Annotated in this window: 48 protein-coding genes (1 of these 48 only partly in view); 18 read left to right on the forward strand and 30 right to left on the reverse strand. The window is 55.5% G+C overall.

Annotated features, from left to right (window positions below):
- Both C7387_RS23125 and C7387_RS06865 read right to left on the reverse strand, forming a co-directional pair.
- On the reverse strand, positions 1-1,645 hold a 1,645-nt coding region (locus C7387_RS23125), incomplete at its 3' end, for an ESPR-type extended signal peptide-containing protein (protein WP_276329983.1).
- Between the two features lie 559 nt (positions 1,646-2,204).
- Positions 2,205-3,704 (reverse strand): aldehyde dehydrogenase family protein, encoded by a 1,500-nt coding sequence (locus C7387_RS06865; RefSeq protein WP_120816365.1) that lies wholly within the window; start codon positions 3,702-3,704, stop codon positions 2,205-2,207.
- A 237-nt stretch (positions 3,705-3,941) separates the two neighbouring features.
- On the opposite strand from C7387_RS06865, the gene feaR reads away from it, so the two are divergent.
- A complete protein-coding gene (feaR, locus tag C7387_RS06870) occupies positions 3,942-4,838 on the forward strand; it encodes a transcriptional regulator FeaR (protein ID WP_120816366.1) in 897 nt (298 codons plus the stop codon).
- On the opposite strand, the gene C7387_RS06875 is transcribed toward feaR, so the two are convergent.
- The 4 genes from C7387_RS06875 to leuE all read right to left on the reverse strand — a co-directional run bounded on the left by C7387_RS06875 (position 4,839) and on the right by leuE (position 8,753).
- A complete protein-coding gene (locus tag C7387_RS06875) occupies positions 4,839-5,162 on the reverse strand; it encodes a YdbL family probable chaperone protein (protein ID WP_038257735.1) in 324 nt (107 codons plus the stop codon).
- Between the two features lie 8 nt (positions 5,163-5,170).
- A complete protein-coding gene (locus C7387_RS06880) occupies positions 5,171-5,362 on the reverse strand; it encodes a YnbE family lipoprotein (RefSeq protein ID WP_006819803.1) in 192 nt (63 codons plus the stop codon).
- A complete protein-coding gene (locus C7387_RS06885; protein ID WP_120816367.1) occupies positions 5,362-7,998 on the reverse strand; it encodes a YdbH family protein in 2,637 nt (878 codons plus the stop codon). Before C7387_RS06885 ends, C7387_RS06880 begins: the two co-directional genes overlap by 1 nt.
- 116 nt (positions 7,999-8,114) lie before the next feature.
- Complete coding sequence (gene leuE, locus C7387_RS06890; RefSeq protein WP_006819801.1) at positions 8,115-8,753, reverse strand: leucine efflux protein LeuE; 639 nt, start codon at positions 8,751-8,753, stop codon at positions 8,115-8,117.
- 272 nt (positions 8,754-9,025) lie between these two features.
- Here leuE and C7387_RS06895 point away from each other — a divergent pair, with 272 nt between their 5' ends.
- A complete protein-coding gene (locus C7387_RS06895) occupies positions 9,026-10,015 on the forward strand; it encodes a 2-hydroxyacid dehydrogenase (protein WP_006819800.1) in 990 nt (329 codons plus the stop codon).
- A 111-nt stretch (positions 10,016-10,126) separates the two neighbouring features.
- Positions 10,127-10,549 (forward strand): heat shock protein HslJ, encoded by a 423-nt coding sequence (gene hslJ, locus C7387_RS06900; protein WP_006819799.1) that lies wholly within the window; start codon positions 10,127-10,129, stop codon positions 10,547-10,549.
- Here the strand turns inward: hslJ and C7387_RS06905 are convergent, their stop codons facing one another.
- From C7387_RS06905 to ttrB, 4 genes are all read right to left on the reverse strand, one after another.
- Positions 10,550-10,816: a putative hemolysin gene (locus C7387_RS06905; RefSeq protein WP_006819798.1), complete on the reverse strand. Its 267-nt coding sequence runs from the start codon at positions 10,814-10,816 to the stop codon at positions 10,550-10,552.
- Between the two features lie 136 nt (positions 10,817-10,952).
- Positions 10,953-14,024, reverse strand: a complete 3,072-nt coding sequence (gene ttrA / locus C7387_RS06910; protein ID WP_120816368.1) for a tetrathionate reductase subunit TtrA — start codon at positions 14,022-14,024, stop codon at positions 10,953-10,955.
- Positions 14,017-15,039 carry a tetrathionate reductase subunit TtrC gene (ttrC, locus tag C7387_RS06915; RefSeq protein WP_120816369.1) on the reverse strand — a complete coding sequence of 341 codons (1,023 nt, stop codon included), beginning with the start codon at positions 15,037-15,039 and terminating at the stop codon, positions 14,017-14,019. Before ttrC ends, ttrA begins: the two co-directional genes overlap by 8 nt.
- Position 15,040: 1 nt before the next feature.
- Positions 15,041-15,775 carry a tetrathionate reductase subunit TtrB gene (ttrB, locus tag C7387_RS06920; protein ID WP_038257770.1) on the reverse strand — a complete coding sequence of 245 codons (735 nt, stop codon included), beginning with the start codon at positions 15,773-15,775 and terminating at the stop codon, positions 15,041-15,043.
- Positions 15,776-15,962: 187 nt separating this feature from the next.
- On the opposite strand from ttrB, the gene ttrS reads away from it, so the two are divergent.
- The 8 genes from ttrS (at position 15,963) to C7387_RS06960 (ending at position 28,759) form a co-directional block, all read left to right on the forward strand.
- Positions 15,963-17,705 carry a tetrathionate respiration histidine kinase TtrS gene (gene ttrS, locus C7387_RS06925; RefSeq protein ID WP_120816370.1) on the forward strand — a complete coding sequence of 581 codons (1,743 nt, stop codon included), beginning with the start codon at positions 15,963-15,965 and terminating at the stop codon, positions 17,703-17,705.
- Entirely contained in the window at positions 17,635-18,267 is a 633-nt protein-coding gene (ttrR, locus tag C7387_RS06930; RefSeq protein WP_120816371.1) for a tetrathionate respiration response regulator TtrR, read from the forward strand. Before ttrS ends, ttrR begins: the two co-directional genes overlap by 71 nt.
- A 342-nt stretch (positions 18,268-18,609) precedes the next feature.
- Positions 18,610-19,254, forward strand: coding sequence for a helix-turn-helix domain-containing protein (locus tag C7387_RS06935; protein WP_006819791.1), 645 nt, complete (start codon positions 18,610-18,612; stop codon positions 19,252-19,254).
- 272 nt (positions 19,255-19,526) lie between these two features.
- Positions 19,527-22,457 (forward strand): autotransporter outer membrane beta-barrel domain-containing protein, encoded by a 2,931-nt coding sequence (locus C7387_RS06940; protein WP_244922353.1) that lies wholly within the window; start codon positions 19,527-19,529, stop codon positions 22,455-22,457.
- 52 nt (positions 22,458-22,509) lie between these two features.
- The gene (locus C7387_RS06945; protein WP_006819789.1) at positions 22,510-22,863 is read left to right on the forward strand and encodes a YcgJ family protein; all 354 of its coding nucleotides are present in this window, start codon (positions 22,510-22,512) and stop codon (positions 22,861-22,863) included.
- A gap of 222 nt (positions 22,864-23,085) precedes the next feature.
- A complete protein-coding gene (gene nifJ / locus C7387_RS06950) occupies positions 23,086-26,610 on the forward strand; it encodes a pyruvate:ferredoxin (flavodoxin) oxidoreductase (protein WP_120816373.1) in 3,525 nt (1,174 codons plus the stop codon).
- Between the two features lie 357 nt (positions 26,611-26,967).
- Entirely contained in the window at positions 26,968-28,110 is a 1,143-nt protein-coding gene (gene ompC / locus C7387_RS06955; RefSeq protein ID WP_038257785.1) for a porin OmpC, read from the forward strand.
- 121 nt (positions 28,111-28,231) lie between these two features.
- Positions 28,232-28,759, forward strand: coding sequence for a DedA family protein (locus C7387_RS06960; RefSeq protein ID WP_006819786.1), 528 nt, complete (start codon positions 28,232-28,234; stop codon positions 28,757-28,759).
- Here the strand turns inward: C7387_RS06960 and C7387_RS06965 are convergent.
- Positions 28,741-29,406: an EAL domain-containing protein gene (locus tag C7387_RS06965; RefSeq protein WP_158592519.1), complete on the reverse strand. Its 666-nt coding sequence runs from the start codon at positions 29,404-29,406 to the stop codon at positions 28,741-28,743. The genes C7387_RS06960 and C7387_RS06965 overlap by 19 nt on opposite strands.
- A 548-nt stretch (positions 29,407-29,954) precedes the next feature.
- On the opposite strand from C7387_RS06965, the gene ttcA reads away from it, so the two are divergent.
- A complete protein-coding gene (ttcA, locus tag C7387_RS06970; RefSeq protein WP_006819783.1) occupies positions 29,955-30,890 on the forward strand; it encodes a tRNA 2-thiocytidine(32) synthetase TtcA in 936 nt (311 codons plus the stop codon).
- A 269-nt stretch (positions 30,891-31,159) separates the two neighbouring features.
- Here ttcA and zntB read toward each other — a convergent pair whose 3' ends face one another.
- Both zntB and C7387_RS06980 read right to left on the reverse strand, forming a co-directional pair.
- On the reverse strand, positions 31,160-32,143 hold the full coding sequence (zntB, locus tag C7387_RS06975) for a zinc transporter ZntB (RefSeq protein ID WP_038257795.1): 984 nt from the start codon (positions 32,141-32,143) through the stop codon (positions 31,160-31,162).
- A gap of 151 nt (positions 32,144-32,294) precedes the next feature.
- Complete coding sequence (locus tag C7387_RS06980; protein WP_120816375.1) at positions 32,295-33,458, reverse strand: methyl-accepting chemotaxis protein; 1,164 nt, start codon at positions 33,456-33,458, stop codon at positions 32,295-32,297.
- 412 nt (positions 33,459-33,870) lie between these two features.
- On the opposite strand from C7387_RS06980, the gene C7387_RS06985 reads away from it, so the two are divergent.
- Together C7387_RS06985 and C7387_RS06990 are read left to right on the forward strand one after the other, a co-directional pair.
- Entirely contained in the window at positions 33,871-35,985 is a 2,115-nt protein-coding gene (locus C7387_RS06985; RefSeq protein ID WP_237723267.1) for a putative bifunctional diguanylate cyclase/phosphodiesterase, read from the forward strand.
- A 53-nt stretch (positions 35,986-36,038) separates the two neighbouring features.
- On the forward strand, positions 36,039-37,271 hold the full coding sequence (locus C7387_RS06990; RefSeq protein WP_038257802.1) for a sensor domain-containing diguanylate cyclase: 1,233 nt from the start codon (positions 36,039-36,041) through the stop codon (positions 37,269-37,271).
- Between the two features lie 40 nt (positions 37,272-37,311).
- Here C7387_RS06990 and C7387_RS06995 read toward each other — a convergent pair whose 3' ends face one another.
- A complete protein-coding gene (locus tag C7387_RS06995) occupies positions 37,312-38,928 on the reverse strand; it encodes a peptide ABC transporter substrate-binding protein (RefSeq protein ID WP_120816377.1) in 1,617 nt (538 codons plus the stop codon).
- 192 nt (positions 38,929-39,120) lie between these two features.
- Between C7387_RS06995 and mpaA the strand changes: the two genes are divergently transcribed.
- On the forward strand, positions 39,121-39,834 hold the full coding sequence (mpaA, locus tag C7387_RS07000; RefSeq protein ID WP_006819776.1) for a murein tripeptide amidase MpaA: 714 nt from the start codon (positions 39,121-39,123) through the stop codon (positions 39,832-39,834).
- On the opposite strand, the gene ycjG is transcribed toward mpaA, so the two are convergent.
- Entirely contained in the window at positions 39,825-40,790 is a 966-nt protein-coding gene (gene ycjG / locus C7387_RS07005) for an L-Ala-D/L-Glu epimerase (protein ID WP_120816378.1), read from the reverse strand. The genes mpaA and ycjG overlap by 10 nt on opposite strands.
- Before the next feature lie 101 nt (positions 40,791-40,891).
- Here ycjG and tpx point away from each other — a divergent pair, with 101 nt between their 5' ends.
- Positions 40,892-41,398 (forward strand): thiol peroxidase, encoded by a 507-nt coding sequence (tpx, locus tag C7387_RS07010; protein ID WP_006819774.1) that lies wholly within the window; start codon positions 40,892-40,894, stop codon positions 41,396-41,398.
- Positions 41,399-41,450: 52 nt separating this feature from the next.
- Here the strand turns inward: tpx and tyrR are convergent, their stop codons facing one another.
- From tyrR to C7387_RS07085, 15 genes are all read right to left on the reverse strand, one after another.
- Entirely contained in the window at positions 41,451-42,992 is a 1,542-nt protein-coding gene (gene tyrR / locus C7387_RS07015; RefSeq protein WP_040903514.1) for a transcriptional regulator TyrR, read from the reverse strand.
- 293 nt (positions 42,993-43,285) lie between these two features.
- On the reverse strand, positions 43,286-43,876 hold the full coding sequence (locus C7387_RS07020; RefSeq protein WP_166791168.1) for a HupE/UreJ family protein: 591 nt from the start codon (positions 43,874-43,876) through the stop codon (positions 43,286-43,288).
- A gap of 23 nt (positions 43,877-43,899) precedes the next feature.
- Complete coding sequence (gene hypC / locus C7387_RS07025) at positions 43,900-44,157, reverse strand: HypC/HybG/HupF family hydrogenase formation chaperone (RefSeq protein ID WP_120816380.1); 258 nt, start codon at positions 44,155-44,157, stop codon at positions 43,900-43,902.
- A 4-nt stretch (positions 44,158-44,161) separates the two neighbouring features.
- A complete protein-coding gene (gene hypA / locus C7387_RS07030) occupies positions 44,162-44,503 on the reverse strand; it encodes a hydrogenase maturation nickel metallochaperone HypA (RefSeq protein WP_038257821.1) in 342 nt (113 codons plus the stop codon).
- A gap of 3 nt (positions 44,504-44,506) precedes the next feature.
- Positions 44,507-44,989 (reverse strand): hydrogenase-2 assembly chaperone, encoded by a 483-nt coding sequence (gene hybE / locus C7387_RS07035; RefSeq protein ID WP_120816381.1) that lies wholly within the window; start codon positions 44,987-44,989, stop codon positions 44,507-44,509.
- Positions 44,973-45,473, reverse strand: a complete 501-nt coding sequence (locus tag C7387_RS07040; RefSeq protein ID WP_038257826.1) for a HyaD/HybD family hydrogenase maturation endopeptidase — start codon at positions 45,471-45,473, stop codon at positions 44,973-44,975. The genes hybE and C7387_RS07040 overlap by 17 nt, the downstream gene beginning before the upstream one ends.
- Complete coding sequence (gene hybC / locus C7387_RS07045; protein WP_120816382.1) at positions 45,473-47,167, reverse strand: hydrogenase 2 large subunit; 1,695 nt, start codon at positions 47,165-47,167, stop codon at positions 45,473-45,475. Before hybC ends, C7387_RS07040 begins: the two co-directional genes overlap by 1 nt.
- Positions 47,145-48,344, reverse strand: a complete 1,200-nt coding sequence (gene hybB, locus C7387_RS07050; RefSeq protein WP_120816383.1) for a Ni/Fe-hydrogenase cytochrome b subunit — start codon at positions 48,342-48,344, stop codon at positions 47,145-47,147. Before hybB ends, hybC begins: the two co-directional genes overlap by 23 nt.
- On the reverse strand, positions 48,331-49,350 hold the full coding sequence (gene hybA / locus C7387_RS07055) for a hydrogenase 2 operon protein HybA (RefSeq protein ID WP_040903510.1): 1,020 nt from the start codon (positions 49,348-49,350) through the stop codon (positions 48,331-48,333). The genes hybB and hybA overlap by 14 nt, the downstream gene beginning before the upstream one ends.
- 3 nt (positions 49,351-49,353) lie before the next feature.
- Positions 49,354-50,481, reverse strand: a complete 1,128-nt coding sequence (hybO, locus tag C7387_RS07060; protein ID WP_038257834.1) for a hydrogenase 2 small subunit — start codon at positions 50,479-50,481, stop codon at positions 49,354-49,356.
- Positions 50,482-50,654: 173 nt separating this feature from the next.
- Positions 50,655-51,980 (reverse strand): MFS transporter, encoded by a 1,326-nt coding sequence (locus tag C7387_RS07065; RefSeq protein ID WP_038257837.1) that lies wholly within the window; start codon positions 51,978-51,980, stop codon positions 50,655-50,657.
- A 91-nt stretch (positions 51,981-52,071) separates the two neighbouring features.
- Complete coding sequence (gene fixX, locus C7387_RS07070; protein ID WP_006819758.1) at positions 52,072-52,359, reverse strand: ferredoxin-like protein FixX; 288 nt, start codon at positions 52,357-52,359, stop codon at positions 52,072-52,074.
- Entirely contained in the window at positions 52,356-53,642 is a 1,287-nt protein-coding gene (fixC, locus tag C7387_RS07075; RefSeq protein WP_120816384.1) for an FAD-dependent oxidoreductase FixC, read from the reverse strand. The genes fixX and fixC overlap by 4 nt, the downstream gene beginning before the upstream one ends.
- Before the next feature lie 42 nt (positions 53,643-53,684).
- Entirely contained in the window at positions 53,685-54,626 is a 942-nt protein-coding gene (locus tag C7387_RS07080) for an FAD-binding protein (RefSeq protein WP_120816385.1), read from the reverse strand.
- A gap of 12 nt (positions 54,627-54,638) precedes the next feature.
- A complete protein-coding gene (locus C7387_RS07085) occupies positions 54,639-55,412 on the reverse strand; it encodes an electron transfer flavoprotein FixA (protein ID WP_120816386.1) in 774 nt (257 codons plus the stop codon).
- A 324-nt stretch (positions 55,413-55,736) separates the two neighbouring features.
- Here C7387_RS07085 and caiT point away from each other — a divergent pair, with 324 nt between their 5' ends.
- Positions 55,737-57,251 carry an L-carnitine/gamma-butyrobetaine antiporter gene (gene caiT, locus C7387_RS07090; protein WP_006819754.1) on the forward strand — a complete coding sequence of 505 codons (1,515 nt, stop codon included), beginning with the start codon at positions 55,737-55,739 and terminating at the stop codon, positions 57,249-57,251.
- Between the two features lie 38 nt (positions 57,252-57,289).
- Positions 57,290-57,671 carry the start of a crotonobetainyl-CoA dehydrogenase gene (caiA, locus tag C7387_RS07095; RefSeq protein WP_038257840.1) on the forward strand. 761 nt of this gene lie beyond the right edge of the window, so the window shows 382 of its 1,143 coding nt (coding positions 1-382); the start codon lies at positions 57,290-57,292; its stop codon lies off the right edge, out of view.

Consider the following 57,671-nt stretch of genomic DNA (forward strand, 5'->3'; position numbering starts at 1 on the left):
CCACGTTGGTAATGGTCGTACCGCCGGTATGGGTGCTGTTATCGTAGGTCGTGCCACCCATCGTCACGCTGTTGTAATTGACGGAGTTGTCCGGGTTTAGATCGTATTTCACCGCCTGGGAATCAAGCGTATTCAGATTATCGCCCAGATTATTGATAGCGGTGTTGGACGCAAACAGCTGGCTGCCGTTCACCGCGTCGGTACTCAGGCTGTTAATCCGCCCTGCCGCCAGATTGGTTAAGGTACGCTGGGAGGTTGTGGTGCCAATACTGACGGAAGCATTCGGTGAGACGCCGGCAAAATTGTACTGTTGACCATTCAGGGTCGTTGACGATGTCCCTACAGCAGCAGCAACGCTTGATCCTGACCCCAACACCACCGAATTATCCAGCCCGGTCGCGACGGTAATATTGTTCCCAAGCACCGCAACGTTATTAGAATTGACCGTGTTACTTGAACCAATCGCGTAGCTATTATTTCCTGCGATAGTCGAGTGATAACCAATACCTACGGACTGTATACCCGTTATATTGGCGGCTTCACCGATGCCGATACTCGAGTTACCGGAAACGGTGGTGGATGTCCCCTGCGCGATAGCGTTGGTGACACCCGCGCTGACCGAAGAGTTATTACCAATCGCAATAGAGGCATCCCCGCCGGCATTAGCCACGTGACCAATACTTACGGTCTGGTTAGCGTTGACACTATTTCCCGCATCCTGACCCACGGCAACGTTACCACCGCCCGCAACGTCATTTCCTGAATGGGGGCCCACTGCCGTGTTGTTATTACCAGTATCAAATGCTCCACCGGTGATATTATTTCCTGAGTTAGGGCCAAAGGCGACGTTATCGAAGCCGTAAATATTGGAACCAGTACCAGAACCAAAAGCGGTATTTTCATTCCCCGACACATTCGAACCACTGGATCTCCCCAGCGCAACGTTTTTTGCCCCCAGAACGGTATTACCTGCATTATCACCGATAGCGATATTATCGCCCTGATTACCAAAGGTAGAGCCCGGAATAGGGTTTGTGCCTTCCCCGACGCCGGCATTAATACCCAGCGCAATACTCTGATCGCCGTAGGTAAATGCCCCTTTACCGATAGCCACGGAATTAATACCCGATGCCAGGCTCCCCTGACCCAGCGCCGTTGAGCCATTAGCCGAAGCTTCAGCGCCAAAACCCGCGGCCAGTGCGTTAGTGGCAGCCGTACTTAATGAGCCAATAGCGGTTGAACCGGTACCGGTCACCTGGGCACTTTCACCCAGCACCAGGGATGCGGCAAACCCGTTATTGGTCGCATTATTGCCAATGACGGTTGAAGATGCGCACCCGCCATTTAAATAAGGGTTACCAAGAATATCGTCAGGATTACCACATGTTTGTATGGAGTTTGTCGCAGAGGCGTTATCGCCAATCACCAGATTTCCCGCAGCCCCAGGTGAAGTCACCGTCGTGGAGGTCGCTCCCGTTCCAATCGGCGCAAAAGCTAATGCATTCTGACTGGCGAGTACGGCAATACCCACGATAGAAACCACTTTCGAAACTAATCCGCTTTTACCTTTCCCTCTGGCGGTTTCAGGCGCAATCACCGTCGCTTGCAAGCGATGACTCCAGACTAATCGATATATCTTATTCATATCCTAACCTTTATTATGGCAATCATATTCCGCCGCTGATTTTCCCCGAAGGCGATAAATAGCAGTTTTTGTCAAAAAGGAGTTGCGGATAAATATTAACGTCCGTGCCGTTAATGAAGATATGAGATCTTTGGTCATGAATTTACGTTATGATGACAAGATATAAAACCAATCCACCCGCTTAAAGCCAGTTGAAAACACCAGGAAATAAAAGGCAAACAGAAGCTATGCGTGTAATGAGAACAGCATGCATTTGTCGAAAACAATTTCTTGCACATTTAATATTAAATTATTTAACATTTTTGCAAAAATACCAGGCCGTTTATTAGGACGATTCTCAGCATAGTTATTTAAACGAACATTTAGATATGTAAATAGCGACTCAATAATGGGTGACCACGGGGGCTAAGCGTTCATTTAGCGGGGGGTGGGAATATAAATATGCATAAATGATGTAGGGATTGGCGTTAATTACAAGAAACAATAAATATAAATTCAGATGACCGCGGTTAAGCATTACCGGGAGGGAGTACCCCGGCAGCGATGCCGGGGGAGTTCACTAATAACGCACACATACCGATTTGGTTTCACACCAGCCGTCGAGCCAGTCAGGGCCGAAGTCACGACCGGTACCGGACTGCTTCATTCCGCCAAACGGCAGGTTGGCGTCAATAAGCGTATGACTGTTGATCCACACCGTGCCGGCCTGCAGGCGATCGGTGTAGCTCAGCGCCTGGCTGATATCCCGCGTCCAGACGCTGGCGGTCAGACCATATTCCGTATCGTTCGCCAGACGCAGCGCCTCTTCACCATCGGCGACGCGTACCAGGTTTACCACCGGGCCAAACACCTCTTCACGGGTCAGACGCAGGCTGGCTTCCGGGTTCACCACAAGCGTTGGGGCAACGTAATAGCCTTTGCCATCCGGCCCGGCGTTACCGCTCAGCAGCTCAGCGCGCCCCTGCTGCGCTTCGTGGAGAAACGCCTGCACTTTGTCACAGTGCGCACGAGAGGCCAGCGGGTTGATGTGTGCCGCTTCCGACATTCCCGGCCCAACGTTGAGCGATTTCACCGCCTGCTCAAAGCCGCTCACCAGCGTATCAAACAGCGGTGCCTCAATATAAATACGCGAGCTGGCGGCGCACACCTGTCCCTGGTTAAGGAAGCTGCCGGTCATCAGGCCTTCAATTACCCACTGCGGATCGGCATCTTTCAGCACGATAGCCGGGTTTTTACCCCCCAGCTCCAGCGTCACGCGGGTCAGTCGGTCGGCGGCGGTACGGGCAATCTGTTTGCCGGTGGCGGTAGAGCCGGTAAAGCTCACCTTCGCGACGTGCGGATGCGAGGTCAGCGCGGCGCCGCACTCACTGCCGCTGCCGGTCACCACGTTGAATACCCCTTCCGGCACGCCGGCTTCCGTCGCCAGTTCCGCCACGCGCAGTAACGTCAGCGGCGTGGTTTCCGAAGGTTTGATGACGATTGAGCACCCGGCTGCGAGCGCTGGCATCACTTTCCACATGCCGATCATCAGCGGGAAGTTCCACGGGACGATCCCGGCTACTACGCCCACCGGCTCTTTTCGCGTCCACGCCTGATAGCGTGCGCCCTGCGGCATCGGGATAGAGACATCCAGCGTGCTGCCGGTAATCTTGGTGGCAAGCCCGGCGGTGTAGCGCATCCAGTTCAGGGTGCAGCCTACTTCAAACGCCCGGGAAATATTGATGGATTTCCCCTGCTCAAGGGTTTCCAGCTGCGCCAGCTCTTCGCAGTGCTGCTCAACCAGATCGGCGAAGCGCAGCAGAATACGTTCGCGCTCGGCGGGTAAACGTCCTGCCCAGCTGCGGGACACAAATGCCTTCCAGGCTGACATCACCGCGCGGTCGACATCAGCCGCATTGGCATCCGCCGTGGTGGCGATGGCCTCGCCCGTGGCCGGGTTATAGACCGTTAATCGCTTTTCACCCTGTGCTGCCTGCTGCGCACCATCGATGAACAAACCATGTTGACGATCCAGAAACTGCTGCACGCTGGCGAGCGTTGCGACCTGTGAACCGGACATACCCACTCCTTTTTTTCACTATTAGTGCATTCAGTCTAAGGCGAGATCGGCAAACGCGCTTTTTTCTCTCTGACATTCGTTTGTGCCGCTGTGACAGCAACCGCAAATAGCGATCTTTCCCCGGCAGAAGTGTGCCGGGGGTAATAGTTCTTTCATATAGTTGCCGCTTCGCTCTTGCTTTGAGAAACATTTACGCAACAATGCATGAACAAATACTGAACATCAGGGTGCTTCGTGATGCGCGAAAACAGTACACAGAACTACCGGGACTGGCTGGCGAAGGTAAACCAGCTCTGCGGCAGCTTCGACGCGCGTCCGCTCGAGGGCCAATTCTACGGTGATATTGAATCCGGCTACGCGCGTGGCATGAAGGTCAGCACGGTGACCACGCAGAGCATCAATCTGTTTCGTACCATGGATGACGTCCGTCGCAGCAGCGACGCGTGGTTCTATACCGTTTTTCAGCTGGAAGGCCAGGCGGTGATGGAGCAGGACGACCGACAGATTGTGCTGGATGCGGGTGACATGACGCTTATCGATGCCGCCCGCCCCTGTTCATTTTACTGGCAGGGTACCTCGCGCCAGATCTCTCTGCTGCTGCCTCGCCAGCTTATCGAACAACAGCAGCGTCGCTGCAGTGCTGGCAAGCTTTCACGCCATCTGCCGATGGTTCAGCTCAGCCACCGATTACTGCAGGAAAGCCTGAGTAGCGGTGCAATGAACGAGGATGAGAGCGCCGCCGCGCTGGAAGCCATTGGCTGCCTGCTGCGCCCGGTGCTGCATCAACAGGATGTTCAGCCCAGCCGCCGCGAGCGCCAGTATCAGAAAATCATGGCCCTGATTGATGACTCAATTCAGTCGGAACAGCTGCGCCCGGAGTGGCTCGCCAGTGAAACGGGCATGTCGGTACGTAGTCTGTACCGAATGTTTGCTGATAAAGGATTAGTGGTCGCGCAGTACATCAAAAATCGTCGTCTCGATCTCTGCGCTCAGGCGCTGGAACGCGCCAGCGATGAGGAAAAACTGGCCGGGATCGGCTACAGCTGGGGTTTTACCGATCACAGCCACTTCTCAACGGCCTTCAAACAACGCTTTGGCGTTACCCCAGGTGAGTACCGCCGCCGCTTCCGCTGATTACTTCTGTAGCCATTTACCGTTGATCCCCTGGACAAACTCGCCCGGCTGCGCGCGGGAAACCAGCTTTTGCCCGGCCATCTTCGCCACTTCATCCACCGGCAGATTATTGGTATCAGCCAGCTGCTGATAGCTCGCGCTGCGCGCATCGTTGATCTGTTTTACCAGAGCGAGCGTTTCTTTATCCTGCTTAATAGCGCCAACGTAGCCGCTCAGCGTCTCGCCCACGCGTCCCTGTTGACGAGCTTCGTTCAGGCTCAGCGCCCAGGCTCCAGAGCTCAGCACGCACAATCCCAAAAACAGACCTATCAGTGATTTTTTCATTCATCACCTCAGAACAGATCGCTGCGCGATTTCAGCAGATTTTCCACGTCCTTATCGACCTTGATATGAATCTCGTGCTCAATTTTGACATTCATATTGATGGTGATCGGCTCTTTCGGCGCGGCAACTTCTATGCGCGGGGTACAGCCCGTCAGCATCAGGGCGGCCGGGGCACACAACAGGGCGGTTAAGATTTTCATTATTGCTCCTTACATTCCTTGCCGCCTGAGCAGCGTGGCGCGGGCAGCGCCGTATTTTGTTCAAGCCACGCCTGTAAATTGTCGCCAAAGCGTAAACTCCGCCACAGGTCAAAGACGTTCTCTTCGTGCGTATAGTTCAGATGAACGGTATTACTTTTGCCATCGACGTGGCTAATGCCGGTCACGTTCGCTGTGAGGGTCAGTAATCCCAGGTTGCTGAGATTAATTTTCGTCCACGAACGGGAAATTTCCATATAGCGCAGCCAGTTGATGGCCGCCCCGGCGGCGATGTTGTCGTTCACCACCGCATCTGCCGTATCTTTATCAATACGCAGGGTCATTGGGCCCGGGTTTGACAGCCAACCGTCTTTAATTATCCATTTGTCGTTGTTGAGCCACAGCGGCAGCGCGCCGTTCACCGGGCCGGACATGGCAAACTGCTTCGGATTTACTGCACTGATGAGTTCGCTGGTGGAAATATTCTGTACCCGCAGCAGCGCCGGGTCGTGCTGCGGCATGCGCAGTTGCAGCATAGAGAGCTTACCGCCGAGGATATCGACGCTAACGTTGCTTAATAACAGCGGCGCGTCCTCACTCCACGGATAAGCGCCCTGCAGGTCGGCGGTCAGATTCTTCGCCGTCACCTGGTTGACGATTTCCGCAATGCGCAGCGATACCGGATGCTTTTTGCCCAGCAGCCAGGTACCTTCGCTAAAGCGGAACGGCAGCACAAAGTCGACGCCGTTGATTTGGTTATCCGGCATCCAGGCGCTACCGCCCTTCAGTACCCCATGACCACCGGCCTCAAATCCCTGCCCGGCGGCGGCGGAAAACGCCACCTGCGCGTATAACGTGCCCTCCCGCAGGTTCATTTTCAGATCCGGCGGAATTAGCGGCTGGAACACCGTCAGCGACTGCTTCGGCCACCAGGCCTCGCCGCGCAGGCGTTCGCCATCCCAACGCCCCCCCACCCGTATTGGGCCAATCTTGTCGGCGTGCAGGTCGCCTTTAAACTGGAAGAACGTCGGGTCACGCCCGTCGATGCTGAATTTGAGCGTCGATGGCGGGAGCACGCTGCCGCCGCTGAAGTTGGTTTGCCCGGCATCAAGCGACAGCGCCCCGGTCAGTCGCGGATGCTGTTCATCGCGGAGCCAGTGAACAGGTTTCTCCAGCACCAGCCGCGGTTTGTTGACCAGCATGGTCCCGTATTCAAGCTTATCGAAGCCGGTAGAGAGCGAGTTCAGAACAATAGACTGGTCGCGCCACAACCCCGTTCCGGCGACATCCCAGCGGGCGTGCATCGGGGTGAAACGGCCATCCCCCCAGTAGCGCCAGCGCCAGGTGCCTTTATCCGGCAGGAAGTTATCCGCCAGCCCATCGAGATGCAGCGTAAAATCACCCATTTCATTCTCATGGGCCCGCAGAATCGCCTGCAAACGCCCATCGATACCCTGCTCGGTCACCTTGACGCCCGCGAGCGGCAGGCGAACTTCATCGATATTGAGGGAATCAATCACTCTTCCGCGTGAACGCAGCAGTGCGCCTGGTTCAAACGCCAGATGCGGTGAGCTCAGCGGGCCGCTCAGCGTGGCTGGCAGTACGGCGTAGAAAATCAAATCGTCCTGCTTGGCTTCACCGGTCAGCCGCAGCGGCATGTGGCTGTCGTCGGCGCTGAGCTTGCCGGGGCCGATCGTCAGCACGGCGTTTCCTTTACCGTTGTCGCCGTGGGTCAGCACGTTCAGACGCCCGCTGATTTGCATCGTATCCAGACCCTGCTGCCACTGCTCGGCTTTGAAAGACACGCGCCCGCTCAACGGCTGTCCCTGATATGGCCAGCTCCAGCGTCCGTCGCTGATGCTGGCTACGTGCTCCGTCAACGTCCACGGCAGATCCAGCAACGGCTCCGGGTTATCGCGGGCGGTCACCACCAGCTGGCCCTGATTCTTTTGCCACTCAAGCTCGGCATCCACCAACTGCGGGGTTTGCGGGAACTCAAAGGAGGAAACCAGGTGTCCGGAAACCGGAAGGCCATCCGGCACCAGCGGCATGGTGAAGTCGCCAACAAGTTTAATCGGCGGCTGACCGTCGACCAGCTTCGCTTCAAATTCGCTGACGGTCAGCGCCTGGCCGTGCAGACGGGCGCGCAGCTTCAGCGCATCGCCGTTAAAGGCAATGTCCTGAATGGCGGGCGTCAGGCCCACATCCAGTTTGCCCTGCCACTGCTGCCAGGGGGAAAGCGTCAGTTTGTCGATAGTCAGCCAGCTATTTGGCAGCATCGACTGCCATTCCGCCAGCGTGCGCGGCGCGCCGGGAGCGGGTTCGCTTTCAGGGAGTTTGCTCAGACAGGCAGAGTCGACGTCCAGCGCCGCAATGTTCAGCCGCCAGCGGCTCGGATGTGACAACATCGCGCCTGACACCCGCGCCAGCTCGCAGTCCCCCACCAGATAGCGCAGGCTTGGGATCTCCACCGAAGCACGGTGTAAACGCGGGCTCTGATCAAGCGCAATACGCGTCCCTACCGGCAGCCAGATCCCGGCGAGCGTCGGCACCCATCGCGTCAGCGTGAGTAGCAACGTCAAAGGAAGAATGAAGAAAACCAGAATCAGCGCGATGGCGACTTTGTATCTACCCTTCATGGGCAATAAATATCCTGAGGTGGCGGCGTGACGAATGTAAGAATAATAGATGCTACAAGGGGATTCGCAATGGGAAGAGCGCCGAATCCCCTCGGATTATGATAAACGCAAATGCGTTAAGACTGAAGCGTTGCCAGACGCGCGGCAAAACCCACAAACATCAGACCAATCAGGCTGTTGCCCAGTTTCGCCAGTTTCTTTTTGGTTTTCACATAGCGCGTGACAAACGAGCCGGAGACAATCAGGAAGCTCAGGTAAGCAAAGCTCACCAGCTCCAGGGTGACGGCCAGAATAAAGAACGCAGTACCGGCACTTGCGGCATTAACATCGATAAACTGCACGAAGAACGACACGTAGAACAGAATCGCTTTCGGGTTAGTCAGGCTCAGCACCAGCGCGCGTTTCAGGATAGCGCTGCCGGGTTCTGCCCCCTCTTCCTGCTGTTTACCGCGCTGGGTCAGCGTAGCGTAGAGCATTTTTCCGCCCAGCCACAGCAGGTACATCGCGCCAAGGTAACGGACAATATTAAATAGTACCGGAGTGGTTTTAATCAGCGTGGCAACGCCGGCATAGGCCAGAAACATCAGTACCGCATCGCCAACAAACACGCCAAGCGCGGCGAGGTAACCCTTCTTCACGCCGTGAGCGATCCCGGTTTTCAGTACAAACAGCGTATTCGGGCCTGGCACCAGAATGATAAAAATCGCGCCAATCAGGTAGGTCCAATAATTTAGTACACCAAACTCCGCAAACACGTTTTACTCCCGCAATTCATCCGTTGATGGCTTCCCTGGTCGCAGGAAGCGTTACCTTGATCACAGAATGCTATCGCAGAGTGCCCCGGCTTTAAAGCCCCGGGAACGGAATCAGACAAGGTTTCAGCAGACCGGGTACAATTAATCTAATGCGTTGTTTTTTAATCACCTGCACTTTATGTGTATAAACCGTTGATTAAACTAATTTTTAAAAATTGTAAGAAAAATCGCAGTGTGCTAACGTGACAGTAAAATCACTGGAGAAAAGTCTTATGAAAATCGCCGTTTACAGTACAAAGCAGTACGATAAAAAGTATCTGCAACATGTTAATGATGCATATGGCTTTGAACTTGAATTTTTCGACTTCCTTTTAAGCGAAAAAACAGCAAAAACCGCCCATGGCTGCGAAGCGGTCTGCATCTTCGTCAACGACGACGGCAGCCGCCCGGTGCTCGAAGAGCTGAAAAAGAACGGGGTGAAATATATTGCCCTGCGCTGTGCTGGCTTTAATAACGTCGATCTCGATGCAGCGAAAGAGCTGGGTCTGCAGGTCGTGCGCGTTCCGGCCTATTCACCAGAAGCGGTGGCAGAACACGCCATCGGGATGATGATGACGCTGAACCGTCGTATTCACCGTGCGTATCAGCGCACCCGTGATGCCAACTTCTCTCTCGAAGGCCTGACCGGTTTTACCATGTATGGCAAAACGGCAGCGGTTATCGGCACCGGTAAAATCGGCGTGGCCACCCTGCGTATTCTGAAAGGTTTTGGCATGCGTCTGCTGGCGTTCGATCCGTACCCGAGTGCGGCGGCGCTGGATCTGGGCGTAGAGTATGTCGACCTGCCGACGCTGTTCTCGCAGTCGGACGTTATCTCTCTGCATTGCCCGCTGACTCCGGAAAACTATCACCTGCTGAACCAGTCCGCCTTTGAACAGATGAAAGACGGGGTGATGATCATTAACACCAGCCGCGGTGGTCTTATCGATTCCCAGGCCGCCATCGACGCGCTGAAGAATCAGAAAATCGGCGCGCTGGGGATGGACGTGTATGAAAACGAACGCGATCTGTTCTTCGAAGACAAATCTAACGACGTTATCCAGGATGACGTATTCCGTCGTCTTTCCGCCTGCCACAACGTGCTGTTCACCGGCCACCAGGCGTTCCTGACCGCCGAAGCGCTGACCAGCATTTCCGAAACCACGCTGGAAAACTTAAAGCAGATCGGCAACGGCGAAACCTGCCCTAACGCACTGTTCTGATTCGCTATATGCCTGCTCCCTCGTTCCGGGGGAGCACTTTCAGATAATCCTCAATGACGTGACGCGCAGTAGAGTTACACTCCCTCGAGAGCACTAAATCAGGATCTATGAATGAACAAAACGATTTTACTTCTGGCAGCGGGGATGCTGCTGGCAGGTTGTGTAAACACCAGCAAAGTGACCGTGAATGAATCTCAGCTCCAGCACCATCGCTTTGTGCTGGAGAGCGTCAACGGCAAAAATATTGCGCCAACGCAGACGCCGCCAGAGCTGAGCTTTGGCGAGAAGATGCATGTTTCCGGCAAGATGTGCAACGGCTTTACCGGCGAAGGTAAGCTCTCCGAGGGCGCACTGACGGTCAAGAATATGGCAATGACGCAGATGCTCTGCCCGGATGCTGAGCTCAGCAAGCTCGATCACACGCTGAGCGCGATGCTGGCGCGTGGCGCACAGGTTGATTTGACCGGCGACCAGTTAACGCTGGCAACGGCCGATCAAACGCTGGTGTATAAGCTTGCCGATTTAATGCATTAATTAGTAGTTGCCGCAGGAGCCGCTGGCCAGCGCCTGCTCACTGCATCGTTTACCATTAGGTAATGCGCACATCCCGATGCCCGTCCCATCAAGCTGGCGGGCAACGGACAAAGAACCGCCAATCATGGCGCAGTTCGCCTGGCCCAGATCGGACATGGCCCCTCGCATGCCCGGCGCCACGTGTGCGGCGGTCGCCTGCTGAACGGGTTCATTGCTACAGGCCGACAACAACAGCGCGGCACAGCCAACTAAAAACGCAGCTCGCATTTCTCTCTCCCACGATTTAAGCGAAACCTTTGCATAATAGGCAGCGTGCCGCTTGCCGTCGAGAGCCAGACTGCGGTTTTATGCGCTCTGGTAACATTTTCTCGCAATTTAGTGGAAAAAAGTGCAAAAATTGCCCTTAAACCCGCTCAATGCGCGCCGGTAGTCCCTGCCTCACTGCCGCTCCCGTCACCCAGTCCATCCAGATACCGGGTACTTCACGGGTCGGATCGCCAAAACCGAGATCGTTAAGGTTAATTCCGGAAGCAATCTGCGCTTCTGACGCCAGCGGTTCACCATCGAGCCAGTGCTGACGCGCGCCCATCTCCTTATGACCGTAACCATGTTCAATAGCAATCACCCCTGGCATCACGCCCGGCAGCAGACTGATTTGCGCGATGGCGCTGCCGCCCGGCGTACTGATTTTCACCTGGTCGCCGTGCTGCACGCCAAAACGGGCGCCATCATCCGGGTGCATCGCCACCAGGTTCAGCGGTTTAACATGGTGCAGCCGGGGGATAACCGTCGTTGAGCTGCTCATCAGGTTCGATTTGAACGACATCAGCTTCAGCGGCCAACGGCTGAGCGGGAACACCTCATCCACAGACTGGCCGTTGGCGAAACGGGGTGGATAAAACGTGGGGCAGCCGCTGTAGCGCTCGCCGGTGATGGCATGACGATGGCGAGCCACGTCAGCGTTCCACAGCTGGAGCGGCGTTTCCCAACGGTTGCCAACGACGCCCTCTTTACGCCCGGCGCTTTCCGGCGCAAAGCGTCCGCCACGGCTGAAAATGTACGCCACCCGCCCGACTTCCTCCGCCTTCAGGGTTTTCTCCAGCAGCGGCAACACCCGCTTCACGCCGGAAAGCGCCACATCCTCCTCACTCGCCGCCGGAACCGGGGTTTGCCCGGCAAAAGCAATGTTCGCCCCCACCCGCAAGTAGTAATCTTCGGCGCTGTTAAGCGGATATGTCTGGCCATCATTGTCGACGATCGCCGCCTCGCCAAAGCCCGGCAACGCCAGCTTTTTCGCCACCGCGATACAGAACGATTCCATGGCGATGGGCTGTCCCTCTGCCGTTTTTGCCACCGCAGGCGTTACCACCGGCCAGCGCGCGGTAGTGGTTTTACTCGCCACGCCCGCCCATGGCGCGCTGAAGCCCCAGCTTTCAAAATTATGCGTATCCGGCAGCAGGTAGTCCGCCAGCGCGGAGGTTTCATTCATAAAGGCATCGATAGCAATAAACAGCGGCAGCCGGGTTGGATCCTTCAAATGCTTCTCAGCAACCGCACGAATGCCCGGAATACCGTAAAGCGGGTTGCTCATGTGCGAGATCCACGCCTTCAGCGGATACGGATAGCCCTCCAGCGCGCAGCTAAGAAGCTCGGTGAGCTGGCCTGCCACGAACGGATACCACGGCGCACGCGCCGGGAACGGTGAAGCACCGGCGGCGGTTTTTGCTTTATATTCGTCCGACTCCTCATAGGCCGCGTTGCTACGGGCGATGTTGAGCCCTTTTGGCTTCAGCTTGCCGGGGAAATCCTGCATGTTGTAGCGCGGGCCGTCAGCCACGCCGTTGAATTTGCCACCGCCGACGAACACGCCCCCTTCGAGGCTCATATTGCCGATCAGCACGTTCAGCATCATCACCGCCCACGAGCTGTAAAAGCCGTTTCCGGACATCATGCCACCGTGGGTGATGACCGCCGCCTTACGACCATGACGGGTAAATTCATCGGCAAGTCTGGCGATGCTTTGCGGGGATACACCGCAGTGCTGGCTGTACTCGGCCATCGTCTGCGCCTGTGCGGCCTGTTTCAGACACTGAAAACTGCTTCTGACCAGTACCTGCGAGCCATCGTGCAGCGTGACCTCTCGCTCCACCAGCAGGTCGGCCTCTGGGCAGAGGTTCGCCGCCATCAGCACGCCTGCAGAACTCACCACCAGCGCGCCAGCGTCAGGCTGCGCATCGCCATACACGGCGTTTACCGTCAGGTGTTGTCCGTACAGCGGATGCGAGTCGCTCACCACCACCAGCCAGCTGGCATTGGTCCAGCTCTTCTCCCCGGCCTGCTGCATTGCCGCTTCGCCTGGCCGCGAGAGATAACCGGCGTTGAAGCGCTGGTTGTCGATAATCCAGCGGATCATCGCCATCGCCAGCGCCGAATCGGTACCCGGGGTGACCGGCAGCCAGTGCCCACGGTCATCGGCCTGCACCGTGGTCAGCGGCAGCGCGGGCGCCACCACCACATAGCGGAAATCATCGCGCAGTCTGGCGCTGGCAAGCTGCCGCGCCTGACGCTTAAACGGGTTGCCGGACTGCGCGGGCGAGGTGCCCATAAAGAGTGCGAACTCCACGTGCTCCCAGTCGGGCTTCACGTGCGGGTTTTTCTGCAAATCCCCCATCAGCGCCCCGGAACCGGCGCGGTAGGCCAGCCCACAAAACGAGCCGTGAGCACCAAAGTTTTTACTGCCGAAGCTGTTTTGTGCAAAGCGGCGCAGGAAGCTGTCGCGCCCGTCGTCGCTGGTATTGGTCACCAGCAGCTGGTTCGCCTTCGGGCCAAGGCCAGGGCGCGCAGGATCGAGGGGGGTTTTGACGTCGCGAATCGTCCGCAGTCCGTCAACGTGCCCTTCACCAAACAGATCGCCCCCCTCCACCACTTCATTTATCAACTGCTCAAAGCTGATGCGCTGCCACTTGCCTTCGCCACGCTTGCCAGCGCGCTTCATCGGCAGAAGGATCCTGAGCGGGCTGTACAATCCCTCAAGCAGGGTTGCACCGCGCGCGCAGGCGGTAGAACGGCTGTCCAGCCCGCTCTCGCCCGCCATTTTCTCCAGCGCTTCGGAATAAGTCATCGACGGCGGGAAAGGATGCTCCTGCGACAGCGGATGCCAGGGGTTTCCGGCAATACGGACAATTTTGTCCTGCGCTTTATCTACCCGTACGCGGATGCCGCACTGCGTCCAGCAGCCAAAACACTGGGTCATTGAGACCACCTGCTGCGGGTTGCTGTGCCAGCCATCGCGAGCGTTCCCTTCCGGAACCAGCGAGTTGCCGTTGATGCGGTTAAGGGTGACTTTACCGGAGGTGCCGTTCACCATTCCGTCGAGGGCGCGCTTCGCCACCTCGCGATAGCTGAGGCCAAACGCCGACACGCCCCCCAGCACCAGCCCCGCTTTAAGCCATTGACGACGCGTGAATTTAGCCATGTTGTACTCTCCCTGCAATCCAGTTCAAACCTTCCCGCACCATTATCATGAGCGCCAGCCATAGCCCGAAGGTGCCGACGATCGCAAGCCATCCGTCACTACCAAAAGGCAGCGAATAAAGGTTCACTAATGCGCTGAATTTCGGCACCGTCTGCACCTCCATCAGCAACGTCCAGCGCAGCAGCCAACTGAGCCCCATCGCCAGCAGTACGCCCGGGGTCGTGAGCGTTCTCGCTCCCCCCTTGCGGCTAACGCAGACGGCGAGCGCCAGACAGGACAACCACAGCGCCAGAATGATGATCGCCAAACCGCGCGCCTGGCCGCTCAACCCAAGCCACTGGCGAAACGCCGTACCGGAAAGCGTGTCGCCGCTTAGCCATACCGCCATCGTGATGCCAGACAGCAATAACGCCCCAGCCTGCCCGGCAGCGAGAAGCCGCGAGCTACGCCCGGTGGCAGGGACAACGGCCAGCAGCAGGGCCAGTAGCGTTTGCATGGCGCTGAAAAACATGACCAGCGGGAAGGCATAGCTGAACCAGATGGGGCGAGCGCGCACCACCGACACCTCACGCCCGGTATAGAGCAGCAGACCCACGGCGGTCAGCGCGGCGGCCACCGCCACCCAGCGCGTCAGCGCGAAGCGGCGTCCGGTAAAACGCTGCAGGTGAAACGCCACAAACCACAGGCCGATAAACAGCGTAAACAGCGGTAAAAAAACGGCGCCCCAGGGCATCCACGACCACGGCGTCGGCCAGGCGTAGAAATGCCAGACCCGCGCGGTCTGGTGGAGATCGGCGGTTAACGCCAGCGGTGCCACAATGGCGCAGGTCAGGGTGATAAAAAGCGTGATGCCCTCAAGACGGGAATTCTCCGGGCAACGCCAGTGCAGCCCGGCCGCCAGCAGCGCCCCGCTGGCGGCAATGCCGATAAAGAAAAAGTACTGCACGGCCCAGGGCAGCCAGCTGATAGCCTGAGGCTGCGCGATAAGTTCAGCAATGAGCGGCGAGTTGACCATGTTAAACCTCCTGCCACAGCGCGGGCTGGGCGCGGCCATAGAGTGGAGTGACGAACGCTTCATCAAGGCCGAGATAGAAAACGTGCGGGACGGTGCGATTTTCTGGCTTCAGCACTTTGATCTCCGCCTTGTGCTCCGCCAGCATTTTGCTGATGGTGCTGGTGGGATCATAGATATCGCCAATAACGCGAGCCCCACCCACGCAGGATTCAACGCAGGCAGGCAACAGCCCGGCCTCCAGGCGATGAACGCAGAAGGTGCATTTGTCTGCCGTCTGGGTGCTGTGGTTGATAAAACGCGCATCGTAGGGACATGCCTGTACGCAGTAGGCGCAGCCCACACAGCGGGTGTTGTCCACCACCACAATGCCGTCCTGGCGCTGAAACGTAGCCTGTACCGGACACACCGGCACACAGGGCGGTTCGTCGCAGTGATTGCACAACCGGGGAAGCAGCACGTTGTGCGTTTCTGCCCCAGGGGTAAGGCGGATCTGGTACTGATTTACCGTCGTGCGAAACTCGCCCTGCGGCGTCTGGTTTTCCGTCGCACAGCTGACGGTACAGGACTGGCAGCCGATGCAGCGGCGCAAATCGATAAGCATGGCGTAACGCTGTTTTGCCGAACCTTCGCGCCTTTGCGGGCTCAGCGTAAGACCCGCATCGGCCACCGGCACCAGCGTCGCGCCGGCGGTCAATACCCCCAGTTTTTGCAGAAACTGTCGTTTACTGATATCCATATTGTTTCTCCGTCTTCGCGCAGCGACGCCACCGCAGTCACGTTCTGACGCGCGGGTTGTGACCTCACGTCTTCAATGCAGTAGAGTGTAAAATTCGCCTCACCGCCGGCTCTATTGTGGTTAACCACATACCCGGACAAATGTTGATTTAAAACAAAGAGAAAATGGCTCACACGCAGGGAAATCGATGAACAAGCCGTTGTTGCTGGCGCTGGGACTGGCGTTTTGTAGCACTACCTTTGCCGCAGAGTGGACGGTGGGGATCCTCGCCATGCGCGGTGAAGCGGAAACCCGCACCCGCTGGCAGCCGCTTATTGACGAGCTGAATCACGCCGTTCCCGGCGAGCATTTTCAGCTGCGGGCGCTGGATCTGAACGCGATGCGCGACGCCGTTAACGCCGGCAGCGTGCAGTTTGTCCTCACCAATCCCGGGCAGTTTGTACAGCTCAATAGCCATTATCACCTGCGCTGGCTGGCCTCTTTGCGTGCCACCGCTGGGAGCGAAGATGCCGCAACCATCAGCAGTACCCTTCTGGTGAAAGCCAGCAGCGAGATTCATGCCCCGCAAGATCTGCGCGGAAAGACGCTGGGCGCCGTCGATCCTAAGGCGTTTGGCGGTTATCTCCTGGGTTACCAGGCGCTGAGAGAGGCAGGACTACGGCCCGGCGAAGATATTCGTCTGCGCTTTACCGGCTTTCCGGCAGATGCCCTGCTCTATTTACTACGCGAAGGGGTTATCCAGGCGGCGGTGGTGCCATCCTGCCTGCTTGAAACGATGAATAAAGAAGGGCTGGTGAAACGCGATGATTACCGCGCGCTGATGGTCACTCGTACTGCTCCGTGCCTCACCAGCACACCGCCCTATCCCAACTGGTCTTTTGCCGCCATGCCAGAGGTCAGCGATACCCTGGCCGATGCGGTGGCGCGCACGTTACTCAACGCCGGTGATACTTCACCGTGGCGCTGGGGAGCCCCCGCTTCGACCAAAGCGGTTGAATCGCTGCTACGTAACGTCAACCAGTACCCCGACCGCTCTCGCCTGTGGCAGGATCTCTACGGCTGGCTGGAGGAAAACCGCGTCGCCGTTACCAGCGCCCTGCTTGTGCTACTCCTGCTGGCCGGTAATTATATTTGGGTCATGGTGCTGGTCCGCCGCCGGGGTAAGGCGCTGGAGGCAGCAAGCGAGCGGCTACGCGAACAGGAAATTGCCCTCGAAAAAGTCCGTCAGCTCAGCCTGCTGGGTGAGATGGCCTCGGGTTTCGCCCATGAGCTTAACCAGCCGCTGACCGCGATTCGTCAGTACGCGCAGGGTTGTGCGATTCGTCTTCAGCGGGAGACTCCACAGCATGCTTTGCTGCCGGTTATCGAACAGATAGACCAGCAGGCGGCACGCGGAGGCGACGTTATTCGCAATCTGCGCACCTGGGCGATGTCGCCACAGAGTCACCTTCCCCAAATCAGCGTGTCCGTGCGCGATAACGCGCAGTACGTCTGGTCACTTTTGCGTATTCCGAAGCTCTACCCCGCTGCCCGTCTGCAGTCCGGGGTGCCGCCAGAACTCAGGGTGATGCTACCGCCAGCGCTGCTCGATCAGGTTTTCACTAACCTGCTGCTCAACGCTCTGCAGGCGGGAGCCAGCATCGTCTGGCTTACGGCCTCCTGCGAAAATGGTATGGTTTGCATCACGTTGCAGGACAACGCAGGCGGCATACCGGAGGAACGGCTTCCGCTGGCATTTCAGCCGTTCCGGAGCACAAAAACGTCGGGGATGGGATTAGGGCTTGCCATCTGCCAGCGTCTGCTACGCCAGGTCTCCGGTGAGATCCTGCTGCGCAACGTCATCGCCCCGGATGGCAAAAATGGGCTTAACGTATCGATGCGTCTTCCCGACCCCCACAAAGGAGAATTTCACGGTGATACACCTTGTTGATGATGATGTAGCCGTCACCGACGCGTGCCGCTTTCTACTGGAAAGCATCGATTGTGCCGTCACCTGCTGGAACAACAGCGACGCTTTTCTTCGCGAGGCAAATTTATACGAACCCGGCGTTGTACTGCTCGACATGCGAATGCCGGGAAAAGACGGACACGAGGTATATAGCGAGCTGCGCCGATTACAGAGTACCCTTGCCGTTATATTTCTCACCGGTCATGGTGATATTCAAATGGCGGTTGAGCAAATGAAACAGGGTGCGGTTGATTTCCTTGAGAAGCCCGTTTCTGCGCCATCTTTATTTGCATCGTTAAATAAGGCTAACACACTTTCTGCCGCTGCGTTTCATCGCCATGTAATTCAACAACGCTATAATAGCCTGACGCCGAAAGAGCAAGCGATTGCGCTGCGTGTTATTCAGGGAGATATGAACAAGACGATTGCCCAACAGTTGAATATCGCTATTCGTACGGTGGAAGTTCATCGTGCAAGAGTGATGGAAAAATTGGGAGCGAGATCACTTGCGGAGCTGGTAACCACCCTGCAGGAACTTAAATAGAACCGCCATTTCAATGTTCTGAAAAAGACAAAATTATTCTATTTACTTAATATTTATATAGTTACGTAAGTCGCAATTCCCATTTAGAACTTAATAATCTTATTCATCAGCAGCACATAATTATAGAGCACAAAAATCGGTCAAACAGATTTATCCTCATACAAATCATGATGTTAGATGCAATTCATGTATTCATAAGCCACATGAATAATATTCATGCAAGCCTATGAAAATTGTGTATTTTTATACAAATGCAGATCTTGTTTATATTCATTTTTTGTATAAAGTATAAAAAAACATTAGATACTCTATTTTTAAAGCAAGCTGGTTTCAGGAGTTATTATGTATAGCGATCTGTACACACTTAATGAGCAGGTCCACACAGCGCTATCCAAAATTGGCAAAGAGATAACAAGTCATTCTGAAAGAGTTGAAGTCATCGCTTCACCAAAAAAGATTTTGCGCTTTAAGCGCCACGACGATAAATTGATTTATGCACTCACTGCAGGCGAAGTCGAGCTCTGCAATGTGAATAACAACATTATATTAGCGAATGTCAACCACCAGGCTGTTTTTGGTTTATCAACGATGTTATCTAAGCGGGAGTGTCATTATATCCGCACGGCATCAGATGTGAAGTTGTCGTATCTCAAGCTGCATGATTTTATGCAACTCGTGGAAGAGAAAAGACTATGGAAAGACGTTTCCTTGATACTCACATGGTATCTTGAGATTTACTGCTTCAGGGAGGAGCTAAATTCCAGGACGACCAATAGCTATAGCATAGTCAAAACCTACCTTGAAATGCTGTGGGAGCATAATCAAGAGAGCTTAGACGATGTTTCGATCTTTACTTTTATTCTGAACCGTACTTCCGTGTCACGGAGTACCTTGAACAAAATCTTAAAAGACCTCTCGGATGGCGGGTATATTATCGTTAACCGTGGGAAACTTGTCGATTTGAAACCCCTACCTGCGGGTTATTAGTACGTCTATTATTTTTTGTTTTTCCTTTCTGAAAAACTCTTGATCCCTTCATGGGGATATCGTTCACGTTGCCATATTACAGGCGCTACACACGCATATATACAATTTGGATAAACGCTATTTAGCACCGTTACACCGGGCAAATATCGGAGGATCACGCAGCTTTAATTAACAATGCTGTGCCGCATCGGCACGCCTGAACACTGAACGATAATCTTAATAAAAGACTTAAAGTTTCCCCACTGGAGTTAATGATGAAAAGAAGTACTGATATGGTTGTAAAACGACGTTCGAAAAATAACGGCACGCGTATATTTTTTAAAAATGCGATTACCACTCTGCTGTTTACTGCACCGCTGAGTGCATCGGTTTTTGCCGCCTCAAATGCGACGGTGATTGATAGCGGTGCGGCAGAAACAGTACCCGGATCGCAAACCAGTCCGTGGATTTTACCTGGCGCAATTTACGCCGGGGTAAATAGCACGGGTTCACTGACCATCACTACAGGTGGCGTTGTTCGGTCCAGTACCACCACTTCCGGCACCAACGGCTCTGTCCTCGGATATAATTCAGGCAGTGCTGGAACCATCACCGTTGACGGTGGTGCCTGGTACGATGGCGTAGATCCCTCCAATCAGGCGCTATCTAACGGCACGACCGCCGTTGGCGGAGGTGGTACCGGGACGCTGAAAGTCCTCAATGGCGGAAAGGTCGGGCTGGTGTTCATGAACGTCGGTCAGAACGATAACAGTACTGGTACTGTTGTGGTGGATGGCGCCGGCTCGCAGTTGTTAGCCACTGTAACCCCCTCATCGGGGATAACCGTAGGTACCAGTGGCACCGGTTCGGTGACCATCAGTAACGGTGGCTCTATCATTAGCAATTCTGCCACCACTGTCGGCTGGGGGAAAAATGCTAACGGTACGGTTAATGTCGATGGTTCGGGTTCAAGCTGGGTAATTAACAGCGGTCCGATGATCGTCGGGGGTGCAGGAACCGGCAGCATGAGCATCACTAACGGTGGTGTAGTGAAAAGCGCTGGCGGATCCATTGCCGGGGGCAGCCCTGCCGATGACGCAGCGGGTAAAGGTGACGTGACTATCGATGGTCCTGGCTCTCTTTGGGATATTGGTGCACGAGAACTGAACATCGGTACTCAAAATAGTGCAACTAAATTACCCTCTGGTACTGGTACCCTGGTGGTATCTAATCAGGGTCAGCTTAATGCCCAAAGTATTTATATCAATGCTGAGAACGGCACGGTGGCAATCGGCGCCTTAGCGGGGCAGACGGCTGCGGCTGCGGGAACCATCAATGCCAAAAAAATAACTCTCGCTAATAGCAACAGCAATCTGGTGTTCAACCATACCGACACCTCCGGCAACTATGTTTTCTCTCCGAAGATTGGCGGGCTGGGCAACGTCAGCCAACTGAGTGGCATTACCGTTATTAATAACGTGAATAGCTATACCGGTACCACCACCATCGACGGTGGTGCGCTTATCGTCGGCGATGCGGCGAATCCAACGGCGGTGCTCAACGGCGCAACGGCGGCCGATGTCACCGTGGGCAGCAATGGTCTGCTCGCAGGAACCGGATTAGTCAACGGCCTGGTGGTGAACAATGGTACCGTGGCCGCGTACAACACGCTGAACGGTCAGGAAAGCCAGCCAAACAGCAACTTTACGCTCGCGGGCGGCATCGACAACAAAGGTACTATCAATCTTGCAGGCGCACAGCCGGGTAATACACTGACCGTCGGCAACAAATATACCGGTGACAACGGCACCCTGATCCTCAAAACCTACATGGGGGATGACAGCTCAGCAAGCGACCGCCTGGTGCTGAATAATGCTAAAGCCGACGGAAATACCGATTTGGTGATCAAACACGGCGGTGGCACCGGCGCGCGTACCAACACCGGGATCCTGCTGGTTGATGCCCAGAACGGCAGTACCACCACACCTGACGCCTTCCGTCTGTCTCCGTCTTCAGATGGTTACCGCCAGAATATCGGAACTATCGCCGCGGGTGCGTATGATTACTCACTGACCAGAGGCGGTGACGGCACCGCGGGGAACCCGGATTCCTGGTACTTAACGTCACGCGAAGTGAAGCCGATGACACCGCTGACGCCGAGCACTCCACCGACGGACCAGGGTAATCAACCACCTGTTGGCCCGAAAACACAGCCCGACCCCGCGACGACATCAGCCCCGGTATTACGTCCGGAGATCGGTTCCTATATCGATAACCTGCGTGCAGCCAACACCATCTTCACCATGCGTTTGCACGACCGCCTGGGTGAAACCCAGTACCTGGACGATATGTCCGGTAACGGCAAAGTGAGTTCTATGTGGATGCGCAATATTGGCGGACACACCGGCTCACATGTGGGTAATGATGCGATTGCCACTCAGGCAAACCGCTATGTTATGCAGGTTGGCGGTGATATTGCCGACTGGTCAAATGACGGTCTTGATCGCTATCTGGTCGGCCTGATGGGTGGCTACGCTAATCAGAAAAGTCACAGCGTGTCGCACGCCTCCGGCTACAACTCTCGCGGCAGCCTGAACGGCTACAGCGTTGGGGTGTATGGCACCTGGTATGCCAACGACACCACCAAACAGGGTACCTATGTCGATACCTGGGCTCTGTACAACTGGTTCAACAACAGCGTGAGCGGCGAAGGTCTTCCATCTGAAAGCTACAAATCCAATGGCTTTACCGCCTCCATCGAAGCGGGTTACACCCATAAAACAGGTGAGTACCAGACGCTGAATGGAATGGTTAACCAGGTCTTTATTCAGCCTAAGGCGCAGATCACCTGGATGGGCGTGAAAGCCGACAACCATACCGAAATTAACGGTACCGACGTCAGTGGCACCGGTGACAATAATATCCAGACGCGTCTCGGTGTAAGAGCCTTTATTAAAGGACAAAGCAAACTGGATGAAGGTAGCCAGCGCGAATTTGAACCTTTCGTGGAAGCGAACTGGATTTATAATACCGACAACTACGGTGTAAATATGGATGGCGTCAGAACCTCTATGGACGGCGCACGAAATATCGGCGAACTGAAGCTGGGTGTTGAAGGGAAAATTAACCGTCAGGCGACGCTGTGGGCGAACGTGGCACAGCAGATCGGTGACAAGGGATACAGTGACACTCAGGGGACCGTTGGGGTAAAATACGCCTTCTGATAAACCCAGATAAACAGACCGGGCAATTTATTTGCCCGGTTCTGGAGAAAATATGAAATTAGCAATTGGGATCTTTTTAGGGTTATTCAGCGTCGGTGCACTGGCAGCCACGCCAGAAACCGCCACCCCGTGGTCACCGGGAAAAGGCGTACTGTGCGATAAGTACATTTGTGCCGATGCCAGCGGCGTATCCATTCCGCTGACGGAGAAATATGTCGGTAAAACCCGTGCCGATAAATTAAAAGCCATGGGCGAGTTTGATACTACCTCCTTCACCTTCGCGACCGGTCTTTCCTGTGACGTGAAAGAAAAGCTCTGCCGCCAGGATCGCTATTATGGCGCCGATGGCAAGCGCAGCGGTAAGATAAACAAATACTATACCAAAGTGTTATTTGGCAGTTTTTAACCTTCTTTTGTCGTTAGATTCACAGTTTTCTGCTGTTGAATTAACAATGCGATTTAGCAGAAATTGATCGAAATCAGACACTTCTCTATCCCCTGGATCAATTTGTGCACTGCGGGACCGCGTAACTTCAACGCCATAGCGTAAAGCCCTATACTTGGCCAATAATTACAGGACTCGTCGACGTTTCACGGGTCCCTTTTTTGCGCAATGTAAGGGTGTCATATGATTACTATTGACGGTAATGGTGCAGTCGCGTCCGTCGCGTTCCGTGCCAGTGAAGTTATCGCCATCTACCCGATTACGCCCAGTTCCACGATGGCGGAACAGGCCGATGCCTGGGCCGGTAATGGGCTGAAAAACGTTTGGGGTGATGTCCCCCGCGTGGTTGAGATGCAGTCAGAGGCCGGGGCTATCGCTACCGTGCACGGCGCACTGCAAACCGGCGCGCTGTCCACTTCATTTACTTCCTCACAAGGTTTGCTGTTGATGATCCCGACGCTGTACAAGCTCGCGGGTCAGTTAACGCCTTTTGTTTTGCACGTCGCTGCACGAACAGTCGCCACCCACGCACTGTCTATCTTCGGCGATCACTCTGACGTCATGGCGGTACGCCAGACGGGCTGCGCGATGCTGTGCGCGGCAAGCGTGCAGGAAGCGCAGGATTTCGCGTTAATCTCGCAGATGGCGACGCTGAAAAGTCGCGTGCCATTTATTCATTTCTTTGATGGTTTCCGCACCTCGCACGAAATCAACAAGATTGTCCCGCTGGCGGACGACACCATTTTGAACCTGCTGCCGCAGGCGGAAATCGACGCTCACCGCGCCCGGGCGCTGAACCCGGAACACCCGGTGATTCGCGGGACCTCCGCTAACCCGGATACCTATTTCCAGTCCCGCGAGGCCACTAACCCGTGGTACAACGCGGTGTACGATCACGTACAGCAGGCGATGGACGATTTTGCCGCCGCAACGGGCCGTCAGTACCACCCGTTCGAGTATTACGGTCATCCGCAGGCTGAGCGCGTGATCGTGGTGATGGGCTCTGCCATCGGTACCGCCGAAGAGGTGGTGGACGAACTTCAGCGCCATGGAGAGAAAGTCGGCGTGCTGAAAGTTCGCCTCTATCGCCCATTCTCTGCCGCTCATCTGATTGCCGCCCTGCCGGAAAGCGTCCGTAAAATTGCGGTGCTCGACCGCACCAAGGAGCCCGGCGCGCAGGCAGAACCGCTGTATCTTGACGTGATGACCGCGCTGGCGGAAGCCTTCAACCGTGGCGAACGCGAAACGCTACCGCGCGTTATTGGCGGCCGTTATGGGCTTTCCTCAAAAGAGTTTGGTCCGGACTGCGTCCTGGCGATTTTCAACGAGCTGAGCGCTGACCAGCCGAAGCCGCGCTTCACCGTCGGCATTTATGATGATGTCACTAATCTCTCCTTGCCGCTGCCGGAAAACACCCTGCCCTCAACCGCGCGCCTGGAAGCACTGTTCTACGGCCTTGGCAGCGACGGCAGCGTGTCGGCGACCAAGAACAACATCAAGATTATTGGTAACTCTACGCCGTGGTACGCCCAGGGTTATTTCGTCTATGACTCCAAAAAGGCCGGCGGTTTAACCGTTTCACACCTGCGCGTCAGCGATGAACCGATCCGCTCCGCCTACCTGGTATCACAGGCTGATTTCGTCGGCTGCCACCAGCTGCAGTTTATCGATAAGTATCAGATGGCCGAGCGCCTGAAGCCCGGCGGTATTTTCCTGCTCAACACGCCCTATCCGGCTGATGAAGTCTGGGCGCGACTGCCGCAGGAAGTTCAGGCCGTTCTGAACCAGAAGAAAGCGCGTTTCTACGTCGTGAACGCTGCGAAAATCGCCCGTGAATGCGGCCTGGCGGCGCGTATCAACACCGTCATGCAGATGGCATTTTTCCATCTGACCAACATTCTGCCGGGCGACAGTGCGCTCATCGAACTGCAGGGCGCTATCGCCAAAAGCTACAGCAGCAAAGGTCAGGAGCTGGTTGAACGCAACTGGCAGGCGCTGGCAATGGCGCGCGATTCACTTGCAGAAGTGCCGCTGCAGCAGGTCAACGCCAGCAGCCCGAACCGCCCGCCGGTGGTTTCCGATGCCGCTCCCGATTTCGTCAAAACCGTTACCGCCGCGATGCTTGCTGGCCTCGGCGATGCGCTGCCGGTTTCCGCGTTGCCGCCTGATGGCACCTGGCCGATGGGCACCACCCGCTGGGAAAAACGCAACATCGCCGAAGAGATCCCTATCTGGAAAGAAGCGCTGTGCACCCAGTGTAACCACTGCGTCGCCGCCTGCCCGCACTCAGCTATCCGCGCGAAGGTCGTCGCCCCGGAAGAGATGGAGCACGCCCCTGCCAGTTTGCATTCACTGGATGTAAAATCCCGTGATATGCGCGGTCAGAAATATGTGCTGCAGGTCGCCCCGGAAGACTGCACCGGCTGTAACCTGTGCGTAGAAGTCTGCCCGGCGAAAGACCGTCAGAATCCGGAGATCAAAGCCATCAATATGATGTCCCGCCTTGAGCATGTTGAAGAAGAGAAAGTGAACTATGACTTCTTCCTCAATCTGCCGGAAATCGATCGCACCAGCCTGGAGCGCATCGATATTCGAACCTCTCAGCTCATTACCCCGCTGTTTGAGTACTCTGGTGCCTGCTCCGGTTGCGGTGAAACCCCGTACATTAAGCTGCTGACCCAGCTGTATGGTGACCGGATGCTGATTGCTAACGCCACCGGCTGTTCTTCTATTTATGGTGGGAACCTCCCCTCTACGCCATACACCACCGACGCCAACGGTCGCGGCCCGGCGTGGGCGAACTCACTGTTCGAGGATAACGCCGAATTTGGTCTTGGTTTCCGCCTGACGGTTGACCAGCATCGCCAGCGCGTGATGCGCTTGCTCTCGCAGTTCAGCGATAGCATTACGCCAGAACTCAATGAGGCGCTGCACGCCGAGGCCACGCCGGAAGTACGCCGGGAGCAGGTTGCCGCGCTGCGCCAGCAGCTGGCGGGCGTTGCCGGTGCCCAAGAACTGCTTACCGACGCCGATGCGCTGGTGGAGAAATCCATCTGGCTGATTGGCGGGGACGGTTGGGCGTATGACATCGGCTTTGGTGGCCTTGATCACGTTCTGAGCCTCACCGAGAACGTCAACATTCTGGTGCTGGATACGCAGTGCTATTCCAACACCGGCGGCCAGGCCTCGAAGGCGACTCCGCTCGGTGCGGTCACCAAGTTTGGTGAACACGGCAAGCGTAAAGCGCGTAAAGATCTCGGCGTCAGCATGATGATGTATGGCCACGTCTATGTGGCGCAGATCTCCCTCGGCGCCCAGCTGAACCAGACGGTGAAAGCGATTCAGGAAGCCGAGGCTTATCCTGGCCCATCGCTGATCATTGCCTACAGCCCGTGCGAGGAGCATGGCTACGATCTGGCGCTGAGCCACGATCAAATGCGTCAGCTCACCGCTACCGGTTTCTGGCCGCTGTACCGCTTCGACCCACGTCGTGCGGATGAGGGCAAACTGCCGCTGGCGCTGGACTCTCGTCCGCCGTCAGATGCGCTGGCTGAGACGCTGATGAATGAGCAACGTTTCCGTCGCCTGAACGCTCAGCAGCCGGATGTGGCCGAGCAGCTGTGGAAAGACGCCGCAGCGGATCTGCAAAAACGCTATGACTTCCTCGCACAAATGGCGGGAAAAGCAGAGAAGTCATCCTCTGAATAAATATCTGATTCAGAATTAGCGTAATAAAAAAAGCCCGAATAATTATTCGGGCTTGTCAATTTAATAAATGACTAAAAATAAATTAAGGACACACAGCAACAGTGTAACTTGTGTGACAAAAGGCATATAACGCGCCCATCATACCCAGCAAACAACCGCTTGTATAATTTAGATTTTATATATTTCCCTTATATTTATTCATCAAATCTATCGTCGTAAATTCCGTATTATTTATTTTAGATTTTACTTATATCGTAACAATTGATATTTACCACAAATGAATATGTCTCTATTAGCATGGCTCCACTTCCTTTCGGGAAGCCGAGTATATAAAAAACAACTAAAGGACTATTTTCAATGAAAAGAAAAGTACTGGCCCTCATGATCCCTGCCCTGCTGGCTGCAGGTGCAACCCATGCTGCTGAAATCTATAATAAAGACGGTAACAAATTAGACCTGTACGGCAAAATCGACGGTCTGCACTACTTCTCTGACGACGGTTCAAAAGACGGCGATCAGACCTACATGCGTATGGGTATCAAGGGTGAAACCCAGATCAACGACCAACTGACCGGTTACGGCCAGTGGGAATACAACATTCAGGCGAACAACTCTGAATCTACAAACTCAGGTGATAGCCAGTCCTGGACCCGTCTGGCATTCGCTGGTCTGAAGTTCGGCGACTACGGCTCATTCGACTACGGTCGTAACTACGGCGTCATGTACGACGTAGAAGGCTGGACCGATATGCTGCCAGAATTCGGCGGCGATTCTTACACCCAGGCCGACAACTTCATGACCGGCCGTGCTAACGGTGTAGCAACCTACCGTAACAGCAACTTCTTCGGCCTGGTCGATGGCCTGAACTTTGCCCTGCAGTATCAGGGTAAAAACGAGAACCCGGGCAGCGGCGAAGGCACCAACAACGGTGACCGCAGCTTCCGTAACGCCAACGGCGACGGCTACGGTATTTCTACTTCCTACGACTTCGGTATGGGCTTCACCGCAGGTGCAGCATATACCTCTTCCGATCGTACCAACGATCAGATCAACGCCGGCGGCCAGTTCGCCAGCGGTGACAAAGCAGAAGCCTGGACTCTGGGTGCAAAATACGACGCGAACAACGTTTACCTCGCGACCATGTACTCCGAAACCCGCAACATGACCCCGTACGGTAACTCCAGCAGCGACAACGGCGGCGGTATTGCGAACAAGACCCAGAACTTCGAAGTGACCGCCCAGTACCAGTTCGACTTCGGTCTGCGTCCAACCCTTTCTTACCTGCAGTCTAAAGGTAAGGATCTGCAGCTGGTTGGCGGCTCTACCGATAAAGATCTGGTTAAATACGTGGATATCGGCGCGACCTATTACTTCAACAAGAACATGTCCACCTACGTCGACTACAAAGTTAACCTGCTCGACGAAGACGATAGCTTCTACAAAAACAACGGTATTTCTACCGACAACATCGTGGCGCTGGGTCTGGTTTACCAGTTCTAAGCCCGAAGGCCCGCTGGCAACGGCGGGCTGTTCCTCCCTGTTGTTTAGGTTCTATTCAGGAACCCTCGCTTTCCCGCCCGTACAATGACCATGAAACACATTGCAGTTAAAGGTGTCAGTCATGGTATTCAATATTCTCAATCAGCTCATCAATGTTGCGCAGCAGTATCCGGCGCTGATCGTTGGTCTGGTATTTTTGCTGACCTTTACCAAGTCCTGTGCGATTGTTTCTCTTGCCGTTCCCGGGACGTCCGGGCTTCTTCTGCTCGGCCCGTTGTCCGCAGGAAGCCATTCGCTGTTTATCCTGATGTGGCTGACGGCAAGCGCCGGGGCGATTGGCGGATTCTGGCTTTCCTGGTGGCTTGGCAAACGGTATCGCCACAGCGTGGAAAAACTGCGTTGGTTTACGCCTGACATGCGGGAAAAAAGCCGGACATTTTTGCTCAGATGGGGGGTTTACGCCGTGTTCCTCGGGCGCTTTATCTCACCCTTCAGGGCGACAATTCCCCTCGCCAGCGGGATATTTGGCGTGACCCAGCACAAATTTCAGCTGGCAAATATCAGCTCGGCGCTGGTCTGGACTTTTATTCTGCTCGCCCCTGGGGCGATAACGCTGGGATTAAGCGAATTCTATTCACCAGCACAATAGTTCAGTGGTTTCCAGAGTTCACCTGAGGCAGCAACAGCACCTAACGCCCAACTGGCTTGTTGCTGCTCTTCATTATCAACACCGTCGACGATGATGCCGTGACTGGAACGTGATGCATAACTGCAAAGATGGTACAAACTGTGGGTATCAAAGTGGCTGAGGAAAAACAGACGATCGAGCTTTATATATTCGAAAGACACTCTTTCGAGTAAGGTTAAATTCGTTAAGCCACCGCCAAACCCTCCCAACCACAGATGACTAAGCTGTGAGAGCATACGCAGTTTGATCATTTTCGATTTACTATGAAATTCAGAAAAGGCTTCGTCGATTTCCAGACGTAAAAAACGGTGTTGTAATAAGAATTCCGCAATATCTTGATTATCAAGAATATAATCTGCAAGCTCATCGTCGATGTTAAGCGTAACAAACACATCGCGCGTCATCTCAGTGGGCAACGAATCAATAAACGATAACTGTTGCTCCAGCAGACTTCTTTTGAACGTAACGTCTGAAACAATAACGCGGCGAGTCAGTCTTGATGAATGAGATTGCCGTTTTGGTTTATGCTTCATTGCCCACGAATGTATTTTACCCTCACGGGATACCGCGGGCTCCAATACGATTTCAGAACATAGGTTTGCTGCCAATCCCTGCTCCCCGAACATCCTGTATCTAATTAAATATATTGACAAAGAGTTACATAATCGAGAAGCAGAGGAAAATCGTTTAAAATGATCGGTAGAAGCCCATTTGATAGACATAAACTATCATAATCTCTTCAACGATCGCTAAATCGAATTGATAAAAAAGAATAATCCTATTGCAACCTACAAAATATGGTGGGATGTAATTATATCCATATGTTATGACCAATTCTAATATAAATACCGCACAATCCGTTGATGCATTGCTGAGCACTTCCTCTGTCAGAACCCACTCTGCCCGCATTTTACTGCCATGCCCAATAATAATGACTATTTATAATATAAGAAGAATTAAATTATTCAATTTTCTGATGCGCTGATTTATTTAATGACTATCCCTAATCTGGTTTAAATAATCTACACACTATTAAGTAAAAATTAAGTTTCGATCTCGCCCTGCCTTTCTTGCTACAATCTGCCATCCGGACCGATGTCCGTCAGCCACGTCTTCCACCTGGCCGCCGTTTACACATGAATTGAGTCATTGCCACATGTCGCAAAATCAAGAAGTTACAAAGAAAGAACAGTACAATCTGAACAAATTGCAGAAACGTTTGCGCCGTAATGTCGGCGAAGCCATTGCCGACTTCAATATGATTGAAGAAGGCGATCGCATCATGGTGTGTCTCTCTGGCGGTAAGGACAGCTACACCATGCTGGAGATTTTGCGTAATCTTCAGCAAAGTGCACCAGTCAATTTCAGCCTGGTGGCGGTTAACCTCGATCAGAAACAGCCGGGTTTCCCGGAGCATATCCTGCCGGAATATCTGCAGCAGCTGGGTGTTGAATACAAGATCGTCGAAGAAAACACCTACGGCATCGTGAAGGAAAAAATCCCGGAGGGCAAAACTACCTGCTCGCTGTGCTCTCGCCTGCGTCGCGGGATCCTCTACCGTACCGCCACTGAGCTGGGTGCCACCAAAATCGCGCTGGGCCATCACCGCGACGATATTCTGCAGACCCTGTTCCTTAATATGTTCTACGGCGGCAAGATGAAAGGCATGCCGCCGAAGCTGATGAGCGATGACGGTAAACACATCGTTATTCGTCCGCTGGCCTACTGCCGTGAGAAAGACATCGAACGCTTCTCGGTAGCCAAAGGCTTCCCAATCATTCCTTGCAACCTGTGTGGTTCACAGCCGAACCTGCAGCGTCAGGTGATTGGCGATATGCTGCGCGACTGGGATAAACGCTACCCGGGGCGCATTGAAACCATGTTCAGCGCGATGCAGAACGTGGTGCCTTCGCACCTGTGTGATGAAGCGCTGTTCGATTTCAAAGGCCTCACCAAAGAGTCAGCTGTGGTGGGCGGCGGTGACCTCGCCTTCGACCGTGAAGAAATCCCCCTGCAGCCAGCAGGCTGGCAGCCGGAAGACGATGAAAACGACTTCCAGGCCACACGCCTCGATGTGCTGGAAATCAAATAAACGAAAGCCCTCCGCCGGAGGGCTTTTTTTTACCCTTTCCTGAATCGTAGGCAAAAAAAAGCCGACTCATCTAAGTCGGCGTCGTACGAATCAATTGTGCTATGCAGTAATTCAAAAAAGGAAGTAAGACAATATGGAGCGCAACGCCCATCGCTTGACGTTGCATTCACCTGCGAGAGAAATATTGCCCTGAATGGGTAGAGTGTTTATTGACTTCGCTCAATCTTTACCGCATTTCTGGCATCCGTTGTGCTTAGAAAGGTGAAATTTTACAACCATTTACTGCGATGTAACCACCAGGTAACACCACCAATCAACGCTACCAACATAAAGCAAAACAGCGGAAAACCGAGATGCCAGCCGCCGCCGGGGATCCCACCCAGGTTAACGCCGAATAAACCGGTCAGGAAGGTGCTTGGGAGAAAAACCATTGCCATCATCGACATGGTGTAGGTGCGACGAGTCAGCGACTCCTGCATCACCTGCGCGATTTCATCGGCCATCACCCCGGTGCGGGCGATACAGGCGTCAATCTCATCAAGCCCCCGGCCGAGCCGTTCGGCAATATCCTGCATCCGCCGGCGCTGATCGTCAGTCATCCACGATAAACGCTCGCTGGATAAACGGGCATACACATCGCGCTGCGGGGCCATATAGCGACGCATCACGATAAGCTGCTTACGCAAAAGCGCCAGTACGCCGCGTGCAGGTACCTTCTGGTCCAGAAGATCGTCCTCAAGATCGATGATACGATCGTGCAGTTCCTCAATAAACTCGCTGGCGTGATCGGTCAGCGTATCGCACACATCCACCAGCCAGTCTCCACAGCCCGTCGGACCGGTTCCCTCCTGCAGATCATTAACGATGTCGTCCAGCGCCAGCACTTTTCGCTGTCGGGTGGAAACAATCAGCCGCTCATCAATGTACAGGCGCATCGCCACCAGCTGATCGGGGCGTTCGTCGGTACTGCCATTAATACAACGTAGCGTGAGTAACGTCCCTTCGCCCAGGCGGTTCACCCGTGGACGAGTACTTTCTCCCGCCAGCGCGTCACGCACGTTGTTAGGCAGTAGCGGTGTGGTAGCCAGCCACTGCGCGCTGTCCGGGTGAGTGTAATTCAGGTGCAACCAGCACGGCTGCTGGCTGTCGATAACATCGTCGTTGGAGAGCGGCCTGGCGCCGCCCTGCCCATCCAGTAGCCAGGCGAATACCGCGTCAGGCACATTGACTTCCGATCCTTTAATGGCTTCCACATCCACTCCCAATTCTGCTGGTGACTGACACCAGTCTAGCGTTATGCGATTGTTAAGCAACAGCCTGTTGTCTGCATCACGGCATTTCAGAAATGAGAATAAAAAAAGCCTGCGTCATTACGCAGGCTTTCGCTATTCCTTATTGGTTAACTCAAAACGATTGCCAGTAGTTCGGCTCCCTGGCCGGGGCGATGCCCGGACGAGGGCTTCTCAGGGCGGCAGACTCCGCATGATGGTCGCCCCCCAGGCGGAAGTTACGCGTCCGGGATTGCAGCTCAACGACCTGCTGCTGGAGAACGTCTGACGACCCTGCCAGCTCTTCCACCATTGCCACGTTGCTCTGCGTTACTTTTTCAAGCTCTGACAGCGCGAGGGTTATCTGCTCAATTCCCCGCTCCTGCTGAAGCGTAGAGACCGTAATTTGCTCCATCAGATTACTGAGAAGACCAGAGCCCGAGACGATGTCCTGCATATTTTTCTCAGCTTCCGCAACAATACTGGCACCCTGCGTAACGTTTTCGCTGGTGACACTGATAAGCGACTTAATATTCTTGGCTGCTTCTGCACTGCGATGCGCCAGATTTCGTACCTCGCCGGCCACCACGGAAAAACCTTTTCCATGATCGCCCGCACGCGCAGCTTCAACCGCGGCGTTCAGCGCCAGAATATTAGTTTGAAACGCAATGCCATCGATGAGGGTAATAATTTCCGTCATCTGTCGTGCGCAGTCGGTAATAGATTGCATATTATTCGCCACATCCACCATCAGCTCGCCGCCTTTAAGCGCACAATGCGTCGCCTCACCGGCTCGATCGCTGGCAAGACGGGTATTTTCGGCATTATTTTTGGTGCTGGCAGAGATCTCCTCCATGCTGGAAGCCGTCTGCATCAGGGTTGCAGACTGTTGCTCAGTCTTCACCGACAGTTCGGCACTGCGTGAGGCGAGCTGCTCCGAGAGTGACATTGCCGTCTGGGAAGATGCACGGATTTCTGCCACCAGCGTAGCGATGTTGCTGGACAGGCTGTTAATGCCTGGAATAAGGCGTCCGGCACAATTATTACCAAACAACGGTATATTCACTGATAAATTACCCGCGGTGACTTCATCAATACTTTTTTTAACCGTATTGATAGGTGTCACCAGATAACGGGTCATATACCACCATAACGCCACAATGGCACTAAACCACAACACATTTAACGCCATCAATAAATAAAACGAAGCTGATAGTGTAATCGAAATAATATTTGCAACAACAAAAACGGCCAGTAAAAAAAGCAATATGAATGTGCGAACACTTATATTTTTGAGCATACAAAAACTCACTGGTCAAACCTGGGGGTATTTTGTTTATAGCACTGCCCGTGGGGTTTTTCACCCCCGGGAAACCGAAAAGCAAACTTTGTGTTTTAACGCGACCAGTTTCACTTTGCGAGCGTTATCATGCACGAAAACCCCACAGATACAGCGTAAAACTCCAAAATGAGAGATTTAAGACTATACTCACACTATAAAATATCATCCACGTATCTCTTTTTTTATTACACTTTACCCACATTCCACTATTATTTAGCGTGGCTTAAACATCAGCGCCGCAGGAGTTACACCAGGATATATTCTTAATCAATCTGCAGAAAAGCCTTTGTTCGGGCAGTTATTTCATTCGCTCAGCGAACGCTTTTACTGCTAGATTAGCGGAACAACTTTTAAAGAAGTGGATTGCATGATGCTGTATGTTTCGTGGGACCCGGTTCTGATCGGTATTTCATTTTTAGTTGCGTTTATCGCTTCATTTATTGCGCTCGACAGCGCCGGGAAAATTGCTGCCTCTAATAAAAAGACCGTACTATTCTGGCGGTTATCCGGTGGTGCTACCCTCGGTATTGGTATTTGGGCCATGCATTTTATTGGCATGCTGGCGATGAAAATGCCGATGGAAATGCACTACAACGTGACCATCACCGTCATCTCTTTGTTGGTCGCCATTGTGGCATCTACCGCTTCCATTAATATCGCGGTGATGAGCCATACCCTCACCCTTCGCCGCCACGTTATCGCCACGCTTATTCTTAGCAGCGGCGTGGTCGTGATGCACTATGTAGGGATGTTTGCCCTTACCGCCCAGCACAGCATCAGCTGGAATATCCCTCTGGTCATGCTTTCCATCGCGATTGCTATCATTGCGTCCGGTGCGGCGCTATGGCTGGCGTTCAGCCTGCGGCTAAACGGTAAAGGGGTGCTTATCAACCGTATTGTAGCGGCGCTGGTGATGGGGATTGCCATCGCCGCGATGCACTATACCGGCATGAGCGCCGCCACCTTCAGCCCACATACCCACTACATGGGCGGCGGTATCGGAGAGAGCGGTTTATCGGTGTGGGTCAGCGCCACAACGCTTGCGATCCTCGGGGTCATGCTGATTATTTCGATGGTCGATTCGCAGCTACGCACCGCCCGTCTCACCGAGAGTTTGCAGCAACTCAACCAGCAGCTTGAACAGCAGGCCCGTTTCGACGGTTTAACCGGGCTCGCGAACCGCGCGCAGATTGATCTCAAGATTGAGGAGTGCCTGGCCCTGGCGCAAAAAACCTCACAGCCCTTTGCGCTGGTCTTTATGGATCTCGATCGCTTTAAGCTGGTGAATGACGCCTGGGGACATCACGTGGGTGACCATCTGCTGGTCTCGGTCGCTAACCGGATAAGCACCTGCCTGAGTTCGCGCATGACGCTGGCAAGGCTGGGTGGAGACGAGTTTATTCTGCTTGCACCGGATACTAACGGGTCTGAAGTCGCCGACCTTGCGGGGCGAATGGTGGAAAGTATCAAGCGTCCTTTCTACGAAGCCGGGCAAATCATCCAGGTGTCGCTCAGCGCCGGGATAAGCCTCTTCCCCGAGCACGGAAACACGCTTCAGGACCTGAAGCTGCACGCCGACACCGCGATGTACAATATTAAACAGCAGGGCCGCAACGGCTGGGCCATCTACGACGTCGCCATGATGAAGAAAATCTGGGAAGGCGCAGAGTTTCTGCAGCAGTTAACCCAGGCACTTGAGCGCGAACAGTTTGAGCTCTGGTATCAACCTAAATATCACGCGCGCCAGCAAACCCTGTGCGGCTTTGAGGCCCTGCTGCGCTGGCGCCATCCTTCCCGCGGTATTTTGCTGCCGGAGGTGTTTCTCAGCACGCTGGAAAAAACCGGGCTCATCGTCTCAGTGGGGCACTGGGTCATCGACGAGGCCTGCCGTCAGCTGAAACAGTGGAGCCTGGCCGGTCATCCGGACTGGAAGCTCTCTATCAATCTCTCCGCAGCACAGTTTGAGCAGCATGACATCTTCGACGTCATCAGCGGCGCGCTTAATCGCCACGATATCGTCCCTTCACGCCTGACCATTGAGCTCACCGAAAGTACCGCGCTCAACAATCTGGAACGTAGCGTTAAGATCCTGAACGACTTTACCCGTCTCGGGATCACCGTATCGATTGATGACTTTGGCACCGGTTACTCCAATATGCTGTCGCTGAAGAACCTGCCCGCCGGCGAGCTAAAGATAGACAAGAGCTTTGTGAAGGACATTCGTGATAACAACAAGAACGTGAAGATTGTTTCGACGATTATCGATATTGCCCACACCATGAACATGAACGTGGTGGCGGAAGGGATTGAGACTACCGAGCAGCAGCAGTTGCTGACCCATCTTGGCTGCGGTTATTTGCAGGGGTATTTGTTCGCAAGGCCGGTTCCTGCCGCAGAGATCCCCGCCCTGGTCGCCACTCCCCCATTTAGTCCTCCCCCTGTGCTTCGTGGCATCGACCACGAAAAACAAAAAAAGCAGGCGTGAAGTGCACATTTTGCATTATGTTTAAACACGGGAACCCGGTCGGGGGAGTATTGATGTTGTCAGCAGAGTTAACGGCTTTAGAGTTTTTGACCACACCAGTGTGGGTGGTTGAGCCAACCAATGAGACCCTGATATTTGCCAACCAGGCAGCACTGAACGTGATGGGTGCCCTTACGCTAACAGAGATGCGCGGCGGCGCGGTATCTGCCTGCGCTCAGGCCCGCCTCTCCCTGTATATCGCCGATCTCGGCACCACCAATGAAATCGTCGAGATCTGGACCGTTAACGGTGACGACGGTGAGGTACCTTTGCGCTGTCGGCTGACGCTCGCGACGCTGCCGTCTCTCGGCAGCGTCATTCTGTTCGAGGGAGCAAACATCGCCCCGCCCGCTTCGCTGAAAGCCAGTCGCTCTGTGGCCTATAAATCGCGCAAACAGGGGTTCTACACCCGTTTTTTCATGACCACCACCGCTCCAATGCTGCTGATAGACCCGGCCCGTGATGGCCTTATCGTGGATGCAAATCTCGCCGCCCTGCGCTTTTACGGCTACAGCAGCGAAGAGATATGTCAGAAACACACCTGGGAGATCAACACCCTTGGGCGCCAGGTGCTACCGGTCATGTCGGAAATCGCCCGCCTGCCGGGAGGCCACAAACCGCTGAATTTCCTGCACCGGCTGGCGGATGGATCCACCCGTCACGTTCAGACCTACGCCGGGCCGGTAGAAATTTACGGCGACCGGCTGATGCTGTGCATCGTGCACGACATCACTGAACAAAAACGGCTTGAGCAGGAGCTGGAGTTTGCCGCCCAGCGCGATCCGCTGACCGGCCTGCTTAACCGCCGCCAGTTTTACACCTTCACCGAGCAATCGGCCTTCAGCCAGCTGCCGGTATCCGAAGACTATTCGCTGCTGTTGATTGATACCGATAACTTCAAGCTGGTGAACGACGTGTACGGGCACCTGACCGGCGATGAGGTACTGGTACAGCTTGCGCGCACGCTGGAGAGCTGCTGTCGAAAAGAAGATTACGTCTTTCGCTGGGGCGGCGAGGAGTTTGTCATGCTGCTGCCGCGAACGACGCTTGATAAAGCGGTGACGCTCGCCGAAACCATCCGCGCCGCGGTGATGCACATCGGGGAACACGGGCTGCCGTCTATTACCGTCAGTATCGGCGTCACGCGTCATCAGCCCGGCGAATCGGTGGATTCCCTGTTCAGACGGGTGGATGCGGCGCTGTATCAGGCCAAGAATGCCGGGCGTAATAAGGTGCTGGCGGCCTGAGGAACGTCCGGTGCGGACAAGCCGCACCGGCGTTTTTGCACTAGTGTTTAACGATGTACATGGTGCGGGTATAAGCCACGTCTTCAGCATTGGTGATCGGGTAGCCTTTTACCCACGGTTTAATCAAGCGCGCGTTGGTGTACTGGTAGATGGGTGCTATCGGCGCTTTCTCCGCCAGAATTTTCTCCGCCGCGTTGTAATCCGTATTCCGCGCTTTTTCTGACGTCTCCAGTGACGCCTGGTTCAGCACTTTGTCGTACGCCGGATCGTTGAAGCGCGAAATATTACCGCTGTGCGTGGAGGTCAGCAGCGACAGGAAGGTGGAAGGTTCGTTGTAGTCCGCCACCCACGAGGCACGAACGATATCGAACTTGCCGGTGTTGCGGCTATCAATATAGGTTTTCCACTCCTGGTTTTGCAGCTTCACGTCCACGCCAAGATTTTTCTTCCACATCGATGCCACCGCGATGGCTATCTTCTGGTGAATTTCCTGAGTGTTATACAGCAGCGTCAGCTCAAGCGGACGTCCCGGACCGTAGCCCGCCGCCTGCAGCAGGGTTTTCGCCTGCGCGTTCAGCTCTTCCTGGCTCATCTCTTCCATCGCGGAAGGCTGCGGCGTAAAGCCCGCGGTAGCATCCGGCGTGAAGTGCCAGGCCGGTTTCTCACCGGTGCCAAGCACCTTATCGGCCATCAGGCGGCGGTCGATAGTCATGCTGAGCGCCAGACGCACGCGCGCGTCGGCGGTTGGCCCTTTCTGGGTGTTAAAAGCGTAGTAATAGGTGCCAAGCTGCGGCGGCGTATAGACCTGGCCGGGTAAATCTTTAAGCAGCTTTTTATACAGGTTTTTCGGGAAGGATTCGGTGATGTCGATATCCCCTGCCTGATAGCGTTTGGTCGCCGCCGATTCCTGGTTAATGGGCACGAAAGTGACCTGCTGGATAACCGTTTTGCCATTATCCCAGTAGCGAGTGTTCGGCGTCAGTACCAGCTTTTCGTTGACCACGCGGTCTTTCAGCACGTACGCACCGTTGCCCACCAGCTTGCCAGGACGCGTCCAGTTTTTATCCGCTTCAACGGTGGCTTTTTGCACCGGGAAGAAGGCAAAGTTTGCCGTCAGGTTAGCAAACCACGGCAGCGGTTTATCCAGCTGAATACGCAGAGTTCTGGCGTCAACGGCAGTGACGGCAAGCTTATCCGGCGTGGCTTTGCCATCGATGATGTCCTGAGCATTGCCAATACCGGCCAGTGCCGCAAACCAGGCAAACGGAGAGGTGGTTTTCGGATCAACCAGGCGCTGCCAGCTGTAGACAAAATCCTGTGCGGTCACCGGCGTACCGTCTGACCACTGAGCGTTATCGCGAAGCGTAAAGGTCCAGACCCGGTTATCGTTAGTCTGCCATTTGCTGGCAACCCCGGGAATAATATTGCCTTTCGCATCCTGGTTCACCAGCCCTTCATACAGGTCGCGGATCACCTGGATTTCAGGAAGCCCCACCGCTTTGGCAGGATCCAGGGACGCGGGTTCATCTTTTATGTGACGCACCAGCGTCTGCTTTTGTGCGAGAACCGTCCCCGCAGGCACATCCGCCGCGACGGCGACAGAAGAAAGTGAACTTAGCCACAGCGCACAACAGGTCAGCGCGACAGGATGCTTCATGAGATCCCCTCAAAGTAGTGAAAACCATACCCACAAGACCGGGTAATTATTTGTTTCAACAATATGAAATGCAAACAACTTGTGACAGAAAATTGATGAAAGGACGAAATTTAGCATCTGGAGGAAACTAATTGATTAAGGGCGAGTTTTGCACAACACTGCCAGTAACAACACTACGCTTCAGGGATTGCTATGACCGCCACTCGTCCCCGCGCGCAGCGCGGTGCCTTTCCGCCAGGCACACAGCATTATGGCCGCTCGCTTTTAGGCGCACCGCTGCTGTGGTTTCCGGCGCCGCTCGCTGACCATACCAGCGGGCTTATCATCGCCGGAACCCACGGCGACGAGAACTCATCGATAGTCACCCTCTCCTGCGCGCTACGCACGTTAACGCCGGAGATGCGCCGTCATCACGTGGTGCTTACGGTCAACCCGGACGGTTGCCAGCTGGGGCTTCGCGCCAACGCCAACGGCGTTGATCTGAACCGCAACTTTCCGGCGGCGAACTGGAAAACCGGCGAAACGGTATATCGCTGGAATAGCCAGGCCGACAGCCGCGACGTCGTGCTACTGACCGGCGACAAGCCCGGTTCAGAGCCTGAAAGCAAGGCGCTGTGCCAGCTCATCCATAAAATTCACCCGGCCTGGGTCGTATCGTTTCACGATCCGCTCGCCTGTATTGAAGATCCGCGTCACAGTGAACTGGGGCGCTGGCTTGCAGAGGCGTTTGAGCTGCCGCTGGTGAGCAGCGTAGGCTACGATACGCCCGGGTCGTTTGGCAGCTGGTGTGCCGATATTGGGCTGCACTGCATCACCGCCGAATTTCCGCCCATCTCTTCCGATGAGGCCAGCGAGAAGTATCTGGCGGCGATGACCGGGCTTCTGCACTGGCATTCTCAGAGATGAAGCATCCCGGTGGTGAAGCGTAGCCCCGGGTCGACATCCACCGAAAGCCACGTCGGGCCGTCAAGATCGGCGAAGCGCACCTGCGAAGTCAGCGGGAGTGCGGCACCGATAGCCCGTGAGGTACAGAGCATACAGCCGAGCATCAGCGCAAAGCCCTGCGCTTTCGCTTCCTGAGCCAGCGCCAGCGCTTCGGTCAGGCCGCCGGTTTTATCAAGCTTAATGTTGATCATCTCATAGCGACCTGCCAGCGCCGGCAGGCTGCTGCGGCTATGGCAGCTCTCATCGGCGCAAATCGGCAACGGATGGATAAAGTTTTCCAGCGCCTCATCTTCGCTTGCCGGTAGCGGTTGTTCCAGCATCGCCACCCCGAGGTCTGCCAGCAGCTGACAGCGTGAGGCCAGCCCGTCGCTGTGCCAGGATTCGTTAGCGTCGACAATCAGGGTCGCGTCCGGTACGGCGGCGCGGATAGCGACAATGCGCTCGCTTATCAGGTGGTCATCGAGCTTCACTTTTAACAGCCGCGCCCCCTTCTGCCAGAGAATTCTGGCACAGCTAGCCATAGCTTCCGGTTCGCCAATCACCACGGTCTGGGCGGTGGTGATAGTGTCGGCGAGAATGGAGTGGGTTAATTGTGACAACGTCACCTTTTCCTCTCGCGCCTCCAGATCCCACAGCGCGCAGTCCAGCGCGTTACGCGCCGCACCGGCGGGCAACAGCGACTGCAGCCCGGCGCGGCTGATACCGCGTTCGATTGCGTCGTTGACCGTCATTATCTGTGCCATGACCGAGTCGATACTTTCACCGTAGCGTGGGTATGGCGTGCATTCCCCCACGCCCTTCACGCCGTTCTCTTCAATCTCTACCACCACCACTTTTGCTTCACTGCGGCTACCTCGGGCAATGACAAAAGGCGTATGCAGCGGCCACGACTCCTCAAACACGCGTAGACTTCTCATTCCAGGTCCTCTCTGGTTGATACGAAATACAGTTTGCCGTGTTAACTATTGTTGGAATACACTAGACCTGACGTTAACTATATGTAAACAGGAAGATAATCATGTCACAGACCGTGCATTTCCAGGGTAATCCAGTATCTGTTAAAGGCGCTATCCCGCAGAAGGGAGCTAAAGCGCAGGCGTTTACGCTGGTCGCGAAAGATCTCTCCGACGTCGCGCTGAGCCAGTATTCCGGCAAACGTAAAGTACTGAACATTTTCCCAAGCATCGATACCGGCGTTTGCGCGGCATCCGTGCGTAAATTCAACCAACTGGCCTCTGAGCTGAACAACACCGTTGTGCTGTGCATCTCTGCTGACCTGCCGTTCGCCCAGTCTCGCTTCTGCGGCGCGGAAGGCCTGGGTAACGTAGTCACCCTCTCCACTCTGCGCGCACCGGCTTTCCTGGCCGATTACGGCGTTGCCATTGCTGAAGGCCCGCTGAGCGGCCTGGCAGCTCGCGCCGTTGTGGTTCTGGATGAAAACGACAACGTCATCCACAGCGAACTGGTGAACGAAATCACCGAAGAGCCGAACTACGACGCAGCGCTGGCCGTTCTGAAAGGCTAATCGCGCCTCGCAGAAACAAATAAAGCCTCCTCGGAGGCTTTATTTTTAGGTTTTACTCTTCACCTTTCTTCTGGTTCAGACCATATTCCCGCAGCTTATTGGCAATCGCGGTATGCGAAACGCCGAGCCGTTTTGCAAGTTTTCGGGTACTCGGGAAACTGCGATAAAGCTGGGTCAGCACCGAGCGCTCGAAGCGACGGGTGATGTCGTCCAGCGAACCTTCCATTGCGTCTTCGCCCACCGCCACGGTCGCCGCATCGTAATCCGGCAGCAGGATGTCCTGCGGACGCAGCTCATAGCCTTCAAGTTGGGTCAGCGCACGATACACCGCGTTTTTCAGCTGACGCACGTTGCCCGGCCAGCCGTAGCGGGTTAAGACATTATTGAGATCGATTGATAGTTTCGGGCGCGCAATGCCCTGCTCATCGGCAAAGCGGGCCACGAACAGCTCGGTGAGCGGCATGATGTCCTGCGGGCGATCGCGCAGCGGCGGAATATTCAGCGTCAGCACGTTCAGGCGATAGTACAGATCTTCGCGGAACATGCCTTTTTGCACCAGCTCAACCAGGTTTTTCTGCGTGGCGCAAATCACGCGCACATCCACATGCACCTCATGATCTTCCCCCACCCGGCGGAAAGTACCGTCGTTGAGGAAGCGCAGCAGCTTCACCTGCATGCCCGGCGACATTTCACCGATCTCATCCAGCAGCACCGATCCACCGTTCGCCTGCTCGAAGAAGCCTTTTTTACCTTCCGGCGCGTGGCCGAAGAGCTCGCTTTCTACCGCATCTTCCGGAATCGAGGCGCAGTTCAGCGCCAGATACGGTTTATCGGCCCGCGGGCTGGCAAGATGACAGGCGTGAGCCAGCAGGTCTTTACCTGTGCCGGTGTCGCCGGTAATAAGCAGCGGCGCGGTGAGCATCGCAAGCTTACGCGCCTGCTCCACCACGTGGCGCATTTTCGGACTGGAGGCGACAATCTGGCTGAAGGCGCTGGTGTCCTGGCTGGTCATGGTCTGTAGCTGGCGTCCCATACGCACGGTGGAGCGCAGCATCGCGACCGCGCCCATCAGCACGCGCGAGGCGTTGCCGCCGTCGAGGTACACCGGGGTGATTTCCAGAAGGAAGTTTTGCCCGTTAATCACCACGTGTTCAGCGTGCGACTCCAGCGGCATCCCTTCGAGCCAGCGCAGGAAGTTAAAACCGGGGATCAGCTGCCCGGCGGTATGCTGACGTAACCGTTCCGGATCCTGGGCAAACAGCTGACAGCTCGCCGGGTTGGCGAGTTCGACTTTGCTTTTGGTATCGAGCGAGAGTACCGGTTCCGGCATGGCAACCAGCAGCGCGCTCAGCGCCAGGTGTTCACGTTCGGACGGCATCCAGGCGACGGTACGCACGTCCGTCACGCCAGAAATACGGCGGATTTCCGCCATCAGACTGCTGAAGGTATTAAACTCCAGCTCTGCAAAATTGAGGTAGATTCGGCCAATCGGGTCGATATCGATACCGCGCAGGTCGATACTGCGCAGCACCAGCAGGTCAAGCAACTCACGAGTAAGACCGAGGCGGTCCTCGCAAAAGACTTCAAGACGCATGGGATTTTTCACCATTCCAGGCCAATGACTTAACGATGATATGTCAGATATCGTCCGGCGGGAAGATAGCTGTCAACAATTATTGACAGTATGGCGGAAAATCAGGCACCCTGCCGTAAAGATCTACGTTCAGGGTGCAAATATACTCGTCATACTTCAAGCTGCATGTGCGTTGGCTGCGTCCGCTCCCCCAGTCACATAGTTATCTATGCTCCTGGGGACTCGCAAACTTGCCGCCTTCATACAACTCGAATTATTTAGAGTATAAATACCCATTTAAGGCGCGGGATAGCTCAGAGAATGCCGGTGAGCAGCCCGATCCCCATCAGCGAAGCACAACCGCCAAACGCGCGAGACAGCCAGACGTTTGCCGCCGAGCGGATCACCAGATAACCAATCAGCAGACCGATCATGTGCAGCATCGCCGTCGCGAGCACCATGCCGCTCAGCGCCGAGAAGGAGTGTGACAGCTCAGCGCCGTGGGCCAGACCGTGGAAAATCGCGAAGGCCCCGATAATCAGCGCCCCGCTCACCGCCCGCAGTTTCATCTGCAGTGCCACCATCACACCAATGCCGAGCAGCGACGCCGCCACCAGCGTCTCGGTAGCGCTAATGGTCACGCCTGCCATGCCGATCAACGCCCCGGTCAGCAGTAGTCCGGCGAAGGCCAGCGGTGCCAGCCACCACTTGCGGGTGTTCATCGCACTCCATACCCCCACCAGCAGCATCATCACCAGATGGTCCATCCCGGTCAGCGGGTGAATGAACCCCTCCGTGAAGCCTAAAGCGTGGTGCGCCCCGCCGTCATGGCCCACGTGCGCCATCGCCATCATCGGGAACAGTGCCACCAGGGACACCACCACTGCTTTACCATTAATACGCATAATCATCTCCAATGTTATTTCATTTAATACTCTGCGCCCGCACTCCCCACGGTGCGCATATTCTCAAGCGCCGCCAGCGTTTCCAGCGCCGCTTCTTCATCAATCAGGCTCATCGCAAATCCCACGTGGATGAGCACCCACTGGCCGATAAGCGCCTGCGGGTCATCCTCATCAATCAGGGAGATATTGATTTTTACCGCAATACCGCCCACATCCGCCGTCGCCAGCTGCAGGCTGTCGCAGCCAACGGCGGTCACTTTGCCGGGAATACCAATACACATCAGGCTACTCCACTTCCATTTGCGTTATCCGCAGACTGTCGCCGCCGTCGATTTTAAGCGCGTGTCCGCCGCACTGCGGGCAGGCCGCGTCGTGGCGGTCAACCTCCACGCTGACGCAACAGTCCCAGCACCAGGCCGGTGCCAGCTTGTAGTCAAGCCACAGCCTGCAGCCCTCTGCCACCGTGCTCCGGCAGGCAACCTCAAAACCAAAGCGCAGCGCGTGCTCCTCAACGCAGGAAAGCGCCCCCACCTCCAGCCATACGGCAGTGACCCGCCGGGCGTGGTGCTTGTGGGCGTGCTCTTCAATCAGATCCATCATGTTCAGACACAGGCTCATCTCATGCACGAGTCAGCCTCTCTGCGCCATACGGAACAGCGCCCGACGGCCAGGGTTAACCGGGGCATTGTCGTTGACCACCGGCAGTGAGAGCGCCATACGCACGCTGCTGTGGGTCAGCTCCAGCATCTGCTGCGCCGTCAGGTGGTTTTCAAGCGGTGACATCAGCGATGACGCTAGGTACTGCCCGCAGCCCGCCATCTCACCGACGGTAAAGCGCACGTCGCCGCACGGCAGACGCAGCGCCAGTTTGTCGCCCACGGTACGTGACTGCCACACTTCTCCCGGCCCCGGCAGCACCAGCAGGCTCAGCATCCACGGCGTTAACATGCCGCCAATCCACTGCTGTTCAAAAAGCTGAAAACCGCAGGCGCGCACCGGGATGTGTGCCCGAAAGAACGGCAGCTCGCACATCTCCTGCTGCGCGACGGCCTGAAAGGCCGCCTCCAGCCGTGGCGAGGGATCCGCCACGAAGCCATTAATCACATCCGACATCGGCCACCTCTTTGCGCGAAGCCTTAACGCCGCTCTCCGCGAGCGCGGTCAGCACCTCGGCCAGCGCCGGTTCTATCGCCGCACTCACCACCGGCGTTAAGCGGATCCCCGGCTCAAGCGATGATGGCACCACGCCCACCAGCGTCAGACGGCGAGGAAACTCATCGGTAAGCTTCAGCGCCATCAGTACGTCACACAGACCCAGCTGATGCGGCGATACTTTGCGGGAGAAAAATGCCGGGATCTCTTCATCGTGCAGTACCGCTACGCTGCCCGGCGCCGCGCCGGTCAGCACTGCATCGGCGACAATCAGGTGATCTCTTGCCGCCATCACATCCAGCAGTTCCATACCGGAGGTTCCGCCGTCCAGCACCTCGACGTGACAGGGTAACGTATAGCGTTCTTCGAGGGCTTCGACGATGCGCACTCCCACCGCCTCATCGCCGAGCAGTAAATTACCAATCCCGAGTACCAGAATACGCATCACAGCACCTTCACCCGGGTAACTTCGCCACCGGTAGCATCAACAATGTGCACCGCGCAGGACATGCAGGGATCGAAAGAGTGGATGGTGCGCACCACTTCCAGCGGCTTCGCCGGATCGGCAACCGGCATCCCCACCAGCGAACGCTCGTAGGGCCCCGGCTCATCGTTGAAGTTACGCGGCCCGGCGTTCCAGGTTGAAGGAACCACCGCCTGGTAGTTAGCGATTTTACCGTCGCGAATAACCACCCAATGCGACAGCGCGCCGCGCGGTGCTTCGATAAAACCAACGCCGCGAACTTCGCCTTGCAGAGGGATATTCGGTGGAATGAAGGTCTCGTGATCGCCTTTACCAATATTGCTGACAAGCGCCTGCCACTGTTCACCCAGCGTCTGGTGCAGCACGCTGGCGTGTACCGCACGCCCGACCACCCGACCAAGCGTTGATGGCAGCTGCTCGTGAGTCAGCGCCTTACCGCTCAGCGCTTCGTACGCGGCGTTGACCCGCGCAAAGGTTGCCTGCGTTGGCTGATGCCCGGCCTGCAGACTACACAGCAGCCAGGCGAGCGGCCCCATCTCCACCGCGTTACCGTAAAACGTCGGGGCTTTCACCCACGAATATTTACCGTCTTCCTGCCAGCCGGTGTAGTTCGGACGGGTCAGCCCTTCCCACGGCGCCAGCGGCTGGTCATCCTGATACCAGGCATGCTTGCCGCTCTCCTCAATCCCTTTCAGCAGGTATTCGTCACGCTGGTTGATAATCGGGCGGAAAACGCCTTTTTCCATGTAGCCACCCGGCAGCAGGAAGTTGTCGCCTTTACGGTCAACCGGCAGTTCCGGTACGCACAGATAGCAGTCAGCACCTTTGCCCATCTCTAGCCACTGCGGGTAGTGCGCGGCAATCACCGCGCTGTCGACCAGGTACACCTGCTCGATAAAATCCCCCAGCTTGTCGATGAAGCTTTTCAGGTACATCAGACGCTCAAGGTTCAGCACCCCGGGCGAGTCGAGGTTGATTGGGTTTGCCACCCCGCCGACCGCCAGGTTCTGAATATGCGGCGTTTTGCCGCCAAGGACCGCGACAATTCGGTTGGCGTCGCGCTGGCATTCAAGCGCCTGCAGATAATGCGCCACGGCAATCAGGTTAACCTCCGGCGGCAGCGCCATTGCCGGGTGCCCCCAGTAGCCATTGGCGAAAATCCCCAGCTGCCCACTGTCTACCAGCGCCTGAATTTTCTGCTGTACCTTACTGAATTCGGCGGCGCTGTTGAGCGACCAGGTGGAGAGACCACGCAGCATATCGGCGGCTTTTTGCGGATCGGCTTTCAGCGCCGACGTGACGTCCACCCAGTCCAGCGCCGAGAGCTGATAAAAATGCACGATATGGTCGTGAATGCTGTGGGCGGCGGCAATAATATTGCGGATGTACTGGGCGTTCACCGGCACTTCCATCCCCAGCGCATTTTCCACCGCACGCACCGAGGCCAGCGCGTGAATGGTGGTACATACTCCGCAGATTCGCTGCACAATCATCCACGCATCGCGCGGATCGTTACCCTGCACAATCTCTTCCATTCCACGCCACATCGTCCCGGAAGACCAGGCCTTCACGACTTTGCCCGCTTCAATTTCACAGTCGATTCGCAAATGCCCTTCAATGCGGGTGACGGGATCAATGGTGATGCGTTGGCTCATGCTCTACCTCTGGTTTTTTATTTTCACTCTGGCGTTCGTGCGCGGGCAGAACCGGCAGCAGCCGGACCAGCAGGATGTACGCACACACCTCTATGGCAACAAAGCCAATGGAAATCAGTAATTCACTGGGGGTTGGGAAGTAGCCGTAGCCGTTACCCGGATCGTAGGCCAGCAGCGCATAGTTGAGCCGCCAGAACGCCGCACCACCCACCATGCACAGCGCGCCGACAAACAGCCACCGCGAGTCCTGACGGTTGCGCTTGAAGCGAAAAATCAGCAGCGGCGCAAACATCAACAGCGTTTCCACCCAGAAGGAAATGGCAAAACGATCGAGGTGCCACAGATATTCTGTCTTATGGCGAACGATAAGCTCGCCGAAGCGCAGCACGATAAACAGCAGCAGAAAGACCTCAATCAGCCGCGTCAGACGGGTAAACAGCGGCGTTTCATCAGGCCCTTTGCCGCGTAGCCCGGACTGCACCAGCGAACCTTCAAAAATCACAATCGAAAAGCCGAGGATAAAGGCGGTGAGCAGTGAAAACAGCGGCAGCATTTCATAGCTCTGCCACAGCGGATGCACCTTGTACCCGGCGGCGATCATCAGCGATCCCATCGACGACTGGTGCATCGATGGCAGCAGTGCGCCGAGGGCGATAATCAGGAACATCGCTTTGTTAAGCAGGCGCAGCGGTTTCTTCCAGCCGAGTCGTTCACACAGCGCCGGAGCAAACTCCAGCGCCACCACGCCGATGTAAATCGTCATGCAGACGGCGGTTTCAAACAGCACCGAGTTGGTGTTGAAATGCCCCGGAATGTAGAAATATGGCAGGTTCCAGTAGCGGCCCACGTCGATGGTGATAGACAAGCCGCCCAGCGAATAACCAAACAGGCTGGCGAGCAGCGCCGGACGCACCAGCGGATGGTATTCACCACGGTTAAAAACGTAGACCGCCCAGGCCAGCGCCCAGCCACCGCAGGCAAGGCCCGTCCCGACCAGCAGATCGAAGGCAATCCAGATCCCCCACGGGTAGCCCCCGTTCAGATCCGAGACATCGCCAATGCCGAACACCAGACGCTTAACGATAAGCAGCAGGCACAGCATGACAAACGGCGCCAGCAGCATCACCGGCCAGCTCACCAGGCGGCCGCCGAGCGGGCTCATTTTATGCGTCGCCATGATCATCATCCTTTTTGTCTTCAGGCTTATCGTCAGGCTTGCGGCGCATATTGCGCTGCACCAGGAAGGTGATCCCCGCCAGCGCCGCCAGCGGCAGCACCATGCCTTTGTACAGCGAATGCTGCACGTGCTCTGAGCGCGCCCCCGTAGAAAGCTCGTCAAGCGCAGGCAGGCCAAGCTTGTCGAACGGTACGCCAGCCAGTACCAGCACCTGCGTGCCACCGCCCTCTTTTTCGCCATACAGATGCGGCTCGTAGTGCGCCAGTGGGTGCTCATAAACATCATTTTTCAGCGTCTGGCGCGGGTAGCGGTACATTTCCCCTGCCTTCGCGTTAAGCCGCTGATGGGCTTCGGCCATTAAGGCTTCGCGGGTACCGAAGATAACCGCCCCGGTCGGGCAAACGTCCACGCAGCCCGGCAGGCCGCCTTTGTCGAGCCGCTCCACGCCTTTCTGGTTGCAGAGCTCACACTTATGGATTTTGCCGAAAGGGTTGTCGTAGTCGTATTTCGGCACGTTGAACGGGCAGCCCACCATGCAGTAGCGGCAGCCGGTACAGACATCGGGGTTGTAGTGAACAATGCCGGTCTTCGGGTCTTTCTTCAGCGCCTGCACCGGGCAGACGGAGACGCAGTTCGGATCCACACAGTGCATACACTGCTTTTTGATATAGGCGTAGCCGTCGTCAAGCGTATCTTTGTGGATGCCCTTTCCGCTGCGCCAGACCTGGATGATGTTGTTGGTGTACGGGCTGAGCTTGTCGTTGTTCGACCAGGTATTTTCGGTTCCGGCGTAGGCGTAGGTTTCACCGTGCGGTTCATCGGTGTGATTAATGCGCTGGCACTCGCTGACGCAGGCCTGACAGCCGACGCACAGGGTGGAGTCATACAACATGCCGAGCGAACCCGGGATCGGCGGTCTGTTCTCTGCCGCGGCCCGGGCAGACGGCGCAACGCCTGCCAGCATCGCACCCGTGGAGGCCAGTTTCAAAAAGTGACGTCTGTTCACGGCTTACTCCTTGTGCGATGGCTTCTCGTCATCTTTACGCGGCGTTTTTTGCTGCCGTCCCAGCTCTCTCACCGTCATCAGGCTGACGCCCGCCACCAACCCCACGACGCCACCCAGTAGTCCGATGGCCGTTGGGCTAACGTGCCCGCCCTCCTGGCTCGTGACTTCCGGCTTGGCGCTGCGCGGCGTAGGGTTCTCAACGTTCGCCAGTTGGGCAATACCTTTCGTGAAGCCAATCCCCTTTTCGTTGCAGCCATAGCAGGGATGACCAATACCGACCGGCCAGATACCGCCGCCGATATCGCAGAACTCCAGCGTCGGACAGTTGCCGTAGGTTTCCGGACCTTTGCAACCGAGGTGATACAGACACCAGCCCTGGCGATGACCTTCGTCGCCGAACTGTTTAGCAAAACGTCCGGCGTCAAAATGCGGGCGGCGTTCGCAGTTTTCGTGGATAAGACGCGCGTAGGCGAACTGCGGTCGGTTTTTGTCATCGAGCGCAGGCGCTCGCTGATAAGTGATGATATGCGCCACGGTGGCGAGGAAGTTGTGCGGGTTTGGCGGGCAACCAGGAATATTAATCACCGTTTTCCCCGGCAGTACGTCCTGCAGGCTGACCGCACCGGTCGGGTTAGCGCCGCTTGCCGGTACCCCACCCCAGGCGGCGCAGGAGCCGATCGCGATAACGGCGGCGGCATGCTCCGCCGCATCGCGAATATGCTCGACAATAGGCTTCCCGGCGACCATGCAGTAAATGCCGCCATCCTTCACGGGAATAGAACCGTCGACCACCAGTACGTATTTGCCCTTATATTGCTCAATTGCCCGATGTTTATTTTCTTCCGCCTGTTCACCAAATGCGGCCGAGAGCACCTCGTGGTACTCCATGGAAATAACGTTGAGCAGTAAATTCTCAATGGTAGGATGTGTTGCGCGCAGCAGCGATTCAGTACAGCCGGTGCATTCTTGTGCACCAATCCATATTACCGGCGGGCGTTGCGGGGACGTTACCGCATTTGCCATTTCAGCCGCTGCCCCTGGTGTTAATCCCATTGTGGCCGCCAGAGCGGTGCACAGTTTCAGAAAATCACGGCGATTGACGCCCTGAGGAAAAATCGACTGATTGTCCATTATTAATAATAATTCCTGGTTACATAACCTGTGGCAAGCACCGCGTATGCCTGTATAGGGTGAGGCTTTTCAACAAAGATGAATTGATTTTCATCAAGTTTTATTTAACCGAGGAAATTTCATTGCGGATAATATGAATGAAATCGCTTCAGCAAATTTATTTTTTCAGCCGTTCATCCATATTTTTTCATAATGGTCATTTTTCCGGTTTGTGATAAGGAGAGCCCACGCGTCTCCGGAGCGAAGAAAATAGAGACCAGCCAGCCGATTAACGATATTAAGGCTCCTGTCAGCATGACCGTACTGATGCCGTAACGGGTGATAAACACCGGCAGCGCCCAGGTAGAAATCACCGTTCCGATACGGCTTATCGACATAATTACCCCCACCGCCGATGCACGGATATCGGTAGGAAACAGCTCATTGGGATAGAGCCACTGCAGGATCCCCGGCCCACCGGAGAAAAAGGCGTATACCGCAAACGCGACGATCACCAGCCAGATGTCGAGGCTCGAAACCAGCCCCAATACCGCCAGCGCCAGCGTCATCATGGCGAAACTGCCGATAAGCAACGGTCGACGGCCAATTTTGTTAAGCCAGTACATGGCCGGCAGGCAGCCGAGCATAAAAAACAGGCTGATGACGACGTTTCCCAGCGCCGCGGTGCGTCCCTGATCCCAGCCGAGCAGGCCGACAATCTGCGGCCCGAAGGTGTAGAGCGCGAACATTGGGATCACCTGACAGGTCCAGATGGCGGCGACAAACAGTACGAATGAGAAATGTCGCCGGGTAAACAACTGCAGAAACCGCGTTTCCTGAGCCGGCTCTTCATCAAAAACAACCGGTTCCCCGAACAGTTTCAGCATCATCTGCTCACATTCCTGCACCCGTCCTTTACGCAGCAGCCAGCGCGGGGATTCCGGTAGGTCAAAGCGCCCCACCAGAATAAGCACACAGGGGATAAACGCGCTGCCGAGCATCCAGCGCCAGCCGTCTGCCACGTCGTACAGCAGATAGCCCACCAGATTGGCGCAGGTTGCACCGACGTACCACATCGCCGCAATAAATCCGACGGCGAACGCCCGCTGGCGGGTATTGGAGAACTCGGTAATCATCGAGGTGGCAATAGGATAGTCGGCCCCAATCACAATGCCGATAAGCACCCGCATTACCAGCAATTCCATTGGCGACGACACCCACATGGTGGCAAGAGAAATCAGACCGATAAGAATAATGTCGATAAGAAACATCTTTCGCCGCCCTACCCGGTCTGAAATATAACCGAAGAGCGACGTACCAATAAAAAGCCCAACCAGCGTCGCGGCGCCGAGTAGGCCAATCCATTCAGCATCAAGATGTAATAAAGGGGTTAACTGTTCAAGTGCCACGCCAATTATCACCAGCACGTAGCCATCAAGAAACGGTCCCCCGCTACCCCACAACATTATCCGCCGGTGTATTGAGGTAAATTGTATGTCATCAAAATTTCTGGCTTGCATTTTTTATTTCTCATTTATGCCTGCAAACATATCCCTGCAATAAAAAACTCCCGCAGATCAAACGATCGCGGGAGAACGCTAAGAACAGCCATTATCCGTAACGATATTCCACGCCGAAGGTACCGCGTGGGTATTCCCATTTTTCCAGTGCGCTGCCGAGTCCGAGGATCCGGCAGGTGCCACACTCCAGGCAACCGGCATAATCAAACCGCACGGAGCCATCGTCCTGTTTTTTATATAATCCGGCCGGGCAGGCTTTGGTTAATAATTCCAGCACCTGCCGATCTGGCACTGATTTAACAACGATATGCGGATACTGTTCATCGACGTTAAATTTGTTGATGCCGAGTTTGACGTCCACGTTGACAGGCGTACTCATAGCGCGGTGACTCCTTTCAGGCCATCTTTTAACAGGTTGATAAAGCCGACGCTTTTGCCATAACGTAAAAGCGTTTTACGCAGCGGCACTGGTGCTCTGCCGCTGACCGTGAACAACTCGCCGGCAATACCGACCGCCATCTCCGGGTAGCGGGTGAACATCCGCGGGTTGTCGAGAAACGCGGGCATTTTCTGGTACATTTTCATGTCCCGTAGCGCCCCCGCTTCCAGCAGGCGCAGGTATTCGCTGAGGCTCTGCTTGCTGAAATCGGCTTTCTGCATCGCCGCCAGCACCGCTTTTGCCGCCGCTTCGCCCGAGGAAATAGCCAGATCCATCCCACGAATAGTGAAGCCGAGATTCATACACATTCCTGCGGCATCACCGGCCACCAGCACGCCGTCACGGACCAGCTCCGCCTGCATGCGTAACCCGGCCTCCGGCACCACGTGCGCAGCGTATTCCAGCATTTTGCCCCCGGCGATAAGCGGTGCGACGGCGGGATGCTGTTTGAAATCCTCCAGCATCTGTGGCACTGATTTCTTCGCCTCTTTCAGGTGATGCAGGCCGCACACCAGCCCCAGCGAGACGGTGGTATCGTTGGTGTAGAGGAAACCACCGCCCATCAGACCGTCGGTCGGCGCCCCGGCAAAGAGCCACGCCACGCCCTCATTGCCCGTCAGGTTAAAGCGGTCCTGCAGCACCGTTTTCGGCAGTTCGATAAGCTCCTTCACCCCCACGGCGACGTTTTCCGCCGCAACCGGTTTTGTCATTCCCAGCTGCTCGGCAAGCAGTGAGTTCACGCCGTCGGCGAGAATAACGGTTCTGGCTTCCAGCACGTCGCCGTCGGCCTCCACGCCAATCACTTTGCCGTCTTTCTCTACCAGCCGGTCAACGCGGATCCCGGTGATGCACTGCGCGCCGGCGTTTTCCGCCTGCTCCGCAAGCCAGGCATCAAATTTGCTGCGCAGTACCGACCATGACACTTCGCCTGCAGCCTGCTCGTCGCCGTTCTGGTAATCTACGGTCATTGCCCTTGTGGCAGTCAGAAATGACAGTCGCTCCCGGGTGATGACCCGCTCGACCGGAGCATGTTCGGCGAATCCAGGGATTATCCGCTCAAGGCTGTGCGCATACATCCGCCCACCGGTGACGTTTTTTCCTCCCGCCGTATTGCCACGTTCAATCAGTAAGACCTGTGCCCCTTCCCGGGCCAACACCAGCGCCGCAACGGAACCCGCCAGCCCCGCCCCCACGATAATGGCATCGAAGACATCTTCGGACATAACCACTCCACAACTTGTCGTTTGATGGATGAAAAACGGGAATTAATTTGCCAGCTGACGGGTTATTGCCGGCAGGATCTTAAAGAGATCGCCCACGATACCGTAATCCGCGTACTGGAAAATTGGCGCATTTTTATCTTTATTCACCGCCACAATAGTCTGCGCGCCGTTGGCTCCGACCATGTGCTGGATTTGCCCGGAGATCCCGACCGCCAGATAGAGTTCCGGCTTCAGCATCAGGTTAGAGATCCCGACATAACGCTCGTGCGCCATCCATTTTTCGTTCTCCGCCACCGGGCGGGAACAGGCGAGCTCTGCGCCAATAGCGCGGCACAGCGCATCGGCAAGCGCGATATTCTCCTGGCTGCCAATCCCGCGCCCAACGCTCACCACCAGCCGGGCTTTATCCAGACTCACCGCGTGGCTTTCCCGAGCCTCAACGTGGCTGCGGATAACCGCCTGCTTTGGTGCCATCCATGCCGCCGGCTGCGCGGTACCGCTGAGTGCGGTATCCGCCTGCGCGGCGTCAAACGTACCGGCGCTGAGGGTGACCACACAGTAAGGGCTGTGCAGCGTTTCATCGCCAAACGCCAGACCGCCGTAGACCATATGCTTTGCGACCGGTGCATCACCGTCGATGGCAAGCGCCGTTACATCGTTGGTGATGGCGGCGTTGAGCCTTGCTCCCAGCCGCGCCGCCAGCAGCTTGCCGCGCCGACCGTTGGGCAACAGCACCAGCCCGCCAGAACTTTGCGCCTGCATCACCGCCACCATCGTGTCGGCGTAGTCTTCCATTATCCGGTCATCCGGTTTCCCTTCCAGTTGCCAGACCTGCTGCGCGCCAAGCTGGAAAGCGCTGCTGCTCTGCTGCGCATTCAGCGTGAATACCTGTACTTTGTCCCCCAGCGCGCGGGCGCCCCCCATGAGCTCCGGCAGGCGGGATAAGGTATCGCTAAAAACCCATACTGATGAAAACTGACTCATAACCTTTCCCCCTTATTTAATGATTTTGCGCAGATAATCCGCAAACTCGGCAATCTGGTCATCACCGTCGCCTTCAATGATGATCCGCTGGCGTACCTTCTGTTTTGGTGCCGCAACTCGCTGCTGTGAAAGCGCGGTAACGTCACCAACGGCCAGATCGGTGGTGCTCCAGGCCTGCACCGGTTTTTTTGCCGCACTGAGAATGGCCTTCATCGAGGGGATCTGCGGCACGTTGATATCGGTCGAAACGGCAATCACCGCCGGCAGTGGCACCGTCAGCGTTTCGCTTTCGTCTTCCAGCTCACGCTCGACGGTTATCGTTTCAGGGGTCAGAGAGAGGATTCTTTTGATGCCGTTAAGCGCCGGAAGCCCCAGGGCTTCTCCCACCAGCAGGCCCACCTGCTGGGCGTAGAGATCGGCAGAGCCGTCACCGCAGAGCATTAACGAGAAGCCAATTTTATCGGCCGCTTTCGCAAGCGTTGCCGCCGTCTGGTGCGGCAGCGCATGCTCCAGCTGCTCGTCCACGACCACAACCAGCTCGTCTGGCCCCCGGGAGAGTACGTCTTTGCGCCCTTTGACATTGTTGAGCGCGGCACCGCCCACGCTCAGCGCGATGATGTTGGCTTCCGGCAGCTGGGACTTAAGCTGAACGGCAGCCTCAATGGCGTTGAGATCGTACTGGCTGATTTTGCCATCCGCACGGGAGAAATCGAGCGAGCCATCCGCACTATTTACCGTAATATCCTGTTCGTCAGGCACACATTTATAACAAGTAATAATATTCATTACCTCTCCTGGTATATCAATAAATACGTTATTGGCTATGCAATGGAATATATGAGTAACACAGCAAAACAGGCAAAAATAAAACCTGGGTCACCAATATTGAACACATGGATTTTTAAATAATAACAACGTTCAATATTGCTATCTCCCTCACCAATATTGAACGTCGCCTTGACTCCGCAGTATCAGTATTCATTATGGTTTTCACCGCCATAGCAACAACAAGGAAATGGTCCGCACGCTACTTAAATTAACAAAAAGATAACACAAAAGGGAATTACGCATACCTTCTCGTAATACGCCTAAATAAACTGGACTTTATCTATGAGCAAAGAAAATAAGAAATCGGGAATAGAGCCTAAAGTATTTTTCCCGCCTTTAATTGTGGTTGGCATTCTTTGTTGGTTAACCGTTCGCGATCTGGATGCGGCAAATACGGTAATTAATGCGGTCTTTAGTTATGTCACTAACGTCTGGGGCTGGGCGTTTGAATGGTACATGGTCATCATGTTCGGCGGCTGGTTCTGGCTGGTATTCGGCCGCTACGCAAAAAAACGCCTGGGCGATGAACCGCCGGAGTTCAGCACCGCCAGCTGGATTTTCATGATGTTCGCCTCCTGCACCTCTGCGGCCGTGCTGTTCTGGGGATCGATTGAGATCTTCTACTACATCTCCAGCCCGCCGTTCGGTCTTGCGCCCTACTCGCTGCAGGCTAAAGAGCTGGGGCTCGCCTACAGCCTGCTGCACTGGGGCCCGCTTCCGTGGGCAACGTACAGCTTTCTGTCGGTGGCGTTTGCCTACTTCTTCTTTGTGCGCAAGATGGACGTTATTCGTCCCAGCAGTACGCTGGCCCCGCTGGTCGGCGAAAAGCGCGCTAACGGGCTGCTCGGTACGATTATCGACAACTTCTATCTGGTGGCGCTGATCTTCGCCATGGGAACCAGCCTCGGGCTCGCCACGCCGCTGGTGACCGAGTGTATTCAATACCTGTTTGGTATTCCGCACACCCTGGAGCTGGATGCCATCATCATTGCCTGCTGGATAGTGCTGAACGCCATCTGTGTTGCCTGTGGTCTGCAGAAAGGGGTAAAAATCGCCAGCGATGTGCGTAGCTATCTGAGCTTTCTGATCCTCGGTTGGGTCTTTATCGTCAGCGGCGCCAGCTTCATCATGAACTACTTCACCGATTCCGTCGGCACGCTGCTGATGTACCTGCCACGGATGCTGTTCTACACCGACCCTATCGGTAAAAGCGGTTTCCCGCAGGGCTGGACCGTTTTCTACTGGGCCTGGTGGGTGATTTACGCCATTCAGATGAGCATCTTCCTCGCCCGCATCTCCAAAGGCCGCACCGTGCGTGAACTGTGTCTTGGCATGGTTGCCGGGCTGACGGCGGCAACCTGGCTGCTGTGGACCATTCTCGGTAGCAATACGCTGCAGCTGATTGATAACAACATCATCAACATTCCGCAGCTCATCAGCCAGCACGGCGTACCGCGCGCCATTATCGAAACCTGGGCCGCGCTGCCGCTGCGGACGGCCACCATGTGGGGCTTCTTCATCCTGTGCTTTATCGCCACCGTCACGCTGATTAACGCCTGCTCTTACACCCTGGCGATGTCCACCTGCCGGGCGGTGAAAGACGGTGAAGAGCCGCCGCTGCTGGTGCGCATCGGCTGGTCCGTTCTGGTGGGCATCATCGGCATTATCCTGCTGGCGCTCGGCGGTCTGAAGCCGATTCAGACCGCGATTATCGCCGGGGGCTGCCCGCTGTTCTTCGTCAACATTATGGTCACGCTCTCCTTCATCAAAGACGCCAAAGTGCACTGGAAAGACTGACGCTTTTTTAAAAAACGACATGCTAAGAGGTTATTACGATGGATTTTCAACTGAATGATGAGCAGGAACTGTTTGTCGCGGGTATCCGTGAGCTGATGGCAAGTGAAAACTGGGAAGCCTATTTTGCCGAGTGCGATCGCGACAGCGTTTATCCTGAGCGTTTCGTTAAAGCACTGGCGGAAATGGGCATCGACAGCCTGCTTATCCCGGAAGAGCACGGCGGGCTGGATGCCGGTTTTGTGACCGTGGCGGCGGTGTGGATGGAGCTGGGCCGTCTGGGTGCCCCAACCTATGTGCTGTACCAGTTGCCAGGCGGATTCAACACCTTCCTGCGCGAAGGCACGCCGGAGCAGATTGACCGCATTATGGCGTTTCGCGGCACCGGTAAACAGATGTGGAACTCGGCGATTACTGAACCGG

The sequence above is a fragment of the Yokenella regensburgei genome (genome assembly GCF_003634235.1).
Classification (GTDB): domain Bacteria; phylum Pseudomonadota; class Gammaproteobacteria; order Enterobacterales; family Enterobacteriaceae; genus Yokenella; species Yokenella regensburgei.

Coding starts and splice junctions, on each gene's coding strand:
- C7387_RS06865 (WP_120816365.1), bottom strand. CDS start 3,704: ATGTCCGGTTCACAGGTCGCAACGCTCGCCAGCGTGCAGCAGTTTCTG.
- feaR (WP_120816366.1), top strand. CDS start 3,942: ATGCGCGAAAACAGTACACAGAACTACCGGGACTGGCTGGCGAAGGTA.
- C7387_RS06875 (WP_038257735.1), bottom strand. CDS start 5,162: ATGAAAAAATCACTGATAGGTCTGTTTTTGGGATTGTGCGTGCTGAGC.
- C7387_RS06880 (WP_006819803.1), bottom strand. CDS start 5,362: ATGAAAATCTTAACCGCCCTGTTGTGTGCCCCGGCCGCCCTGATGCTG.
- C7387_RS06885 (WP_120816367.1), bottom strand. CDS start 7,998: ATGAAGGGTAGATACAAAGTCGCCATCGCGCTGATTCTGGTTTTCTTC.
- C7387_RS06895 (WP_006819800.1), top strand. CDS start 9,026: ATGAAAATCGCCGTTTACAGTACAAAGCAGTACGATAAAAAGTATCTG.
- hslJ (WP_006819799.1), top strand. CDS start 10,127: ATGAACAAAACGATTTTACTTCTGGCAGCGGGGATGCTGCTGGCAGGT.
- C7387_RS06905 (WP_006819798.1), bottom strand. CDS start 10,816: ATGCGAGCTGCGTTTTTAGTTGGCTGTGCCGCGCTGTTGTTGTCGGCC.
- ttrA (WP_120816368.1), bottom strand. CDS start 14,024: ATGGCTAAATTCACGCGTCGTCAATGGCTTAAAGCGGGGCTGGTGCTG.
- ttrC (WP_120816369.1), bottom strand. CDS start 15,039: ATGGTCAACTCGCCGCTCATTGCTGAACTTATCGCGCAGCCTCAGGCT.
- ttrB (WP_038257770.1), bottom strand. CDS start 15,775: ATGGATATCAGTAAACGACAGTTTCTGCAAAAACTGGGGGTATTGACC.
- ttrS (WP_120816370.1), top strand. CDS start 15,963: ATGAACAAGCCGTTGTTGCTGGCGCTGGGACTGGCGTTTTGTAGCACT.
- ttrR (WP_120816371.1), top strand. CDS start 17,635: ATGGGCTTAACGTATCGATGCGTCTTCCCGACCCCCACAAAGGAGAAT.
- C7387_RS06935 (WP_006819791.1), top strand. CDS start 18,610: ATGTATAGCGATCTGTACACACTTAATGAGCAGGTCCACACAGCGCTA.
- C7387_RS06940 (WP_244922353.1), top strand. CDS start 19,527: ATGGTTGTAAAACGACGTTCGAAAAATAACGGCACGCGTATATTTTTT.
- C7387_RS06945 (WP_006819789.1), top strand. CDS start 22,510: ATGAAATTAGCAATTGGGATCTTTTTAGGGTTATTCAGCGTCGGTGCA.
- nifJ (WP_120816373.1), top strand. CDS start 23,086: ATGATTACTATTGACGGTAATGGTGCAGTCGCGTCCGTCGCGTTCCGT.
- ompC (WP_038257785.1), top strand. CDS start 26,968: ATGAAAAGAAAAGTACTGGCCCTCATGATCCCTGCCCTGCTGGCTGCA.
- C7387_RS06960 (WP_006819786.1), top strand. CDS start 28,232: ATGGTATTCAATATTCTCAATCAGCTCATCAATGTTGCGCAGCAGTAT.
- ttcA (WP_006819783.1), top strand. CDS start 29,955: ATGTCGCAAAATCAAGAAGTTACAAAGAAAGAACAGTACAATCTGAAC.
- C7387_RS06980 (WP_120816375.1), bottom strand. CDS start 33,458: ATGCTCAAAAATATAAGTGTTCGCACATTCATATTGCTTTTTTTACTG.
- C7387_RS06985 (WP_237723267.1), top strand. CDS start 33,871: ATGCTGTATGTTTCGTGGGACCCGGTTCTGATCGGTATTTCATTTTTA.
- C7387_RS06990 (WP_038257802.1), top strand. CDS start 36,039: ATGTTGTCAGCAGAGTTAACGGCTTTAGAGTTTTTGACCACACCAGTG.
- C7387_RS06995 (WP_120816377.1), bottom strand. CDS start 38,928: ATGAAGCATCCTGTCGCGCTGACCTGTTGTGCGCTGTGGCTAAGTTCA.
- mpaA (WP_006819776.1), top strand. CDS start 39,121: ATGACCGCCACTCGTCCCCGCGCGCAGCGCGGTGCCTTTCCGCCAGGC.
- ycjG (WP_120816378.1), bottom strand. CDS start 40,790: ATGAGAAGTCTACGCGTGTTTGAGGAGTCGTGGCCGCTGCATACGCCT.
- tpx (WP_006819774.1), top strand. CDS start 40,892: ATGTCACAGACCGTGCATTTCCAGGGTAATCCAGTATCTGTTAAAGGC.
- tyrR (WP_040903514.1), bottom strand. CDS start 42,992: ATGCGTCTTGAAGTCTTTTGCGAGGACCGCCTCGGTCTTACTCGTGAG.
- C7387_RS07020 (WP_166791168.1), bottom strand. CDS start 43,876: ATGCGTATTAATGGTAAAGCAGTGGTGGTGTCCCTGGTGGCACTGTTC.
- hypC (WP_120816380.1), bottom strand. CDS start 44,157: ATGTGTATTGGTATTCCCGGCAAAGTGACCGCCGTTGGCTGCGACAGC.
- hybE (WP_120816381.1), bottom strand. CDS start 44,989: ATGTCGGATGTGATTAATGGCTTCGTGGCGGATCCCTCGCCACGGCTG.
- C7387_RS07040 (WP_038257826.1), bottom strand. CDS start 45,473: ATGCGTATTCTGGTACTCGGGATTGGTAATTTACTGCTCGGCGATGAG.
- hybC (WP_120816382.1), bottom strand. CDS start 47,167: ATGAGCCAACGCATCACCATTGATCCCGTCACCCGCATTGAAGGGCAT.
- hybB (WP_120816383.1), bottom strand. CDS start 48,344: ATGGCGACGCATAAAATGAGCCCGCTCGGCGGCCGCCTGGTGAGCTGG.
- hybO (WP_038257834.1), bottom strand. CDS start 50,481: ATGGACAATCAGTCGATTTTTCCTCAGGGCGTCAATCGCCGTGATTTT.
- C7387_RS07065 (WP_038257837.1), bottom strand. CDS start 51,980: ATGCAAGCCAGAAATTTTGATGACATACAATTTACCTCAATACACCGG.
- fixX (WP_006819758.1), bottom strand. CDS start 52,359: ATGAGTACGCCTGTCAACGTGGACGTCAAACTCGGCATCAACAAATTT.
- fixC (WP_120816384.1), bottom strand. CDS start 53,642: ATGTCCGAAGATGTCTTCGATGCCATTATCGTGGGGGCGGGGCTGGCG.
- C7387_RS07080 (WP_120816385.1), bottom strand. CDS start 54,626: ATGAGTCAGTTTTCATCAGTATGGGTTTTTAGCGATACCTTATCCCGC.
- C7387_RS07085 (WP_120816386.1), bottom strand. CDS start 55,412: ATGAATATTATTACTTGTTATAAATGTGTGCCTGACGAACAGGATATT.
- caiT (WP_006819754.1), top strand. CDS start 55,737: ATGAGCAAAGAAAATAAGAAATCGGGAATAGAGCCTAAAGTATTTTTC.